The sequence below is a fragment of the Leucothrix arctica genome, assembly GCF_003172895.1.
Classification (GTDB): domain Bacteria; phylum Pseudomonadota; class Gammaproteobacteria; order Thiotrichales; family Thiotrichaceae; genus Leucothrix; species Leucothrix arctica.
In genome coordinates this window covers 1-57671 of the sequence record NZ_QGKL01000032.1, presented here as the reverse complement: position 1 = coordinate 57671, position 57671 = coordinate 1, and the positions used below count along the sequence as shown (strand labels likewise).

Genomic DNA, 57671 nt, shown 5'->3' with positions numbered 1-57671 from the left:
CAGAAATCAGTCTGCGTTAGGCGCTTATAAAAACAGATAAAAGATGAAATTACTGAGGAGTAAGTCATGTCTAATTATGTTGCACCTACAAAGGAGCTTCAGTTTGTGATGAAGGAACTGGCCGATATCGAGTCAATCGCCAAGTTTCCGGGCTTTGAAGAAGCCACTCCAGACATGATCGAAGCCATTTTAGAAGAAGCCGGTAAACTGGCGACTCACGTCCTCGACCCAATTAACCTCAGTGGTGACCAGCAAGGCGCCAAGTTGGTTGATGGCAAAGTACAAGCAGCCGATGGCTTCAAAGAAGCTTACCAGCAGTTCGCAGAAAGCGGCTGGACCTCAGTCAATATGCCTGAGCAATACGGCGGCCAAGGCCTTCCCTTCCTTATTCAAAGTGCAGCCACTGAGCTGTGGAATGCGTCCAATGCCTCGTTTGCGTTGTGCCCATTACTGACCGCAGGTGCTGTTGAGTCACTGATTGCCCATGGCTCTGATGAGTTAAATGCTATTTACCTTGAGCACATGGTGTCGGGTAACTGGACAGGTACGATGAACCTGACTGAGCCACAGGCTGGCTCTGACTTAGCCGCGGTTCGCACACAAGCGACACCGGAAGGCGATCATTACAAAATCAAAGGACAAAAAATCTATATCACCTGGGGTGATCATGAGATGTCCGAGAATATCGTTCACTTAGTGTTAGCACGTCTACCGGATGCACCAGAGGGTGTGAAAGGTATTTCGTTATTCTTAGTGCCTAAGTTTATGGTGAATGCAGACGGTAGTTTAGGTGAGCGTAACGACGCTTACGCTATCTCGCTAGAACACAAAATGGGTATCCACGCGAGTCCAACCTGCGTCATGAGTTTTGGTGACAATGATGGTGCGATTGGTTACCTCATTGGTGAAGAAAATAACGGCCTTGCATGCATGTTTACCATGATGAACCACGCGCGTTTGGAAGTCGGTATGCAAGGTGTTGGTATTTCTGACCGTGCTTACCAACATGCGGTAAGTTACGCGAAAGAACGTACTCAAGGTCACGCACATGGCCACGAAGGTCGCGTAGCGATTATCAACCATCCTGATGTGCGTCGTATGTTGATGCAGATGCGTAGTTTGACGGAAGCGGCGCGTGCTATTTCGTTTATGTCTTCGCATGCTCATGACGTTAGTCACAACTCACCTGATGCTGAAGAGCGCGCTTACTACAGCCGTCGCTTAGGCTTGCTGACACCTGTGTCTAAAGCATGGTGTACGGAAGTCGGCATGGAAGTGACTTCGTTGGGTGTGCAAGTGCATGGCGGTATGGGTTATATGCAGGAGACGGGCGCTGAGCAATACATGCGTGACGCGCGTATCTTCCCTATTTACGAAGGTACCAACGGCATTCAAGCGAATGACTTAGTAGGTCGTAAACTCCTGCGTGATAAAGGTGTTGCGGTTAACGAGCTGATCGCTGAACTGACTGAGTTTACAGAGCAAGCAAGTGGTCACGAGAATAGCGAAATCGCAACCATTGCGACGATGTTTACTGACTCATTGCATGCATTTGAAGATGCGACGTTGTACTTGCTTGAGACAGGTAGCAAAGATCCAAATATTGCCGCAGCTGCTGCGTTTAACTACATGATGTGCATGGGTGTGATGACAGGTGGATGGTTAATGACTAAGTCTGCGGTTGCTGCTCAAGCGGAGATTGATGGTGGTAATACTGACGCGTTTTATACGAGTAAAGTCACTACCGCTCGCTTTTATGCAGAGCAGATGTTGCCGAGAGTTTTGGCGCATAAGACGGCGGTGTTAAATGGTGAAGAGAGTACTATGACGATGGCGGTTGATGCTTTCTAAGCCATAAGCTTTGCTTTTGTTATTAGTTTATTAAAGCCGACTTGGGAACAGTGATTACAGGAAATGTGAATTTTGATGCTTCGCTGGCAGTAGACTCTACTCTAAGCGAGTAGCAGATTGACACAGGAACTGTAGTTACCTAGGAGTGCGCCACGGGGGTTCGATTCCCCCAGGCTCCACCGATAAGTCCTAAACTAAAGTGGGCAACCGTACTACCTCCGTAGCGATGGCTATAAAAGTCATTACTCACCTACTCCACCCCAACAAACGTCTCAAAACTCTCCGGCGTAACTAGCTCTGTTTTACTATCAGGATAAGCTTTCAAAAAGGCCTCAGGAAACTTCACTCGTGCCTTCGCACTCCATTTAAACTCCCATGCGGTCAACCCTTGATGAGTTGATTCAATGTAATCTATTTCTTGCTGGTTCTTGGTTCTCCAAAAGAACGGCTGAGTACTAGAATCCTGCTGATAGGCTAGATACTTTTGTCGCTCACTCACTAAGAAGTTTTCCCAAAGCGCGCCAACATCGGTGCGTGACTCAAATGGGGTAAAGTTGCCAATAACAGCATTTCGGATGCCGTTATCATAGAAGTAAATTTTCTTACTTTTCTTAAGCTCCGTTCTCACATTTTTGCTGTATGACGGCAAGCGAAAAATGATGAATGCTTTCTCTAGCACATCAATATATTTTTCAATGGTGTGGTTGCTTGATCCCGTTAGGCGAGCCAGTTCATTATAAGAAACTTCTGAGCCAAGCTGTAACGCCAACGCTCTTACTAATTTGTTTAGCAGCTGCGGTTTATTAATCCCCTCTAAAGCCAGAATATCTTTATAGAGGTAACTATCTGATAGTAGCACCAGAGAGCGCTCTGCTTTTCGGGTGCTAACGCTATTGACGACTTCAGGGTAATACCCATAAACAAGACGATCATTGAGCAGTCTTTTCTCTTCTAACCAGTTGGTATGCTGGGTCATTTCAGCAAAAGAGAACGGGAATAGTGTGTACTCGTACTTTCTGCCTGTGAGTGGCTCACTGGTCTTATTTGCTAGATCAAATGAAGAAGAACCTGTCGCAATCACTTGAACATCACTAATCTGATCAGTAATGAGCTTTAGCGTTAAACCAATGTTTTGAATACGCTGAGCCTCATCCAAAAACAATATACGCTTATCACCAATCAATCGCTTAAGTTGAGTAGAAGTAATATCTTTGAATAACTGACGGGTATCAGGCTCATCGCCGTTAAACATTAAGGTATCTTTTTCATAAGGCTGAATAAGCTGTTTGACTAGCGTAGTCTTGCCTACCTGACGAGCGCCAAAAATTAGAATAGCCTTCCCCTGAAATAGGTCATCCTTGATATCTGTGTATACTTGGCGCTGAATCATAGTCTGTTATCTAGTCTAATATTAGCAGCCATTTTGGAATTCAACTTCCAAATAGTCAAGACTTTTTGGAATCCCATTTCCAAATGGTCAAGACTTTTTGGAAGTTAACTTACGAATTAGTACGCATTTCACTTCTTTTTCGTAACTAAAAACACCTCCAATAACACCACTATTAGCTTCAAAAGCGTTATATGTTTAGACTCACCTCACATATAACGAGCAAGGAAACAACGTGGGCAACCGTATTTCAAAGGTTTACACCCGTACCGGTGACGATGGTACAACCGGCATCTCAGGCGATATTCGTTTAGCAAAAGATAACCCACTTATTGAAGCAATCGGTGAAGTGGACGAGCTAAACTCAGATATTGGTGTCGTCGTTGCGTTCTGTGATGATGAAGAAGTTAATCAACAATTGCAGGGCATTCAACACGACTTGTTTAACTTGGGCGGCATGTTGTCGTACCCACAGTTTGACGGTTTCACCGCACAGCGCGTGGATGCTTTGGAAGCGTTGATTGATCTTTATAATGAAGAGCTAGCGCCACTCAAAGAGTTCATCTTACCCGGTGGAACACAGGGTGCAGCGCATGCGCAAAAGACTAGAGCGGTTTGCCGCCGTGTTGAACGCCGACTGGTCACGCTAAACCACTTTTACCAAGCTGAGCCTGCACAGTTTGAGTCTGCGAGTTCTGAGCAATTGGTGGGTGCGAGTAAGTATGTGAATCGTTTGTCTGACCTGCTATTCACCATTGGCCGCTTGTTAAACAAACGCGCCAACAGTGACGAGATCATGTGGTCGAGTCACCGAACAAAGTAACACCTATTCGGTAATGACCTAAAGTAGCTGCCTCGCTCGACTGAACAGGCAGCTACTTTAACTCTCTTATTTAATAGCAGCTCGGATTGACTCAACACGCTTACGGTTGACGCCTAAATCAGACGTACCTGAGCGAGAGCCAGAGCGAATATGTATTACGCCGGCTGCATCATCACGTCTTAGCTCAAGGTCATCTTTAAACTTAAACAACTTAGACTGATACGTCGCCCAAAAGTGAGTTGGTTGAGATGACTTAACCATTGCGCCCTGTGCAACGACGGCTGTTTGAGCGGCTTGCCACAACTCATCCATAGACCCTGTGCCACTCAGTGGCTCAATGAATTTCTCACCCGTTGTCTCACTACTTACGCAGTTTGGTTTTTCTGAGCAAGGACGTAACTTGCCCTCAATAAGTGCTGTATTTGGTGCGACCGCAGTGATCGATAAGTATACAAAGAAAGCAGAGATTGAAAGTACTATCAGCAAGATGATAGAAATTAAGATATTCATTATTGATGTCCCATTCAATAAAATTTTATTTATGGTCTATTATAGACTTTAGTCTAAAGAAAAATCTTTAATAATAAGCAGGAAATCACAATGCGCGGTGCAGTAGCAGCAATCTTTATTTACGACAATCAAGTCTTTAGTATTTTGCGACAAACAAGCCTAGCTGCGTTTCCTGGCTTTACCGCTTTTCCCGGTGGCAAGATTGATAGTGGCGATGAAGTGTTCGCCTGTCAGCATCCCTTATTAAGCACGTTCTCTCAGGAAAATATTGGTGCGCTCATCCGTGAAATACGTGAGGAGTTAGGTTTTGACCTAGTCCAATCACTTGAACAAAATCAGGTCGTTAGTATCAGTCAGTTTGGTACATCGACCACCCCAACCTACCAAAAGCACCGCTTCGATATTCAGTTTTATAAAATCACGTTAAACAGCCTACCCACCTTTGCACTTGAGCCAAAAGAAGTGGCTAGCGGCACATGGTTAGCGCCTAAAAAGTTGCTGCAACACTACTTCGACGGTGACGCGATGGTGGTCAGTGCTACACTAAAAATCCTCAAGGCACTGGCAGATGATGTCACGCTTGAGTCGGCCGATATTGAGAGCGGCTTTGAAGACAGTGACATGCTGCCGCTCGTACCCTTCATTCATGATGTCATGCACATAGCCGTGCCCTCTCACACGCTACCACCGGCTACGACCACCAACTCACTATTGATTGGTGATAAAGGCTCGCTGCGCATACTGACCGACCCATCACCGAGCAGTAACGAGATACTTGAGTTACTCAAAACCAGTTTAGCCGAATACAAACCAGACGCGATTTTATTAAGCCATCACCACCCTGACCACCACGAGCGTGCGCCACAACTGGCTAAGGATTGGAACATCCCTATTCTCTGCTCGCAAAAGTGTCAACAACGGCTACTGCAACGCTTTGGCAGTGACTACCTAGATGATATTGATGTGCGCCATATTCAACAAAATGACGTGGTGACGCAGTGGCATGGGGATGATGTGATCTGCCACGAACTACCGGGGCATGACGATACGATGGTTGGACTAGCCGCTAAAAATCTGGAGTGGTTTTATGTCGCAGACTTGGTTGAGCCGGGTACGACCGTGGTGATCCCTGAGCCTGAGGGCGACATGGCGGTGTACTTTGAGAGCCTTGAACGAGTGATTGCGATGCAGCCTAAACACATTATCCCATCACATGGTTTACCCGTGGTTGGGACGTCGCTGTTGAGTAAGACCTTGGAGCATCGAATATTGCGCGAGCGACAGATACTGGAAGCGCACAATAACGGTTTACGAGACGAGGAGTTATTGGGAGCACTTTACCCTCAGCTTGCTGAACAGCTTATCCCCTATGCTGAGCAGAATATTCGCCAGCACTTAAGAAAGCTTGGGCTTTATTCAGAGGGTAAAGTGCGTTAAATCATTTGCCGTTAGTCATCTTTTTAAGCGTGCGATCTTCTAGCACATAGTGATGATATAGCGCTGCGGTAGCATGACCGACGATCAATATCCAAACGAGCCAAGCGCCTAAAATATCTTTATGAATGAAATCGATTGGCGCTTCAAACTCTTCAAATGTCATACCCAAACCGTTAGTGACAAGCATCTCGAATATCTGAGTGTCTGCGAAGCGTGGGATCTCAAACAAGAAGAAGTAATTAGTGCTTCCGCCAAACCCAAAGTAACCCGTGACAGGCATTAGAATCATAATCGCGTAAAGCGCATAATGACCAAGCTTTGCAGCCAAGTGTGTCAGCTTTGTACCCGGCTCTTCATTGGGCGCACGATTAGTGAAACGCCACAACAAACGAAGCACCACTACCACAAATACCGTAATACCAATCGATGCGTGAATTTGTAGCGCGGTAAACCCCTCAGGCGAGCGACCTTCGGTAAACCAGTGTCGGTAGTAATAAGTCATGTACGCGCCTAAGAAAAGTGCGGCCGTTATCCAGTGCAGCCACTTCGCTATTACGCCGTAGTTTTCAGCGGTGTTTCTAATGCTCATTTTCTCTCCGTGACTCATCGTCACTCTTATATTTAACTAAGCTTGAACATTAACACGCTCTAAAACCTTGAAATAGCAGCCTGCTTGTAAAGGTTTGTTAAATATTGGTTCTTACTTTCTCCATAATTTTATAGATAAAACCATAAAGTGACACTTTACGCTTTTAGCTTTAACCATTCGTTTTATTTACAAGCTTTAGCCCAATCTCCTCCAGACTGAAGCGCTGGCCTTTTAGCTCAATAATCTCCTCAATACGTTTCAGCTGATCACGCGCATACAAGGTATAGCCTTTTTCTGTTTTGCTCGCGACATCGAGTAAGCCAAGACTCGTCCAGTAACGAATGGTCGGAGTCGTTTGCCCACTAAGCTTCGACAACTCCCCAATCTTCAATAACTTGGTTGGGTTAATTGGCTGTGGCGCATCCTCACCACGAGCCGCCTTGAGATAGATATCCAGTGATTTATCAACAGATGCCGCAATCAGCTTATCGAAGTTATCGCGACTCCCACCAAGCTGTGCCTGCTCCAAAGACTTGATGTATCGGTCACGTTGACGCTTACTAATAATGGCGGGCGGGTAACCGTTTTGCATCAAAATCAGATTCATTAATAAGCGAGCTGTTCGCCCGTTACCATCTGCAAAGGGATGAATCGTCACCAACTCATAATGCGCCCAAGTCGCTAAGGCGACAGGGTGCAGCTTAGATGCATCGTCGTGAATCTTACTCACAAACTCTGCCATCAAACGTGAGACTTTAACGTGGTTTGGCAACACCACTAGAGAACCAGAAATTCGTACAGGGAAAGCGCGATATGCACCCGCATTTGGATCATCAATCGCATGAAGGATTAGATGATGAATCGCTAAAATGTCTTGCTCGGTGATGGTTATACTGGGTCGGTCAATCAGCGTCTTAACATGCTCTAGGGCATTGGCGTGATTGCGCGCTTCTAAGTGTTCGTTGAGGCTTTTACCACGAACCGTTAAACCCTTTTCCACCACTAGGGCTGTCTCTTGACGAGTCAGGGTGTTGCCCTCAATCGCATTTGAGGTGTACGTCAGCTCTACTCGAAACCAATCTTCGAGGTTTGTGACCAGCTCTGGTGGCATCGGTCGGCATTGATCGAGCTCTGTTTTTTTCTTGCTTAACGCTTCGTACATAGTAAAACCATAAAGTGACACTTTACGCTTTTATACCATACTTACTATTATCTAAGCATCCGTATTTAAATAACACCAAAGAACATCTCCTAGTTCGACTTCAAGCTAGATTACTCGATCCTCGGGTATCTCTTCTGTTACCTCTGCGACTTGTTCCGCTAACTCAGTAAGTAAACTTTTAAGGTAAAAAAATATTACCTTCTAAGCAGACCTGCAAAGACGACACTTTATGATCATTTGAATTACACTTGAGTAAAATGACTTCTTTCATTTAAATAGCAAATATATCAACGAACATCATAGGGTACTGCCGTGTCTAAAAATAAATCTCCAGCAGGTGGGGCAGCAACAGGTGGCGGAATAAACTATCAGGCTACGGTCTCAGCAATCGCAACTGTTTACATGATGAAAGGACAATCATTGCAATGGCTTCACGGGCTAATTGAAGATATTCCTGTAGCTATCGAAGCTGAAACAAATGGACCCGGTGATGACATCCGACTTATCTTAAAGTCAGGTGATGTGGTTGAAGTTCAGGTAAAAAAAGGGCTCCAAAGAGGCAATAAATTATGGGATTCTCTGATGGCTCTGGCCAAGGCTATTAATGATAAAACAATAAGTTATGGCGTTCTAATCGTATCACCCAGCAGCAGTAGTACAATTACTCAGAACTTAAGCAAAGATATTACTAGGCTCGGCGATGGACGCGAAGATGAAATTGCCCCCATTTCAAAAGAGTTTCTTGAAAGACTCACGAAAGATAATCTACCCACTCGTTCAACCTGTCAAAATATTCGTATTCAAACAATAAGTGCCACACCTGCTGACGAAGCTGATATCCGCACTGCACAGAATATGCTTAACGACCTTTGTAGTGACCATACGCAAACCACTGCTGCTTGGAATAGCATTTGCAAAGATGCAGCGCGCTTAATTGAATTGAAGGGAAGGCGAGAGATGTCATCTATATCTCGCTTACTCAAATCTGAAGGAATCAAGCTTTCTCAAGAGACATCTAAAGCCCCAGTTGTGTTGTTAAATAAGCTATGCGAGTGGATTTCTGATACACAAGAGTACTTTTCAATACTTGGTGTACAAAAGAAACTAAAAGTTGACCAAGCATGGATTCCCGTGCGTGTGGTTGTAGAAAAGACTCCCGATGAAGCAACTGATACCCTTGCTGAAGCCCTGAAAAAATATCAATCCTTGAGCTCAAGGTCTATTAGCAATGATGAAACTATTGTCGACCCTGAAACTCTTGGACGATTTATTCAGCGTGGTGTTTTGATAGGTGGCCCAGGAATGGGGAAAACTACTTTATTAAAACGGATAGCTCGGCGTTATAGCGAGGATCGTATTCCGGTTCTAAATATGAAATTAAAAGCTGTGGCTGCTCGTATGCAGAGTGGCTACAGCTTTGAAGAGGCTATCTTTGACTTATCATTAGATGGAAGTGGCATTAGCTCAGCGGAAGCGAAGGAGTCTAAGTTCCAGAGTTGGTTACTGCTTTGTGACGGTTTAGACGAATGCGGTTCTTTGCAAGAAGAAGTAGCGGCTGGTGTTGAACGTTTTGCCATTGGCTATCCAAGCGCTCGTGTATTAGTAACTACACGCCCTGTTGGCTACGATACAGCTCACTTTAGTGATTGGCGGCATTATAGATTGGCCACGATGGAACCTTCATCTGCCGTCTCAAATTTGGCAACGTTGGTCTACGCAAGCATGCCAAGCAATTTTGAACACCAAAATGATATAAATAAGCTCTGCGACAAAGAGCTCACCAATAAGGAATTTAAAGAAGTAGTAGCTAGAAGCCCTTTACTTTTAGGACTTTCAGCATCAGTACTGGTGCGTGGTCGGCATTTAGGTGAGACGAAAGAAAAATTATTTGAGCAGATATTCGAAATTATTGATGAGACACCTAACCCTCGTATTGCTGAGGCACCAGAATCTTTAATATTGCGCAAAAAGTTCTTGAATATTTTAGGTTGGCACCTTACTAACGATCCGTTAACTAGACTCAATGAACTACTAGAACCCTGCGCTATTAGTATTAAATCAGACCTTGAGTGTAGCCTTGTCAAAGCTCATTCGGAGGTAGAAAAACTTCTTCAGTACTGGGAGAGTATTGGAGTAGTTGAACGTATTGGTATCAACTCCGAGAAGACCGTTTCCTTTATCCATAAAAGTTTTGGCGAATTTGTAGCTGCTCGTTATCTAATTTCTTTAACACCTCCAGAGCAAGATACATATTTAAATAGTGTTTATCGAAAGTCTGAGTTTAAGGAAGTTCTGAGGTTTGCTGTTTTATTAGGGCTTGCGGACAAGGTTAGTTCTGCACTGGTTTCAGATGAATCAGATTGCGCTTATAAATCTATAGTTCTTGCACTGGAGATTATGATAACAAAAGAGAATTCGGTTGAAAGCAGTTTGAGAATAAAAATTCTTGAAAGAGCGTTTAAAATTGTACAGTCAGAGAAAAAAGATGAGGCTTTTCAAGTTGGTATGTCATTATCTTTAGTTGCGAAGCACTACCCAAATGAAGTCGGTTTGCGAGCCAAAAAACTATTAAAGCATGAACAACCATGGACATATTTGGCAGCTTGGACATCATCACTTGCCGCAGGAAAGAGTTATTACCCCGTTGAGGAGCTCGAAAGTGCTTTACGTGTTAACCAGAAAAGAATCAAAAGCCCATGGTCCCAATCGTTAGGCGGTAATGGAATGATATTTAGCAAAAACTATGGTTATGAGCTACTAGAGTCATTCACTCTATCTATATTACCCGTTTTAATTGAAACAAAACCTGCACCACTAATAGATGAGTTCATAGAAGAGTTATTAGAAAGAGAACGTTACGGATCAACGACATTTAGTAATGGACTCTATAAAATATTAAAAGAAAAAAATATAGTTTGGGCAAAAAACAAACTGCACGAAAAAAATCTAGCTCGTTTGTCAGGCGTACTTTCAGGTAATGATAAATATGACAATGCTAACCGTATAGCCTACACAGCTGTTTTTGATGCTCTAGGCGCATCAGAAGAAATAGATTCAAATAATGTTGAACCAAAGCCACTGATAAACCTTAGCGCGCTTTTAGCTTCAATGCACTTCGAAAAAAATATTGTCTGGAACTGGACTGAAGGTTTTGACCAAGAAGTAACTAATGAAATACTTAGAAACTTTGTTAAGTTGACAGGTATTGATACAGTAGCTCTTCAACAAGAAGCTCAGCATGCAAGAAACTACTTGTATGCGGAAAATAATGACAAGAGAAGTTTTTATGACCTCCAAGTTGATGTTGACCCAACCGAAATTGACTGGAATTTAGCTTCAACTCTGGATTTAAATATAAAAAAGGTTGAATCTGCACTTCATCACCCCTCGCACTTAATTGTTTGGATTGCTGTTAACTTTATTGAAAATTTACTACCTAAACCTGACCAACTAATACTTGTAGAAGAATTACTAGATACTGGCCAAGGATATGCCCTAGGTGGAGCAGCTGCCTTGATTGCGCAGTTAGATCAAGATGAATCGAGGAGACTGTTATTCAAACGATTATCTGAACCACTTGTAGATGGCTGTGAGTACCTTTTTCAGCAGCTAAAAAAAGTTGATTTGGAGTACAGTGATAAGCTCTTTTCAATATTTAAAAATGGTCTGAGCAGTAATCCTAAGACTGCTGTTGTTGTGGCTGAACATCTTTATGAGCTCACTGACCCCGAACACACTAAATTGTTCAACCTGTTTACCTATGGTCTAGATTACTGGGCAAAAAATGAAGAACCTTATCCCGTGAAGGGAGGAGTTATTCCTATCAGTCCACGTGAAAAACTCTTAGAGGCATTAATAAAAACCAGGCAGCTGAATTATGACGAAATCAAGCTTTTTTTGAATGATCCTCGATCTGATATAAAAAATATAGCAAGAACTGAACTCATAAAAAGCTTCAAGTCATCGAGAACTAATCACTCAGTATTTCTCGATGAAATTGACAATGAGGCCTTGTCAGCATCACTACTTCGTCAGGCAATTGAGGCAATGCTTCCACTCGGAGACAATGAGTTTAAAAAGTGGGAAGCACTCATCGTACATAAAAATCCAGAGATAAGATTTGCTTCGATGGACTTATTCGATTTAGATTTTCTGTATGAAGATGATAAAAAGAAGTATGTAACTTTAATGCTTGATGATACTGAAGAAGAAATACGAGAAAGAGCTTCAGAAATCTTGAAACTCTTTGTATAAGGTTTGTAGTCATGTCAATCATCAACAACATACCAAGGCGACCTCCCCCCACGCTTAGCCGCCTTCCTATCAGCCTTCAACCGAAACAAGTCCAATAACTTATACTGCCACTCATCCAACAACTGACTCGGCACACTCGGTATCGGCATAAACGGATTCGTTCGACTATCGCCATATATCCCAAGTCGCGTACTTTTCTCAGACTCAGTCCGCTTATGAATACCAAACGTATTCGCAATCACCAAGCTGTTCGCTGGCACCACAAACGCCTTTGGTTCTGGCAAACCTAACTCCGCCAACTCTTCATCGCTATAACGCATAGAGCCGCGTTTGGCGTAGCGGTTTTCTTGGTGCTTACCCTTCACACTCTTTCTGTATTCCATCTTTATACGCGCCCACGTTAGTCGGTTAGACTCTGGCACATAGGTAAACGGGCCTTTCTCTAAAGTAACGTCTTCGAGAAAATACCAGCACTTCATGGTCGGGTGAAAGGTGTCGGTGTGAAAGCTTTTTTGTGGGTCTTCTTCGCCTTCTAAGTAGTGGTTTTTGACTTGCTCAATATAGTAAAAAGGCGCACGAAATGAGCCAGCGGTAAATTGTGCCAAGCGTGACAACGCTTTCGACTCAAGTAAACGTCCAATAGCAGGAACCTGTTGGCGGGCCTCAGGCGACATCACTGCGCGCTGGGTTAAGGTATTTCCTTGTCGCCCTTCCCGCGTTTCACCGTCGTAATTCTGCGCTTCCTCTACTAGTTGCTTAAATTCTTCAACATCCAAAAAGTCTGTTTTGAGGAGGTAACCATTTTGCCGATAAAACTGTCTGTCTTCTTTCGAGACTTGCCAACTCAGTAAGTACATTCGCAAGCCCATGACACTGTGAGACAGTACTAGACGAATCACGTGCAGGCCTAAGCGGTTCAACAATAGGCTGCCGATAATCGGGTTGGCTTCAAATGATTTGCTGGTTGTGACTAACTGAACCAACCAAACAGGGATCATGATTACTCGTTTAATCGCGTGTGCTGGGGTCATGGGAAACTCTCAATGGCTTTTTAACATTCTAACAGTTAAGCGCCCATTTGCGAGTCACAGAATAAACCAGTATGTTTACCCTAATAATCAATAAAGAAGGCAGGAAACAATGAGTAAAGCAGTTGCGATGGTGGCACATGACCGCATGAAAACAGAGCTAGCTGAGTGGGTCGTTAAGAACCGACTACAGTTTAAAGACCTACGTATCGTTGCAACGGGAACAACAGGGAAATTGCTGGCAGAACATGCACCAGAGCTAGACATCACCTGTTTGAAAAGTGGCCCACTCGGTGGTGATCAACAGATTGGTGCGATGATTGCTGAGGGTCAACTAGAAGCCCTTTTCTTCTTCCAAGACCCAATGACACCGCAGCCACATGACTCTGACATTCGCGCATTGGCACGTCTGGCTCAGGTCTATGATATTCCGATGGCAGGTAACCCTAGTACTGCGAACTATATGATTACTAGCCCTTACTTTGATAACCCTGAGCTAGCACCGGGTGCTGATCCAGTGGACCATCAGTTCCAAGACTATCTGGCACGTAAGATAGACTAAGCAACGACCAGCAGTGTGTTTAAAATACCAACGCTAATAAAACCGAGCACCAGTAGCAATATTGGTGCTTTTAGTACGCGTAATAAAAAGAAACCGATCATAACGAATACCATATCGATGGGTTTGATGACGCCACTAGTAAAGACAGGCTGATACAGCGCAGACATGAGCAAACCGACAACGGCAGCATTTATTCCCCAAATAGCACCTGCTACTTTTGGGTTTGCAGCTAATGTTTCCCACGCGCCTTGCAAGCTGATGACCAATAAGAACCCTGGTAAAAATATTGCTAGCGTCGCAACGACCGCACCGAGTAACGGACTCGACTCGGCCATATCAGCACCTAAGAACGTTGCAAAGGTAAACATTGGGCCGGGGACTGCCTGTGCCGCTGCGTAGCCTGTTAAAAAGCTATCCGGTGTCACCGAGTCTCCCACGGTTTGCTGAAGTAATGGTAAGACAACGTGACCGCCACCAAACACCAAGCTACCCGAATGGTAAAAGTCTGAAGCCAACGCGAACCACGCAGAAAAGTTGGCCAGTAGTGGCAGCGCTACAAATAACACTGCAAATACAATGACGATTCCCCACTTGATGCCGACTGACTTAACCACTGGCACTGTTTCATCGGTATGCATGACAAAGCCGATTAAGGCCGCTCCGAGCAACACGCCCATTTGTGTCCAAATACTAGGGAATAATAACAAGGCACTGGCTGTGACTATTGCCATCGCCATCGCGCCTTTTTCTTTGCAAAAAGTGTTGAACATACTCAGCGTAGCATCGGCCACGACGACGACTGCGAGTAGCTTTAGTCCATCAATTGCACCGTCAAACCACAGACTGTGTGTATCGCCAAAGGCATTGATTGCCAATATATACATGAGTACAAACGAAGGAAGTGTGAACCCTAAGAAGGCAGCTATTCCGCCAGCAATACCAGAGCGCTGTAAACCGATGGAGAAGCCGACCTGACTGGAGCCGGGGCCGGGTAAAAACTGACTGAGGGAAACGAGTCGTGCATAGGCTGCATCATCGAGCCAGTTTAAACGTTGAACAAATGTTTTTTGAAAGTACCCCATGTGTGCCGCTGGCCCACCAAAACTGACACAACCTAGCGCAAGAAACCGCCAAAATATCTCAAAAACTTGCTGCATAGGAGCTCCATTTGATTGAACAATAACTGGGGTATAAACACAAAACAGCAAACCACCATACAGGATGATTGTTAGGGGATTATGACAATATCATTACGGCTGATAATTGCCGGTACTTGTTCCCTTATTCGACATAACTATCTATAATATATACAAACATTATTGATTCGGATATCAATAATTAACCAATAAAAAATATTATTTATAATAATCGGAGACATAAGAACTCATGGCCATTTTTGGAAAGCTGTTTACGCTTATCGCGTTACTTTCATTGGTAATTTTTGCCAACCCAACGGGTTACAGTTACATCCACTACGCACTTAACTACCCTTGGGCTGTTAACACTCAAAGTGGCTTCATGGCACTTGGTGGCTTGGTGCTTTTGTGTATTGTTCTGTTTTTCTTTTGGTCTGCATGGCGCACGACTGAATTCGTTGGAAAGTTCATCTTTATCATCCTACTGGCAGCTGCAACGTTTATCGCATTTACCATGGGCGCATTCATGAACCGCTACACAACATCATGGTTTGTTATCGGCGTGCTGTATGTATTCTTTTTATGGGGTATGTTTTACCCGCGTATCAAGTACTCACTGTTCAAGACGCGTAGTGTTGATGATGTTGATACAGAGTAAGCCTCTGTCGTTTAATCACTAAGTTGGAGGTAAATAAACTTTCAGGATACCTAAAATAATTATAACTAGGAGAGGGTAATGTTAAATAGAACAACAAAATTACTCATTACCCTCTTCCTTTGTATTCTTACCGCACTCGCCATCATTTACAGTGATGTTATTTGGAGTGTCGTTCTATTAGGCGTACTTTTTTCTAAGGGATTGTTGTTCAAGTTCCTTGTGATTTTGAAGAAGTTTTTCTTCAAAAAAGGCATTGTTTCTCTCTCTACGGTTGCTTGGAAACACGTTGCTGTTAGCTCATTTTTTGCACTGAGCAAACGCGCCATTATCAATACTTTTACTGGGTTCTTCCAAGACCGTATTGTTAAACCACTGATCCACCCCCTCACACGTTACCTCAAAGTAAGATGGCGTATATTCAAAGCCTCTAACCTGTGGCAGAAGTTTTGGACGGTCATATTTGGCACCATCCCAACGTCGCTGGGTCTGTGGTTAGTCGGTATCGCTGACGCTATCTGGCTGCTGATGAAGGGCTTTTCGCTGGCTAAGTTTCTGACGCTTATTCTCAAGTTTATCACTGTGTTTTTTGTGTTCTTCCAAAGTCTGTGGCGTAACTGGATACAGCCTTATATTGATTTCATTGTGATTACGTTATTAGTGACTTATGTCGAGAAGATCCCGTTTATTGGGGGATTTTTTAGGCGTACTCGCATATTGATCAAGTGGCAACTGCGACGTTTTCATTCACGTAGACGACGCATTATTGAGAAACATATTGATGGGCCAGTGAACTCGCTGGGTGAGCGTTTACATAAGCATGTGAACGAGAAGAAGGAAGGCTTAACGCCCAAACGCTCCACGACGCTGAGTGATAACGTGAATGAGCAGGCTAAGAAAAATAAGGGCGAGAAAGCGAGTCTAGATAAGTCTGATGACAATAAGTCACCTATTGAGTAAGCGTCAAAGAGGAGTCACAGCTGACTCCTCTGGCTACAATAATTAGCGACGCATTCTAATGATCGGTTACTACCCGAAAACCATACAAATTACTCCGCTCCACTTCATTCCCAGAGCTACGATAAGCCGAACGAATACTTGGCGGATTATTATCCCAGCCACCGCCACGTCTCGATCTTAGCTTGCTTGTACAGTTTTCATTAGACAGCTCTGGTGTTTGATAACTCTCACGCCAGCAACTAGCCGTCCACTCCCAAGCATTTCCTGCCATATCATGCAGGCCAAACTTATTACTAGAATGAAGGCCCACAGGTGCCGTGTTTAGCCAACTATCATGTGTGGCAGTGCCTTGGTAATTAGCAAAACGCCTATCGCCTTTGCTTCCCCAGTAAAACGCAGTGACACGCCCTGCTCGTGCAGCATACTCCCACTCTGACTCGCTAGGCAGTCGATATTGCTGATTGGTTTTGTCCGTTAACCAAGACACATAATACTGTGTGTCTTGCCAACTCAGGCAAACCACTGGGTGTGAATCTGTCTGAGTGAATCCAGGGTTACGCCAGTTATTAGCAGGTACCATCATCCACTGACTAGGGTTATTTGGATCTAATACCGAGCAACCCTGATTATTTTGCTCAGCCACTGTTTGATAGTTAGTTTCACTCACAAAGTGCTTAAACTGCCCCATCGTCACTTCATAGCGCCCCATGCTAAAGGCCGCAACTTCTACCGTATGTGCTGGGAATTCATTGGTACGGCAACCACCAACAGCATCATCCCAACCAGCAGTACAACCCATCACAAATTCGCCAGCAGGGATACTAACCAACTCAGGCATTAGTGGAAGTATCTTTATGGCTCCTTGCTGAGGCGCTTGAGTTGTTATTTTTTTACCCGTTGATTCAACCGTTGGAGTTACATCTGTACCTCTGCCCTCAAGATAAAACCACACGCTAGCGGCTATCACGAAAACAAGAATACTTGAAATAACAATTTTCGCCCAACGCAGTATGCGAGCGCGTTTCCGCTGACGTTGTATACCCTGCAAGTGCTGGTAAAACGCAGCGGCATCTTCTGGCGTGTGCTGAGTGTTCATTTGCTTAGCGTTACGCCAAATGAGTACCTGACGTAAAGCATCCGCTTCCTGCTCTGCACTACTATGTTCAACAGGCAAATGTTCGCCAGACAACACCGTTTCCCATTGTTTTTGATCGTCCTGATCTTCGCCGTTACTAGTTGCCATTATCGTTAGTCCTCAGCAAAGTACTTGTTTTAGCTGTTTAACACGCTGACGCAAAATCGAGATACGCTTAGCAATCGCACCGCTGGTTCGCCCAGTTTCTTCGGCAATCTCAGCATTACTTTTGCCCATCGCAAAGTGCGTATAGATTGATAAATCCTCACCACCTGTGGGTTGACTCTCAATCTCATCGAAAACTTTTTCGATGCAGTCCGTCTCGTGATACAGATTTTTATGATGAAGCACTTCCGCAGGATACTGGGGCTGCACTTCAACGAGATTACCACTGTTATCAGGCTCTAATAATGTTGGCCGACTTTTCTGTTTACGCAGCTGGTCAATAATCTCATTTCGCACAATTTTAAACAGCCAGCCACTACAGTTGCCTGTTAGTTGCTTATGTTTATTGAGTAATTTAATACCTACTTCCTGCAACACTTCTTGTTGGTCTTCGACACTCAAAGGCTGCATTTTATAACTACAGAACTTGATGTACTGGGTCAAAGTTGCGAGCAGCGCAGTTCCGAGGTCACCTTTTTGAAAGACAAAGTTATCCAGCATTTGGCGACATTCGCTTTCGGAGTTTTTATCGGTATATGACACAGCGTTGGACAAAGCTAACCGTTCCTTCTGTTATAAAGTTTGTATCTACTACAGCAAACTAAAGATTAATTTATATGCTATTTTAATGCAAAATAAACATTCTATATTATAGGAAGTGTCCAGAGAAGGCTTTGTCAGGTGCTCCGCAAATAAATAAAAATAATTTACATCCCCTAGTAAAGATTTGAATTTTGCCCCGTCTGTATAGGTGTTGATTCATTAATTACAGGTAAAACGGATGTTTACACTCACTACAAAGCAAAATCCAAGCGCACTTCTAAAGCTAACCTCAGCAGTAGTACTTGCCCTAACAAGTGCTACTGTTTCGGCAGAGTGCACCATTGATACAAACAACACAAAGCAAGTCGTTGTCACTAAAGGCTCCGTGCAATGCTTATCAGAGGCAGACCAGTTTTTATTAGCAGTTGCAGATAACAATTTACAACGCGCACAGCAGCTATTCAAAAAACAATTCCCAATCGACTACCGTTCAAATAGTCGCTCACTCATTCAGCAGGTGAATGTACGCGCTGACAAACTCAACCGTTATGTTACGGGTAAACGTCGTTACGAGTATGCGAGTGGAACGGCTTACGACATTGCTTTATCGCAAGGTTATACCAAGCTGGCAAAGTGGGTAATCGCGCAAGGGGCTAACCCTGCGGCTGGCTTCTTTCAGAACCATATCGAGTCTATGGACTTCGAACAATACTATCCGACTGACTACCTAAATTTTCCTTATAAGCAACGCGCTAAGATTATTTCTGCAGGTGTAGTTTTAGCTGATGCGGTTAAAGAAAACGATCACATAAAAGCTGCCAACGTATTACGTATTGAACCGCTTGCGATACACTATCAAAACAACCGCCTGCTGCCTGAGGTCATCAAGCTTGGAAAGTGGAATGTCGCGAAGTCATTCTTAGATCATGGTAAGGATGTTGAGCTACTGCAAAACTACGTGCCGATGTTAAGTACGCTAATCACCAGTAAACCAAGCAACTACCCTGTTTTAGAGATGTTTTTAAAACGTGTTTATAAGAGTGACAAGATCGACTTTTTCCCTTTGTTTATGCAAGCGTTGGAAAAAGGCGATAAGGCAGCGATGCGTCTATTGGTGAAGTACAAAACCAACATCAATGTCACCAATAAAAAACCACCTTTGGTGCTGATGGCTGAAGCTAAGAACAACGATATGATTCGTTTTCTATTGGCTATCGGGGCTAACCCAAACTTAGAGTATTCAGGGCAATACTTAATCCATCGCGCCATTGCGAATACCGAGATGGAGCTAGCGCAGGCATTGATTGCCAAAGGTGTGGACGTCAATATTAAAGATGCTTACGAACGTACGCCTATTCAAATTGCCATCGAAAAAAACGACTCTCGCTTTACGCAATTACTACTGAGTAGCGGTGCCAATGTATACGTGAAAGATAAGGATGGTAACAGCCTGTTACACCGTGCAGCGGTGAACGGAAAGACAAATATTGTTACTCAGCTGCTGGCTGATCGCGTCAATATTCATCAGAAAAATGATAAGGGTGAAACAGCATTGTTACTGGCTATCCAGAACGATGAGTTGGCAATCACTCGAACGCTCTTAAAAATAGGCGCAAACCCGCATGTTGGTGATAAATATGGTCGCTCACCTATTGGTAACGCTTTGACTAAGAAGAACTTAAGCTATGCCAAGTTACTCATTGCTAAAAAGGTAAATATCAACAAAATCAGTGATCGTACACAGTCACCATTAATGACTGCGGTAAAAACACAAAACATTCCATTAGTTAAGTTGTTGATTGCGTCGGGCGTTAGACAAAAGACGAGTGATAAAGAGACGGGTAATACGCCGCTTCATATTGCAGTTGCGCAAGAAGACACAACGATTTTGCAGCTTCTATTAGCCGCAAGAGCGGATGTAAATGCGGTTAACGAGGAAGACCGTTATATGTACGGCCAAACGCCGCTGCACCTTGCAACGCGTGCGGGTGATATGAAAAAGATGCGCCTGTTATTGGTCGCAGGTGCTAACGTCAATGCAACCAGCACTAAGTCTAAACGTACCGCTTTACACTATGCGGTTGGTAAAGATGATGAAAAACTTGTTCAGTTGTTACTGGCCTACAAACCTAAATTCACGATGTCAGATAATGAAGCATTCACGCCACTGCACCTTGCGGTTAACAACCACAATACGCTAATCACTCGCATCTTACTCAATGCAGGTGCAAACCCAAATAGTGTAGATAAACAAGGTAATACGCCATTACTTAATGCGCTACTCAATCGTAAGCTAGATATCGCTCAGTACCTATTGCAAAAAGGTGCGGAAGTTAATGTAGCTAATGACTATGAGAAGACACCATTGGATATTGCTTTATCTAAAGGACTGCGCAAAATTGCAACTAGAATGCGTGGCTTAGGTGCTCAGACGAGTGTTGAGCTAGGCGCAGCAAGTTCATTGCGAGTGCAACTGGTTAACGCTACTAAAAAATAATCAGCGTGTTAGTTTTATCGCTAATTGTAAAAAAGCCCCTAGCGTTTAGCTAGGGGCTTGCTTATGCCTTTTAATTTAACGAACTCATTAGTTTGCCAAAACAACATTCCACAACTGCGGGCCATGGTTCGCTATAAAGTCCCAAACAATCGCGTTCGCATTTACCAAACCTTCTTCTCTATCTAAGCCTTTGGTAGGGCAATGCACTGGTCTAAAGTTATAGCTAGAACCACTGGTTGTGATGAGCCACTTCTGATTATCTGCTGTCCCAGTATCACCACCGTTAATAGCGCCTAAACCTGTACCACAGAAACTATTAGCTACTTGTAGGTACTTATTAGAGTAAACGTTTTTAATGGTGTACTCGCCACCGCCTAGGTGTGTAATGTCCCACTTCTGATCGTCCCAGACACCAGTACCAACCATACGTGCATCGAAGTTATTCCACTCTGGCGCTAACAAACGCTGACCAAATGATGGAGACTCAATCCAATAGCGACCATCTGCAATAGCGCCTGGCTCTACCACTACAGAGTTACTGGTTGATGCTAGTTTCCATAGCTGCGGCACATGATTATCTTCTGAGTTCCAGACAATGGCGTTGGCATTTACAAAGCCACCTTCACGGTCAAGACTCTTGGTTAAACAGTGCGCTGGCTTTAGCGTGTAGTTCGTACCGCTTTGATAGATGCGCCACTGTTGATTGGCGCTAGCACTAGTCGCAGACCCTGAGATACTACCTAAACCATCCGCACAGAACGAGCCTGTTACTTGTAAGTACTGCTGGTGGTAAGTGTTTTGAATGGTGTGAACACCATCGCCAAGGTGCTTAACAATCCACTTTTGATCTGACCACTCTGCTGAATCAACCATGCGAGGAATGAAGTTACTCCACTCTGGTAGCGTTAAACGCTGCCCTTGAATCGGTGATTCCAACCAGTACTCACCATCTGGCATAACAACACCATCACCTGTTGGTGGCTCTACCACTGGCGTTGTGCTTAGCGCGTTTAACTTCCATAGCTGAGGTGCGTGATTGGGTGCATAGTCCCAGACAATCGCGCTGGCATTTAACAGATCTTGCTCTCTATCCAAGCCTTTGGTTTTACAATGTTGTGGACGGAAGCTGTAGTTGCCACTTGCCCCTTGGGTAATGATCCAGCGTTGGTTTTTAGAGGCTGAAGTATCTGACCCAACAATGTAATCAAAACCTTCTGTGCCACAAAATGCGTTATTTACTTCAAGGTACTTTTGAGTTGCGACGTTTTGAACGGTATACACTAACCCGCCTAGGTGCTCGATATCCCAATGCTGGTCTGTCCAGTCACCTGCGCCTACCATACGTGCTTGAAAGTTATTCCACTCAGGTGCGCCCAAACGCTGTGCGCTGGTTGGTGATTCTATTTCATAAAGACCATTTGCCAGTGTTGGTGCAACATCCGCACTACCGACTTTTATAGTTTGAGAAACACTCGGTGTACCTGCTGCATTAAGCGCAAACAACATGTAATTACCCGGAGGTGCGACATTACGACTCGGCATATTCACTTGGTAGTTGGTTGCCGATATACGTGTAAATGTCACTGGTACTCTTCGCTGTTCGTTATTGACACTGTGCGTTGCTGAGTTTGCACGTACCAGAGCAAAGGCGGTAACTGCTGAGTTGGTCTGTACCGTGATATTACTATTATAAGCAGCGGTGTCTGGCGCTTGAGTAATCACTGGGCGAGTCGCCAAAGTATCTGTGCCATTAACGTATAAATACGGTGGCGAGAAGATCTCAACATCTGGATGGTTCACTGCACAACCTGCACATAAACCACCACCGCCGACGAGCACACGTCCATCATTCAGTAGTATCGACACACTATGATAAGTACGCGGCTTTACCATGGCTGCGGTTTGCGTCCATGCTTGAGTACTAGGATTCCAAATTTCACCGACTAGTACAGCATCTTCATCTGAAAAACCAATCGGTGCTGTCATACCACCAGAAACAAATACCTCACCACTCGGTAACACGACCGAATTATGAAAGGCGCGCGAGTAAGCCATGTCTTGGACTTGCTGCACAACAGCCGTATCATTATTAATGTCAATGGTGTAGCTACTTTTGGTTGCAGGATACTGTCCCGGAAGCCCGTCATACGCTTGCGCGCCACCTGTTTTCAAGATTTTCCCCGCGTCATACATCACGGTTGTGCCATTCATGGAGTAAGGGTCATTACCTCGCGTGCCCGCTGCTGTCACAGTTCCATCACCTGCAAAGTCTACCCAGTGCATATTGCTGCTTGGCCCTGCGTGAAACACTTTGCCATTGGGAGCAGCCCATAACCATGCGTGGTTATCATCACGAAACTCGCCAGCAGGATCAGGCGAACCATCACGCACAGTATCGATAGATTTGATCGCAGGGTAAGGAATCCAACCTGCTTCTAGCGTCCAACGCTCTGCATTTTTATTACCTGCTTGGTCACTCCACGAACCACCCAGCGTCAGCAACGAACCATCAGTTAAGGTCACGTTTCCTTGATAACCTCGTACGGTATTCATCGGGTCGCCAGTCGCCCATGCGCCAGTTGCTGGGTCATAGATGCTAGTTTTTTCGTTACCCGAACCACCGGCAACGAGTATGCGGCCATCCGGTAAATTATTAATCCCTGGGCAGAACATATCGTGATTGGTGTATGAGATGAGCGCTTCGGTCGAGGTGCCGTTATAAGGGTCAAATATTGCGGTGTAGGTACGTCCCGTCACTCCACCAAATGCATTCCTATCTTTAGCCGCCCACGTCAGCACATTACCATTGGGCAAGTTAGCGACGGCAACTGGGATAATGGGCATATCGATGACCGCTGACCAACTGCCTGTATCTGAGTTGGCCGCGTAGACATTTGCTGATAACAGCAAGGGGATGATTAATAATGACCGCTCTATAACACCGTGTTTCATACCCAAATTACCCCTGATTTTAATAGTCTTGGGCACTATTACCTAAAGCACTTAAGATGAAACCTAGTTAATTTATGAGCGGATATTAGTTCAGGATAAGTGGTCTTCAAGACAAGAGAACAGAAACAAACAGGCATAAATTTAAGCATAAATACAAATTTAACACGCTTATTATTAACAAGAGAATTAGCCTTCTATGGGCTTAGTTCTCAGTATTTTTCGCGCCTTTTTGTTGCCCACGATTCGCTTGCCAACTAGATACACTCATAATCGCAGCAATCCCCATAAACACGGGAAGTACACCTGCAGCCGCGGTTACTGCACCACAGGTCGCAGTACCTAACAGACCAGCCAAGTTCCCTGTCATTATTCGCAAGCCAGATGCTTCACCCGACTTATTAGAGCTAACCGTACGAAGTAACAGGTTAAGTACGTTGGGGTGGCCTACACCCGCCGAAAGACCAAATGCCAAGCTCAAGACCGTTAGTAAAAAAAGGCTGTCAGCAAACGGTAATAGGAAGAACACTACAGCCGCTAAAGCACATGAAATACATAGCGTACGCCACTCAGTACTTTTACGAGATAACCAAGGTAATAAGGCGCGAACTATAAAGGTGCCTGCTGCAAAGAATGACAACACTAAACCAATGGCTGATGCTGAGTAACCTCGCTCAGAACCTAGCACTGGGATCATAAACCCAAAGCAATCCCACGCTAAATACACTGCCATCGACAATAAATAGATGCGGCGCAAGGCAGGATCTTTAACAACGTCCTGCACAATGTTAGAACGCTTTGAGTCTTTCGCAGTACGCACACCCTCAAGAATACTGGCGCGGAATGACCAAAACAGACCACCACCCACAATCAATGCCAAACAAGCATAAGCAATCGAGAAGTTGCCGTTATCAATTAACAAGCCTACAAATGATGGCCCAAGCACTGCGGACACGGCCGTTCCCATTTGTAGCCATCCGAACAGAGCCGTTCTATCGGCATCTTGCGCTACTTTCATTTGGGACACTGAAACATGCGCTGACAAAATGTAGCCACCAAAGCCCAAACCACTAAGTGCTGCGCACATTAATATAGACACTAGCGATAAGTGAAGTGCGGGTAACAACAGCCCCAATACAATGGTTATAAGGCTTAAGCGCATAATAAGACGTGGCCCTACTCGGTCAACCCATTGCCCGATATACAACGACAATAAGGCAGGCATTAAACTGTATAGCCCGTAAGTCAGACCGGCAACCAACTCAGAGTGACCTTCTTGAAGTACATATAAAGAAGATGCAACACGCCCACCTGACAGGGTGACGTGTGCCAGTAGCGAGATCATCACTAATGAAATGATTTGAGGGTTAATGCGCGAGAAGGTGCGGCTGAGGTTGATCATAATATAGAGTCTGTGTTTTGCGGTTTTAAAACAGGTATACCGATATACTAACAGTAATGCATAGCAGTAAATGCTGCAATCCATTAAATCTATATTTTTCACATAGCCGAGTTTGGACACTCATAAATCTTGATTAAAAACATAACGCTAGAGTTTTTATTCCTTTGAACTTACTGGGTGAGCAGTTACTTAGCTCATTGTTCTATGTAAGGAATGTGTAAAGAGTGAACCTATTTTATGAGCCTCTGCGCTTTTATAGATACAAGCACAAAAAATGCACTCATAAAATTACACGGAGTTTCATCATGTTTAAGAAAATCGCTTTGACAACAATCGCCGCTTCTACTTTACTAATCAGCATGCAGGCAAGTGCATACAGCAAGCACGAGTCTAGTGTTAATCAAGAGCAGCGCGAGCAAGCTACAATGATTAAGCAAGGTATTAAGACCTGTGCAATTACGCCTTCTGAAGCAAGCAAGTTGAAAAGTACTCAACAGCGTATTGCTAAATTAGAGCATAAGTTTAAAGCTAACGGCCTCTCTAAGTGGGAACGTAAAACACTTCAAGACAAGCTTCATGCAGCACGTGTTGATATTAATAAAATGACAAAAAACCGTTCAACTTGTCGTACTGATCGCCACTCGCAAGGACGCAAGCATGGTGCATCACAAGACCGTCATAATGGTTCAAACAACTATGGCCAGCGTAGCAGTAACAGCAGAGGCTCTATCGCTGTAACAGTTCGTAACGTTTTCTAAAGTTTACTTCGTTGAAGTAGTTTAAGTAGGCGGCCTTCGGGTCGCCGTTTTTTGTTTGTGGATATAGAAAAACTAAATTATTAACAATTCTCCATAGTTACTTCACAATTGGTAGGTACGATACTTTAATAAATTATTATAACTATTAGGTCTATCATCTATGCGAATTTCAAATTACCGATCTCTAGTTGGCGTCGTTGCTTTCAGTTTGTTTGCCCTCGGCGGCTGCGTGTCAGAGTCGTCATCAGACGATACAACGGACTCAACAACAGAGTCTTCTACTACTGATAGCTCAACAGATACCGATACCGACACATCTACTGATACGACAACAGACTCGTCTACCGATACAACAACTGATACTTCTTCAGACATCGTATTAGGCGCATTAGACCCAACTATGTTTGTTGATGGTGCATTCACATCAAACGAGATTGTTGACTGTACGTTGAGTGATGGTACCGAGACTCAGTGTTATGAGATTGTCACAACGGGGACGCCAGCTGAGCAAACACCGGGTCCTTTCTGTCCAAGATCAACGACGGATAATGACCCAGCTGATGTCGGTATTTGGTTTGATGAGTCAGGTACTGACGGTATCGTAGACTTAACGGGTAACTACATTATGGACTTAGCAGTCACTTATAATGATAGTAACTGGAAGCTTTACGACGAGAATACACTCGAAGTATTTGTTACCGAGACTCTCGAGTCTTGTGACGGTGCTGCACAGCCAAATGTTGAAGATGAGTTTAAACAACATTGCGTAGAGTGCTCAATGGATTACCTTGCTGACCTTGATGTGACAGCAACATACCTTATCCCTGTCACGCCTCAAGTTGCTGATACCACAGGTAGTGTTTCTCAAGTAGGTGTTGCACTAAATGGTACTGAGCTATCTGCGCCTGCGCCAGTTGATGACATCTTAGGTAACTACACAATTGCGGCATTTGACGATTGTGGTGGTCATATTAATCTACACCAAGGTTATCACTACCATGCTGCTGCAGGCGGTTGTGCTGAAGTCGGTACTCAAGACGACGGCCACGCAGCACTACTTGGATACGCACTAGATGGTTACGGTATCTATGGTATGAGAGATGAAAATGGTGACGAAGCAACGGGACTTGATGAGTGTCGTGGTGAAGAAGATGACGTTCGTGGTTATCACTACCATGCTGCAAGCCCAGGCGAGAACTTGTTCATTGGTTGTTTCCACGGTAAGACCGTTGCATCAGATACCGATGCAGGTGGCCCTCCAGCGGGTGGCCCACCAAACCAATAATAGGTACTTACCATGAAATTTCAATGCACTTTAGTAAAGAAGTTACTTGTGCTGTCAGCATTTACTTTGCTGTTACCTGCTAGCTACTCCTACGCACATTCTGGCTCAACGGGTAATGAGCCATGGAAAGCGTGTACTGCTAAGCAAAAGTCGCAAGCCTGTGAATATACAGGTGCTCATGATGAGCGATATATTGGTACTTGCCAGTCTATTTCGTTACACATGATGTGTGTTAGGAACCAACCTATCATTCAGTCGACAAATAAGCATGACACTCAAATTGAAGCCAAGACTATGGTCAAAGCAACGGTTGAAGCTAAAGTAGAAGTGAAGGTAAAAGAAGTACCTGAAGCACCGGAAGGTGCAGTAAAAGATTCATCGAAATAAGATGATATAAGAATGGCGCGGTTTTATTAAACCGCGCCATATATGACTACTTCTTACCTAAAATCGACACCCCACCCATCACCAGCAACATTCCACCAAGGTGATACCAGCCAAACGCCTCATCAAGCAACAACACCGCCAAGATAATCGTAAATACCGGCCCTGCCGTCCCCACAATACTCGCCTTCGCTGGTCCAATCCGCGCAATCGCCTCGCTCACCATAAAGCTTGGAATTAGCGTACTAAAGATCGCTAGCAAAAATACATACACCCACGCCATATTGGTAATCGCAAACAAGTCATCAATACTATGTCCTGTCACGGCAAAGTGAATAAACGCATAAATAGCCGACGCCAACATGGCCATACTCGTAAATAAGCGGCTTCCTAGCTGACTTATATAAGACTTACTAAACACGATATAACAAGAAAAGCTCAGTGCTGAGCCTAAGACTAGCAACACACCTAAGGTAACATCTGCACCTTCAAGGCTAGCCTCGTGCAAATACAACAGCATAATACCTGCATAACTCACCACCAGTGCCAGCACAATCCGCTTAGTAATCACGTCTTTCAAAAACAACCAACCCAATATCGTCGTCATCAAAGGATATGTATATAAAGTCAGACGCTCCAATTGCGCGGTGATGTGATTAAGCCCTTCTATATCTAAGAACGATGCTAAGTAGTAACCAAAAAAGCCCAAGCCAAACACCGTTAGCCATTGCTGAACTGTCGGTAGTGGTTTGCGATCTTGGTTTTTAGTGAACAGCCAAAACATCATGCCGAGGTAAAACGGGAGTGCCACTAACATTCTTAGTGTCATCAGCGTGGAAGTATCCACACCTTCTTGAAAGGCCATTTTTATAAAGATGGATTTCATTGCAAACAAACCTGTACCAGCGGCAGCCAGTAGTAAGCCTGTGCGTACATAGCGTGTTTGTTTGATGTCTGCCTGATTATTCACGGCTGGGTCTCGCATGTTGGTGCTCCGAAGTGGGCTGCGAGTATACCGGATGTTTACCTATTAATGGCCCGGGTTATCCCCGCAGCCAAGTAATCATTAATAAATATCAATCCCTGACCGCTCTTTTTTTTCACAGAGAAGCCACCAGATTTTTCTGATTTGAGTATTTGTTAATGTTAGGTAAGTAAACATGTGCATTAATATAACTCCCTTAACCAAATGTATACAAGGCGTTTATTTAACCTAACCTCAAATCCATATTATAAGTCTGCAAGAGCGTATTACTGGGAGTACGTATCAGGTGCTACTATAATTCATGCAATCAACATTAAATTTGGCGATTGATACATTAGAGTATCATTGTTGATTGCTTGTGAAAATATCGGAGGAAATAGTATGAAACACATAAGTCTAATGACTATCCTGACTGATAGTTTATTGATACTTAAAACACGTTATCGCACCAAAATAGCCCGTACCTCTATGACAAGCTTTTACTCTATATTTGTATTCAGTTCGCTGCTGCCCCTGAATCTCAAACCCTTGTTTTCACCTTTTGGCGGTCTCTCGACCCGAAAAACGTAAAGCAATTAAACCTCTAAGTAATTATTGGGATTCAATGAAATGGCATTTTTAGAACTGAACAATGTAGAGAAATATTATGACGATATGCAAGCAGTCAAAGGCGTTGATCTAAAAATAGAACAAGGCGAGTTCATTGTATTTGTCGGCCCTTCAGGCTCAGGCAAGTCGACGTTACTTAATATGGTTGCAGGCCTAGAAGAGATTAGTGGCGGCAATATCGTTTTAGATAATACAAATATCGCAACCTTAGAGTCATCGAAGCGTGACCTAGCAATGGTATCTCAGTCATTCGACTTATACTCGCACATGACTGTCCAAGAAAACATGTCATTTGCACTACGTTTAGCCAAAATGCCTGAACAAGAAATCGAAGAAAAGGTTGCATTGGCCGCAGATAAATTAGACCTAGTTTCCCTACTTAAACGTCTGCCAAGACAGTTATCAGGTGGTCAAAAACAGCGTGTTGCCATTGGCCGCGCATTCGTCAAAATACCCAAATTATTTCTATTTGATGAGCCATTATCAAATTTAGACGCCTCTCTACGAGGACAAATTCGTGTAGAAATAGCATCACTTAACCGTGACCTTTCTGCAACGACGCTCTACGTAACCAATGACCAGACGGAAGCAATGACGCTGGCAGATCGCGTAGTGGTACTAAAAGACGGCGAGATCCAACAAGTTGGAACTCCCAAAGAACTATACGAGCACCCTGCGAATCGCTTTGTAGCTCAGTTCATTGGTATGCCGCAAGTAAACATTTTACCCGTACATTTGAATATCTTGCCGATACATTACCAAAAAGGCGTTACGCCTAAAGGTGCTTGTCAGCTTGGCATTCGCCCAGAACACTTATCTGTGACCGAGTACACACCTGACCTGTTAAAAGGTTATGTGGAGTTCGTCGAACCTTTAGGCAGCGAGTCACTTATTCATGTGAACCTTGCTGGCGATAAAAAGGGCCCTGTAGTTATCAGACAACACGAGCGTTGCAACTGGCAAGCGGGCGATGTTGTATCGGTAGTATGGGACAACTCACGTATTCACTTTTTCAACAATGATGGTCAAACACTAAAATTAGCCTCATCAGGAGCACTTTAATGAGCACAGTCGACAACGGTTTAATCCAACTACACTTAGGCGTCGGTTCTTTTCACCGAGCACACCAAGCCGTTTATATGCAAAATTTGCACGAAGCTGGTGACGAATCTTGGCACCTTGTTGGCGGAAACATCCGTCCTGACATGGAAGATACGATCAATACGCTAAAAGCGCAGAAGGGTGAATATCACCTTGAAACTGTCAGCCCTGCTGGTGAGCGTCAGTATCAAAAGATCGCTTCAATCAAAACCTTGGTTGAATGGGACGCAAAACTAGCTGGTCTGATAGAGTTTGCGGTTAACCCAAATACTCGTATCATTTCTTTCACCGTGACTGAAGCTGGTTATTACCTAGATGAGCATCACAACCTAGATCCAAAGCTTGCGGATATTAAAAGTGACTTAGCGGGCGACACTCGCTGCACTATTTATGGTGCAATGTCAGCACTTCTGTCTGCACGTATGAAGAGTAAAGCAGGCCCTGTGACACTCATGAACTGCGATAACTTACGCAGTAATGGCCACCGTTTTTACGGCGGTTTGATTCAGTACCTTCAGTTAAGCGGTGAAGCTGAGTTACTTGAGTGGGTTGAGAACAATACGTCTGCACCTGACTCTATGGTTGATCGCATTACGCCGCGTCCAACGCCTGAAGTGGTTGCTCGTGTTTCTGGCGTGGTCGGTGTACTTGATCAAGCAGCGCTTATGTCTGAGACATTCATTCAGTGGGTTGTTGAAGATAAGTTTATCGCAGGTCGTCCAAGCTGGCAGAATGTCGGTGTTGAGATGGTCGCTGACGTTATGCCGTATGAAGAAGCTAAGATTCGCTTACTGAATGCGACGCATAGCTGTATTGCTTGGGCAGGCACACTGCGCGGTTACCAGTTCATTCATGAAGGCGCACAAGATCCTGTCGTTCGTCAGCTTGCGTATAACTATGTGACTGATGACGTTATGCCTTGCCTAGACAGCGAAGAGCACCCTAGCCCGCTTAACCTTGCGGACTACCGTGACGTAGTACTTGAGCGTTTTAGTAACCCTAACGTTGAAGATACTAACCAACGTGTAGTGATGGATGGTTACTCTAAGATTCCTGGCTTTATCTTACCAACAATCAGCGAAGCACTTGCTGCTGGCCGTAGTATTGATGCCGTTGCGATTCTACCTGCTCTGTTCTTGGCATTTATTAAGATTCAACAGCGTGGTAAGTTGGCTTATACTTATCAGGATGCTGCAATGCCGGCTGATAACCCACAGCGCTACTGCAATGCTGAAGACAGCATCTTGAGCTTCGCTTCTGAGCCATTATTGTTTGGTCAGTTAGCTGGAAACGTGGAGCTGGTAGCCGCACTGAGACTTGCTGAAGCACAGGTAAATAATTTAGTAAAAATTGAGCTATAATGGGAATCGCTCAATGAAACAGTAAAATGATATTGCGCTCTATGTCATAAGGCATGGAGCGCGGTATTAATAGGAGGTTATATGGTGCAGCTAGCGCAAACAGCGAAAAATAAAGCGCTCATTCCGGAACTGGAACGAGACTTTCAAAGAAACCCTGAGCTTGGTTACGAGCCAGAAGGGTCGTTTGGTTACATTCGTTGTTTATCGCATGGTGCACCTAACCCACTGATTCGTTGGCACTTCCATGAAGAGTACGAACTTCATCTGATACTAGAGACTAGTGGAAAGATGTTTGTCGGTGATTACATTGGTCGCTTCGAGCCGGGTAACTTGGTGCTGACTGGGCCACGCTTACCGCACAACTGGATATCGACTGACATGCCTGAAGGTGGCGTGGAAGCACGTGACCTCGCTATGCAATTTACTGACGAACCTATCAAAAATGCTAGTAAATTAATTCCTGAATTACGTGATGCATTACCGTTATTGGAGCGTGCAAAACACGGTATTGAGTTTGATAACATCACTCAGGAAGCGCACGACAGTATGAAGAAGATTCAAGAAAGCTCTGGCTTAGAGCGCTTCTCTGAATTTATCAGTCTGTTGTCTGCATTGGCTAATCACTCAGAGTATCGACTACTCTCTAGTGTACAGCTGCAAAGTTTTGATGACGATGCGACCCTACAGCAAATCAGTGAAGTGGTTGATTACATCTCTGAGAACTATTCCACACCCTTTACGATGGCCGAAATAGCGGAGAACTTTCACATGAATGAAAGTCGATTCTCTCGCTACTTTAGACGTGCCACAGGTAATACTTTTACTGACTTTGTAAACCGTTTACGCATTAACCGCTCTTGCCAGTTACTCATGGAAACGGATCAGTACATCAGTACCATTTGTTATAAGGTCGGCTTTAATAACGTGGCCAACTTCAACCGACGCTTTATGGAAGTCAAAGGCATGACGCCAAGTGAATTCCGTCGTCAAGGTGCTGCCCGCTTCGGTGGCTAAGCGCAAACAAGCACAGGCCTTATAAACGCTGTATTCCTTTTGTTTCAGTGTCTACCTCATAAAACGGTACATTAACGTCGTGCACGCAGTTTCCAAACACCTGAACGATATCTATACCATGCTTGCCCTCCTGATCTTGCAGGCGCTTCTCTACATGGTTGTGTCCGAATAATAAAATATCGACCTTATTCGCCATCATTTGATGAAGACGTTGGCGGTCATGCAGCTGCATGGCACGAAAGCGGAAGTTAAAGTAAAACGGATGATGGTGCATATATAGAACAACAGTTGAGTTTGGGCTCTTCTGTTTAATCTTCTTAATCGCGACATCTAACTTATCTAGCTGAGGCGCACCCAACCAGCCTGATGCGGTAAAGCTTGAAAGAAAGCGAGACCACCAACTCAAACGAAACACTCCCTGCATCGTATCTAGGCCGATAAAGTAGACGTCATCAAACTTATTAACGATTGGGAAGTTCCACTGACCACCCTGTATATTCTGAAAGCCACTGTCATTGTCAGACTTTCGCGTGGTGAACTGTATGGCAAAGCGGCTATATCGCTGGCGTGCGTCGTAGTCATCAGTCAAACCTTGCTGGCCGTAGTCATGGTTACCTGGACACATAAGGACTTGGAAACCTGCCGAGTGAAGCTTATTCATAAACTTCTCAGCTTGCTGATACTGCTCTGCTTGACCGTCGTGAACGAAGTCTCCGGTGATTAATATCAGCGGTTTCTCTCTAAGTTGAGCGTATTTTTTTATAATTTTGTTAAAAAGCTTCTCTACCAACGCATCTCGTGTCGAATTTTCTCCAACGTGTAAATCACTAATGTGTACAAACTTCATACTGCCTCCAAGCTATTGATTTTCCTAATCCTAGTTCCTTTATACAGCACTTGTGAGGTAGTTATCTACTCACCCTGTTCAACTTTATTTCACCTTTTTTTAATTTATTTTAAAAATATATGAGCCACTTTTTTGTTCGTTGACGCTTTACAAAACAACAGCAGCAAAAACATAACAACACAAAATGTTACCGCCGCTAAACAAAAAACATATTAATCATCTACTTGATAAATAAAACATTAATTGAATTAGGGACAACATCATGAAAAACACAATTACTTCATTATTCGCAACTTCAGTTCTAGCTTTAATCGCTTCACAAGCAGCAGTTGCTGGCCAAAATCTTGGTGGCGTTACCATCGAAAAAGTAGGTTATGCAGGTAACGGTTGCCCAGGTGGTTCGGCTTCAGTTGTTCTTGCTCCTGATAAGCAAAGTGTTTCAGTTTTGTTTGATGACTACATCGCTGAAGCAGGTGGTCAAGGTCAACGTACTTTTGATCGTAAGAAGTGTGATATCGCATTCGGTCTAAAAATTCCAAACGGCATCTCAGTAGCAATGATCGACGCTGACTACCGTGGCTTTGCTGACCTACCAAGTAGAGCACGTGCAACATTCTCACGTACTTACTTCTTTGCTGGTGAGCGTGGTCCAAGCCTTACTAAGAACTTCCGTGGCTCTACAAGTGATGACTTCATTGTTAAAGATCGTATGGGTGTAATGGCTAACGTATGGTCAGCATGTGGTGAAGATGTAATCCTTCGATCTAAGACAGCTGCGACAGTACGTACTCAACGTGGTCACGAAGCACTAATGATGGTTGACTCAGCGGATCTTAAAACTAAAACAACATTCCGTTACAACTTCCGTTACAGAGCTTGTTAATAACATAACAAGCAGGTCAAGCTAGACCTCTATAAAAACGTGCTCATCGCAAGGTGAGTGCGTTTTTTTATGTTCGTCACTTTTATTTTAAAATATTGATTTAATTATAATAATTAAAAATAAATGACCTTTTATCTGACGACTTAACGCTTTACTAGATAAGAGCAATAAATATGCAAATTCAAGACTGCATACACATCGACACTAAATTAGATAACATAGAGGGAACACTCATGAAAAAGTTTACCAACACAGTATTAGCCGCTAGCGCACTTGTATTATTTGCTAGCCAAGCACAAGCAGCACCAAACGTCAGTGGCGTTAAAATCAACAGCACTGCATACGCAGGTAACGGTTGCTCTTCTGGCTCTGCGTCTGTTGTGATTTCACCAGATAAGACTAGCGTATCGTTTTTGTTTGACGAGTATATCGCTGAAGCGGGTGGCCAGGGACAACGTACTTTTGACCGTAAGAAATGCGATATCGCTTTGGGTCTTAAGATTCCACGTGGCATTAGTGTTTCACTGGTTAACGCTGACTACCGTGGTTTCCATGACTTACCTCGTGGCGCAACATCAACCTTTACTCGTGACTATTTCTTCGCGGGTAAAACTGGCCCAACCATGAAGAAGACATGGCGCGGTGCTCGTAGTGATGACTTTAAAGTGACGGATAACTTAGCTGTATTAGCTAACGTTTGGTCTAAGTGTGGAACGGATGTGATTTTACGCTCTAAGTCTGCTGCAACAGTGAAAACTAAGCGTGGTCACGAAGCACTTATGATGGTTGATTCAATCGATCTTAAGTCTAAAACGTTGTTCCGTTATAACTTCCGTTACAGAACTTGCTAAGTAAAAACGTACTTTAGTTAGTACCCAGAAGGCTGCCTTTGTCTGTTTGACACTGGTGGCCTTTTTTTATTTCAAATAATTGATTTAATTAAACTTTATTTTAATTTATTTTAAAAAAAATGAGCCTTTTTAGCGCCAATTGACGCTTTACTAAATAAGAGCAGCAATAAACGAAAGACATAACACACCGCTCTAATACTTAATTTTTTTAGTTGATTCGAGGGATACGACAATGAAAGCACTTAGCAAAACATTACTGACAGCAAGCTCACTTTTACTACTAGCAACTCAGGCAGCAAGCGCTGCTCCAAACCTTAACTCGGTACAGATTCAAAACGTTGGTTATGCAGGAAATGGATGTCCTTCAGGATCAGCTTCCGTTGTAATTTCACCAGACAAGAAGAGTGTTTCATTGTTATTTGATGAGTACATTGCAGAAGCAGGTGGCCACGGACAACGTACGTTTGACCGTAAGAAATGTGACTTAGCATTTGGTCTTAAGATTCCAAGCGGTATTAGCGTATCACTGGTCGATGCTGATTACCGTGGTTACAACGACTTACCTCGTGGTGCGCGTGCTAGCTTTAAACGTGACTACTTCTTCGCTGGCTCACGTGGCCCTAGCTTGACTAAAAACTGGCGTGGTACTCGTAGTGATGACTTCCTAATCAAAGATCGTTTAGGTGTATTTGCAAATGTATGGTCAGCATGTGGTGCAGACGTTGTACTTCGCTCAAAGACAGCAGCAACAGTACGTACTCAACGTGGTAATGAAGCCCTTATGATGGTTGACTCGGTAGATCTAAAAACAAAGACAATTTACCGTTACAACTTCCGTTACAGAGCTTGCTAAATTTGGTCTAACTGCCCAGATAGAAAGATAGATTGACGTTAGACATTTGCCGACCCTTTTAGGGTCGGCTTTTTTTGCAAAAACGAAAGAGGGATAAGCTAGAACCTAACCAATATTTGGCGCATAAAAAAACGGGGCAAAAGCCCCGTTTCTTATACTGCGTTGGCGCTAAGCTCTACCGCCTCGATCAATGACTGACTGTAATGTGTCAGTATTGCCGCACTCGACAGCCAGGGGATCGTCATCTGCGTTGCCAAACAGGCTAGCAATGTCTTGCTTTAATGACTCAGGATCATATATCTCTACAGGATCACCATCAGCAGATATCTCACCTAAGGTCGTCAGACCATTAGTTACTTCAACGTCATGATCATCATTGCTAAAGTGGCAAGCACTCAACAAAACAGCCAACAGGCAAGCACTTGATAGTTTTAAAATATTCATGCGATACCTCTTAGTTTGGTGAACCACTGATTGGCGTAGTCACATAAGGAAAAGAGTTGTCGAACTGGTCAGCTCTCTGTTCAACACCATCAGTAATTGGCGCTAATCCAGCCAGTGCGTCAGTAGGCTCACATAGGCCCAGTTCTAAGTGACACAATAAACCCATCGCGACACGAAGCTCAGCATCAACGACATCATCACCTGGACGACGACCGTTCGGGAAACCAGCAGCATCGCCACCTGCAACACCGAAGTTACTTTGATCAGCTTTCAGCGTTACCGCTATGCTCGTATTCAAACGAATCATTTCACCAACAGAACCGTCTTTATTAATGCCTTCAAGACCGGTCAAGAAAGCAGCAACCAAGTCATTTCTAGGGAAGTTTGTTGGTGCTGGTGCTGAAGGGTAAAGCGCTTGAATCAATGCAGGTAACGTAGGGTTCGTTACATAGTCAATGAATTGACCGTCATCCTTTGGCTCACTCGCATTAAACAAGTTCTTATCCGGTAAGCCGATAACCACTTCATTAACTAATGGCATTCCTAAACGAGACACCTGCGTCCAAGCACCACTGCTAACCTGTGTTACCAATGCTTTAGGTGTTGGGTCTAACACACGTACTTGAGACATACTTGCCGTCGTCCATGCACCAATAATGCCGTTTTCATTACCACCGGTTAAGCACTCAATAGGAACTTCCAATGCTAGCGTTGTTACGTTCTTATCCGCTAAGTCATTTGTTTCATCATCCACGCCACCCAGAGGGTTGGTGTTCACTAGGTCAAAGATCTCACCTAAGTTAACAGCGAAAGAATCTTTACGCTGACCAACGAATACTTTACCAATGTCAGAACCTGCTGGGCAACCAGCCAGCTTTACTGAGTGAACAAAGCTATCTGCATAAGCATCGTAGCTGGTACCGAAAGTTTTCTCGCCAACGTTATCGTAAGGCTTCGCAAATACACTCGCACCACCGACAACGTTAGTCGCTGTATTTTTAGTTCCTGTACGTCGATCCCCAGTCACTGTTGTGACTGTATATGACTCATGGTAGTTCAGTGCAGAGCTGTCTGCGGCGGTTACACCACCCACATTTTTAAGCGGTACTGCAACGTCTATACCACCCACATTTAAGGTAATACCTGTGTTATTTTCACCACCTAGTTTGTCACTAAAGCGGAACTGGAAGGTCAAATCTTCAACGGCATCACCCGTATTATCAACATGAATTTCATACAGCGTATCGCGAGATAAGCTGAAATAGTTAGGGCCACCATAAGGGTCTTGCAGAGGGTTATAGTTTGCAATCAATGTAACGAAACCTTCTCTATCTGGCTCATAACTTCTAAAAGCATAAAAGTCAGTCGCATCCGCTTTTGGAAGCTCAGCAACAAACGGTGCCTCACGATGACTAGATGCTTGAGAAGTTCCTGCGACAGCCAGCGCAAGAACAGCGCTGCTCAATGTTGTAATAATTTTCATATTGATCCTCAACTCAGTTGATGTCGGATGATGTAATCACCATTCATCAAGTTCTACGCAACTCGATAATCAGCCGGATTTAATTTTTTTCATATTATTTTAAAATAGAAAAAAATGATAATATTCGCTCTACTTATAAGTACTTAAGAAAAATTCATAATAAACAAAAATGATTGAAACTTTTCATCAACACCGTTCGTGACTCTCAATAATGCTGCATAAAAAGCAATGGATTACCCAGAAGCAAAGCAGTATTGGAGAATGACTATGGCTTTTGATCAAACAGAACTCTATAAACTAATTCCCCTTATGTCAGAAGGTAATAAACAAGCATTCGATCAGTTTTATGACTCGACGGTTAGTCTCACCTTCTCCGTTATTATGAAAATCACTGTAAACAAGCAGTTGGCCGAAGAGGTTGCTAGTGACGTTTATATACAAGTGTGGCAAACCGCTAAAAAATATGATGCAGACTTAGCTGCACCCATGACTTGGGTATTAATGATTGCCCGATGTAGAGCGATCGATGCATTAAGACGTGAAAAATCAGCGACTAGAAACCAACTACCGCTCATTGAAGACTATGATGTTGCTGATGAAGACGAACTAGGGCCACTAACTAAAGCACTTGAAGGCGAAAAAAAAGCAAAATTAAAACGCTTACTTGGCAGCTTAAGCAAGTCAGAACGTCAAATGATCATGCTCGCTTTTTACCAAGACATGTCTCATAGAGAAATTTCATTACGCACAGGAAAGCCTCTAGGCAGTGTAAAAACAACGCTGAGACGTGCACAAAAACTGCTGAGATCAGGGTTAAAAGTAGCGACTCCCCTAGCCTATGATACGGAGGTGACAGGCTAGGTGGATTTAATAATATTTTTTAGGATGGATCTTCACGAAGTTTCGTCAGGTCAAATGCCTCACTACGAATCCCAGGTTCGAGGTAAGCGTTAAACATATCCTCTTTACTCGGTGAGTGGAGACGTAGCGCAATAACACCAAAGTCCTTATTCCATTGCCAACTGATTGTTTTAGCGTCTTCAGGCAGTTTTGTTTTCACCCTGATGACCGACTCACGAGCCAGTAACGGGTTGTCAGACTCTGGTATTTGACTGGCTTCTAGACTGGTAATAAGTAGCGTTTCGTCAGCACGAATCTCAAGTCCTGATAGGAGACTAGCCGTGTAATCATTGAGCTCTAGCGTTAAGTCTGCGGCAGATAGCTTACTGAGTGCAAGGTAACGTGCGGCCTTAGCAAAGTTGACCACCGTATGGTCAACACCAACGCCCGCAATCATTGCTTCAAGGTTGAGGCTAATGTCGATACTCACCAAGTCATCATTATCGATGGTAATTGTAGCTACAGCAGGTTTATTTTCATGTGCTTGACTTGTTTGTGAAAATACTAGCAAACACGTCAGTGAAAGTAACAAAACGTTGAATCGTTTAATGGTTTCTTGCAGCCTGAATTGGAGTGGGCGCATACTAATTCTCTCAATAATATAAGTCATAGGTAATATTACATGCTCAATAAATTTTTGTTCAAATTACTCTATTTAGTGCTGGCTATCATGCCTGTGATGAGCCTTACCAGTACTGCAACCGCTCATGAATTTTGGTTAGAACCATTACAGTTTAAAGTGGAAAGAGGCGCTAACATTGAAGCTCATATCAAGGTAGGACAAGGCTTAGACGGTGATACTTATGCCTTTTACCCCGCTAACTTTGACCGTTTTGATTTAACAGCTAATGGTAGTACGGACACTCTGAGATATCGGTTTGCTCAAAAACCAGCCGTTGACCAACCAACCTCCAAAGATGGCCTACATGTACTGACTTATCAATCCAGACCTTCCCGCTTACGTTATGAAAAGCGTGAGAAGTTTGAAAGCTTTTTAAAAGCAGAAGGCCTTGATTGGGTACTAGAAGCGCATGAGAAAAGAGGCCTGCCTGAACTCGACTTTACCGAGTTCTTTAAACGCTTTGCAAAATCACTGATCAAAGTAGGCGAAGGTAAAGGTGAAGATAGCAACATGGGCATGGCGTTTGAGTGGGTAATGCTAACGAACCCTTATACTGACCCATCTCTAAAAACAGTAACGGCACAGCTGTTTTATGAGGGAAAGCCATTTTCAGACTCCATGGTTAATGTGTTTATCAAACGTGACGATAAGATTGAACAAGTTAAACTGACAACAGATGATGATGGAAAAGTGGATGTATCTGTCGTTGATGGGGGCTTGTTTCTTATCAATGCCGTCCATATGATTATTCCCGATGACTCAATCGGTGGCACAGAAAAAATTGCATGGATGAGTCTATGGGCTTCAACAACCTTTGAGGTTGAGTCACTAAAAAACTAATCACCTGTTACAGACACATAAAATTAATTTTCGGATATGATAAAGATCTACACTGTAAACTTATTCGAACCAACGAAAGGAATATCCTATGCCAGCAGCAAAAGAAACAAAGGCAAATGAAGACTTACGAGAAGAGTTTGAAGCACTACGCGGTGAAGTCACCGAAATGATGGCGCTGCTAAAAGGAAAAGCCAGTGCCGAGGCCGAAACAATTACTGCTAAAGCAGAAGAGAAGCTAGAGGATTACCAAGAAAAGGTCACCGACGGCGTTGAAGCGGCTTATGAAAAAGGCGCTGAAGGTATTGAAGAAATTAGTGGTCGTATCCGCAAAAACCCTGTTGGCAGCTTATGTGTTGCTTTCGGTTTAGGTTACATAATATCTAAAATGATGGATCAAGGTAAGAAATAACACCATTGAAAATGCTTACTGACGCCATTATCGACTTCTTTGATCTTGCGGAGGCAGAAGGCCGACTACTCAAGAAAAAGGTAGTTGAAACCCTCGTTGTCGCGTTGTTAGTGTCGATGGCAGCCGCCATGTTACTGACAGGACTGGGGCTTATCCTAACCTCTCTCTACCATGCTTTGGCTAACGTTCTGCCTCCGTCCGTAGTGTTTCTATTAATGGCGATACTTTCTATTCTCATGGCTGGAGGGATTTTATGGGTCGCAATCAAACTAAACCGCAGACAGTAGAAGAAGCTAAGCAAAAACTGCGCGCAACCTCACAACAGCTCGACTACCTTGCACCGGTAAAAAAACACCCTGTCGCGAGTGTGGGCGCTGCATTTGTAGCGGGTATGCTTATTAGAAAAGTAGGTATCGGCTCATTTCCTCCCAGCTTGCTGTCCATTGGTTTTCAACTACTCAAAAAACTCTAGCGCTATTATGAATAACGATAAGCTTTCCGGCCTGGCTATCCCTGTTTGGGGATTATTCATCATTAGTTTGCTGAGTGTTCTGTATTTTGCCCAAGCCATTTTCATCCCTATTTTTCTGGCGACACTCATCGCCTTTATGTTGTCTCCCTTGATCGAGCTACTGCGGAAATATTATGTGCCCCGTGCATTAGGCAGTGCCATTATCATTTTCGTGCTAACTGGTCTTGTTGTTGGCTCCGCGAACTATTTAACAGACCCAGCAGCTAACTGGCTGGAACGTTTTCCTGCTGAAATTGGTGATATTCAGAAAAAGCTTCTGCCGTTTAAAGACTCCATAGAAACCGTTCAAAAGACTACCGATACTGTTAAAGAAATGGCGTCGATAACACCTGACCAAAATGAGTCTGATGTAGTTGTCAAAGGGCCGAATATTTTTTATACCCTATTAAATGGCACTCAAGAGCTATTGATCAGCGCCCTATCCTTTATTGTGCTGCTTTATTTCATGCTGGCTTTTGGTCACTCGCTAGGCGACAGCATTGGCTCCATGTTGCGCGAGCAAGGTTACAAGACAAACATCCTACGGATAACCCGTGATGTACAACACAACATTAGTCGCTATCTTCTGCTAATAACCGCGATAAACATCGTACTTGGCATTGTTGTCGGTATTGTCATGTGGTTTGTGGGCATGCCGACACCCGCTGTTTGGGGCGCATCTACGGCCTTCTTTAACTTTATTCCCTACGTTGGCCCGGCAATTAATATCGGTATTATCACGATGGTGTCGTTGATGACATTTGATAGTCTGACTCACATATTATTGCCACCCGCATTAATATTAGCGTTAAATTTACTGGAAGGTCAGTTCATTCAACCGTTATTTATTGGTCGTATGTTTACCATCAACCCTGTAATTATTTTCTTATTTGTACTTATCTGGGGTTGGCTCTGGGGTATGGCGGGGATATTTATGGCCGTGCCATTATTGGTTGCTGGCGAGATTATTCTTAATCAGATCATGAAGCCGCAGTAACGGTCGTGCTAAATAACATTAGAAAGAACGGTTTTAAGCTTTGTGATATCCGTACACATTCTTTTGCAATGATATGACTGAATCAGGTGCCGTAGCAGCAGACACTTGTGAACGAGTTTGTTGGGATTTTGAACTTCAAATCATCGACCGTTGGCAAAGACTCAAACACTGGTTTTGCAAACAAAAAGCCTTGATACAACGATATATCAATACTTCGTAGCCAATCAAACTCTTCCTCCGTCTCGACACCTTCAGCCAAGACATCAATACCCAAGTCTAAGCAGACTCTACTCATTGCCCTCACAATCGCTTGGCGAGGGCCATTTTCATTTATATGACGTAGTAGGGACATATCAACTTTGATCAAGTCAGGTTGGATAGACGCAAGCAGGTTAAGACCTGCATACCCTGCTCCAAAGTCATCAATCGCAATCACTATATTCTCTCGACGAACATTATTTAGAATATTGCTTAACGCGTCGTAGTTCTCAACAAACTCACTCTCTGTAATCTCAATAGTCAGTTGCTTTGAGTTAAAACCATGCCGTCTACACGCTTCAATCGTTTTTATTAAACAACTACCCTCATCCGCTAAAATATCTCGGGGTAAAAAGTTTAAATTAATGGAACGATCTAGCCCTAGACGCGATGCTAGTGCAATTGCTTTCTCTCGATTATATTGATCAAATAAAGGCAGATCTTGTTTCTCGACTTTGTTGAAAACTACCCACGGTGCTTCGTGGCTTTTCCCTCTTAACAAGACCTCATATGAAACGATATCGCCTTTATTGATATCGATAATAGGTTGAAATGCATGAGAGAAATCAATTCCTTTGAACATAAGATACCAATGGATAGTGATAAATAAAACCTAGGTCGAGCGCCATCTTCCACAAGAAAATGCTCTGAGCAACTTTGTTGCTCTACCTTGATCAATGCCCGATAGACACGTCTGTCCGACAAAAAAATCGTTCATGCCATCCATCTGTTCTAACTCACTTCTAGAAAGTGAAGAATACCCCATACTCCAATCAGAAAAGAACATTTTAGGTATGGCCTCAAATATAATTTTAGTAACCTTTTGGTATTTTTCGTCTTTCACGATTTGATCAAACAAATCGTGAATAATCTCTTTATCACCTTCAAGAATATGAAAGAAAGAGCCTTTGTCATAAAGCAACATGCCATGAACATCTAGCTGCTGATTTTTCTGCTTAACGTCTGATAGTAATTCAACAATATCTTGTCGGCTGAACTCATGAACTGCTTGGCTTGCATATATCAAATGAAATAAGTTACTCACGAAGTTGCCCCCTCCTTGACCGACTCTATTTTTTCTTACTGTCTAATATTTAAGTGCTACAAATCACTCTTAAACAGAAAGCAGTTACTTCTGTATTACAAGTTATACAGGAATAATCCAGTGATTAAAAACACATTATGCTTATAAATAAAGCACAAATATACTAAAATAAATTTTATATCACTTAAAGTAGCGTTTATATTTATATATTATACACACCATACCTTATTTACAGCCTAATTTTCATAAAACCTAGGTTTATCCCCTACCAATGAAACTGAGTTTAAATATGACGAATGCAAAAAAAAGCCGCATACATTAGTATACGGCTTGGTTAATTAGAATAATGTCGCTACGTTTTATAATTCGTCAGCAGCAATATCTTTGATTTCTACCCAAATCTTATCTGCAGATGTGATTCTGCTTACTTTCTCTGGCACCCAAAGTTCCATTGCTTTAGCGCCTGATTGTACGTACAACTTACCGTCAAGAACTTCATAAATCGTAGGATCTACAGGAATTTTTTGGCTTATTGATGTTCCGAATGCACAAAACCCACCGTATTGCGGTGCGTATTTAGCAGGGTCAGCCTTAAACGCGTCTCGGTTATCTTCTGATGTAAAGTGATAAATAGCACCGTTATAAACCGCGCTAATGTCTGACTTCCCTTGAACTGGTGCTTCTTTCGTAAAATAAGAGACTGTGTCGTAGCCTGAAAGAATAACGTCATTATCATTGGTGTCCGTTGCTATACCAGCGAAACTCAGGCTGCTGACTAACATACCTGACAGTAGTACCAACGTTTTAAGAGACTTTGACAATGGGTTTAAAGTTTTCATTTTCGTCTTTCCTATTTAAGTTAAAATTGATCAATCCAAGACTTGTCGCTAACAACAGTACCTCCGCACACTGTTCTGCTACGTGGCGTCCTGATGAAATAAATAATATAGAGAATCCGAAATGCACCCTATGTTTGAAAACCCAAGAGTTAGGTCCAATCATCCATGAATGGCATTAATCGGTTATTAGACAGTTTGAAAATTGAAGCCAATGTCTACCACAATGGTAAATTCTGTGGCAATTGGGCCGTTGATACTTCAGGTAGTCGACGAATGTCTTTTCACATTGTTACTCAAGGCCAGTGCTTTTTTGAGCTAAATGGTGAAAATATAGAATTATTTGAAGGTGATGCGGTTTTTTTACCCTCGGATGTCCAACATAAACTGACGAATACTCTTGACCTAAATATTCCAAAAAATGCAACTCAGTCTGTGCCCATGACTGACCGCTTAGATGCCCCCTCAACAGGATTAGTGTGCGGGGATTTCAACCATAACCATGCAATATTTGACAAGTTAGTTCAGCAAATGCCCGAACTTCTAGTCGTACGTCGAAATGATAATAATGCGATATCAAAGCTTGTTGATTTGATGTTGGAAGAAGCACACACCTCTAATCAACACAATAATGTGCTGCTTAATCGATTATCCGATTGTTTATTTTACTTGTTAGTCAGAGACAATTTGAATATTGATAGCGGCGTATTTGCAGCCTTTGCTCATCCACAATTAGGTAAAGCGATGGAGCTAATCCATGCAACCGTTACCAAAAAGAAACAAGAGCAACGCCTGAGTTTAGAGGAACTTGCAAATGCCTGTGCAATGTCACGATCTGCTTTCGCTACTTTATTTAAAGAAGTCGTTGGACAAACGCCTGTAGATTATCAAACACAATGGCGTATGACCCAAGCTTACCGTTGGTTAGCGGACGACGGTATCAGCACGCTTGAAGCAGCGCTAAGATGTGGTTACGAATCAGAAGGCTCTTTTTCAAAAGCCTTCAAACGTGTCATTGGTGTAGGACCGGGGAAAGTTCGTTCGGGTAAGGATGAGTTATAAATAACACTATTTTAAGGTTTAGTTTTTAACTAATCCACCTGATATGTTGACCAAATGTTCTTGTGAAAAGTTAAGAAATTCTTGAGTAATTATGGAGTGATCACTCCATCTTGCTTCATATTTTATTTTCACGACGTTGCCATTTTTAAACAGTGTTACAGAGTCTTTTATATGGTCTGGTATTTTACTTTTAGGTAACAACGCTACCCCTAAACCACTGTAGGCCCAATTCGCTAGAACATGATAACTATTGGCTTTGCCGCCATACTCTTTGAATATCTTCCCTGTTGTTTTGAACATACCACGAGTAATTACTGATAAACCGCAGGAGTCTGGCACCATCAAGATGGTCTCATCTCCAAGACTACTCAATGTAATCTTTTCCTCATTGAATAAGCTGTTTTTCATAATGACATGAAGTGCTTCTTCATAAAGAAATACACCCTCATTGACCTTCTTGCTTTTCATGCCGGGCACATTAGGTACAAAGATAATATCTAGCAATTCGTTATCTAACTCTCGCTGAAGGTCATCTAGGTTATTTTCATTTACCAAGATCTCACAACGAGCATTTATTTTTTTATACGCTGCAATGATGAGCAAAATCATTTCATTGTTCACCAAAGGAGATACACCTAAACGAATGATACTCTTTTCAACATTCTTTGATTTTTCAATATGATCAAACAGGGCTTTTTCAGCATTCAAAATTGAAGTAATAAACGGTAAAACTTCTGCGCCAAAGGAAGATAGCTGAACACTTCGTGTCGTACGCTTAAATAATACGAAACCGAATTCATTCTCTAGGGCTTGTATACCATTAGATAGCGTAGGCTGAGACACAAAGCACTGTTTAGCCGCCAGACTAAAGGATTCGTTCTCGACTACCGCTTTAGCAAACTTTAGCTGTTTGATATTCATTTATTCAAAAACCAAATATATAACTCAAAAATACAAATTTAACTATAAGTAAGAAACTATATACCATTTATCACTCCTAAGTAAGAAACCTCAAAGAGTGAACAAAATGAAAAAGTTACTAGCAAGCATATTTGTATTATTGTTTTCTACGTCAGTATGGGCGACCGGTACAGGTGCTTATCTGCAAATTAATTTGAAAATATCCGATGAAAATCGACCGGCAGCTGCTGAGATTTATAAGAAGTATAAACAGCCGTTTCTCGAAAAAATCGAAAACAGCACGTCTAAAGCCTTATTAATTAATGAGGGTAATGTTCAGGTTTTACATGGCTTTAAAGATACGGCTTCGGCAGAAGCGTATCTTGCAACAGAACTTTTCAAAAATGATGTGGTTCGTGAACTAAAGCCTTTATTAGAAGCATCACCTGAAATCACCATTTATCAAGCGATGTAATACGGTTTTTGACTGCATTTAATCCGTCCGTGTTTTTTATAAAACTGGGCGGATTTTTTATTTTAACACCATAAAAGCGCTAGATAGATTCGTACTTTCCTAATAGGAAGAGCTAGCTTTCGTGATCAACAGCCTCAGCACTTACCCACGTCCTCTGACTATCAGACTTAAAAAACTTGGTCTCAACCGCGCTTTCTAAGTCGATATCAAACTCAGATGCTAGCGCCGATAATAAAACGAACGTATCGGCTATCTCACTTGCCACTCGCTCTTTTGAGAAGTCATCATAGTTTTTTGACCATAACCGCTTCAGCTCAGCAGAAATTTCACCGACCTCTTCAGTCAGCATAATTTGTAACTTCAGCGGGTCGGTTACAAAGCCTCTTTCCTGACGAGTATTTACGATTCTTGTCTGTAGTTCTTTTAGCTCAGCCATGGTATTACTCGGTGGTTTTTAAGGTATTTATAGCTAAAGGTAAGTCGGTAAATAAGTCAACCTTAGCAACTGCCTTAGACATGTCATGCGACACGGTAAACTCGTTCGCAACCGCGATACAATCAATCCCCGCAGCTACTGCTGACTTCAACCCTCTCGCCGAGTCTTCAACCGCCACAGCTTCAGCAGCCGAAACGCCAAAGCGTTGCAGACCTTTCAAGTAAGGCTCAGGATGAGGTTTCGCTTGCTCATAATCTTGTCGAGTTATAACGAATGCCATATAGTCTAGGATAGAGCGGTTTTCATGGATCAGCGCGAAGTCAGACAGTTTTGAAGTAGTAATAATCCCCATTCGATAATCACTCGCGAGTATATCTAGCGTTTCCAGTACGCCATTAATTTCGATGTCTTCGCTAGCTAAGTACTCTTGGTAATACTGATCTCGTAGTACTCGGGCACGATCAATTTCACGCTCAGGCACGCCAGCATCTCGGGCCACTTTCCAGGTGGTCACACCATTAGACATATTCACCAAATAAGCGTCACGCGGGAGCTGAATACCGAAAGGTGCTAATGCGCGTTGGTTTGCACGGTAATACCACTGCTCCGTTTCAACTAAAACACCGTCATGGTCAAAGAGAATGTACTTTTTCATGTTTCGCTAAACCCCAGCGGCTCTTTCTAGCTCGGACTTGGTGATTTGTTATCAACTAAGCACTTCTTGAAGAATACTTTATCGACATCTACTCGCGGAAAGTCGGTATATCGGCCGACCTCGTTATAGCCTAGTCGCTCATAAAACGTTGGTGCTTGAAAGCTATAAGTGTCTACAAATGCATTAATAGCACCACGGTCTTTAGCCTCTTGTTCTGCCTGTTGCATCAGCTTCGTTCCATAACCTAAACCACGGATAGGCTCTGACAACCAAAGCAAGTTCACATGAAACGCTGTAAATAGTGTTTTTCCTGTGAGTCCGCCAAGTATTTTACCATCCTCATCTCGAATGAGATAAGCAAAACCCTTCTGGTCAAGGTTGGGAAAGTACGGCTCATTAAAAGCTGCTAAACCATTGTAGATTTCAGCTATTTCTTCTTCTGAAGGAGATAAAACAAAATCAATATTCATTAGAACCTCTCTTAAAGTAAGAGACTATCCCCCCAAACGATAAGGCAACAGGCAGCAACTGCTATAAACGTTATGATGTTATGTATTTCCACTTAATACTCCTCAAAAAAACTAACTAGCCGCTTTAACGGAAGCCTTCACTCGACGATAGCCATCTAGCGATGAGGCTTTGTACGTTTTCAAATACTCTTGTGCATTCAATACTCTGTACTTTGCCGGCAGCTCAACCACCTCCAAAGCGCTTGGATCTACACCAGAAAACTCAATCATATCAACATCATGAGAAATACCAACTTCCAGTTCGCCTCGTTGAAACTTGTTCTCTTTAGGGACAATTAACACAAAACCCATTTCCTCCATTAGCGCTCTGATTTCACTTAAACGCGTTGAGAAAATGCAGTCCTCTACCAATAAGTCGATATCGTCAGTTTTGAGATCTGTTGCAATCGCTTTCGACAAACCTAAAGAGCCATAAAGGATTGGTACCGAGCCTAGCGCCTTGTTAAAGCAGCTAGCGATTATGAAAAATGAATCTAGTTTTTCTTTATTTAAGACGCTCATTAAGAACACCCTAAAGAGGAAATAATACCAGCCAAAATAATGGAGATAAATGTCAAATTAACCTGTATACCTACATTTATAGTACGCAATAATCCTAATGACTACGCAAAACCATTGGATGGTCATCGTTTAATTGCAGTAAGTCCCACTGATTACCATAGAGGTCTTTAAACACCGCAACTGTTCCATACTCTTGCTCTGCAGGTGGTCGCACAAAGGTAATCCCTTCTTCAACCATCTGATTGTAATCACGCCAGAAGTCATCCGTATTTAAGAACAAAAACACACGGCCACCAGACTGGTTTCCAATCGCATCTAACTGCTCAGGCTTTGAAGCTTTTGCTAGCAACAGTGTTACGCCTTTTGACCCAGGTGGAGACACGACAACCCAACGCTTATCCTGCTCAGCTTGGTAAGTATCTTCTACTAGCTCGAACTTGAGTTTATTGACGTAAAAATCGATAGCTTCGTCATAGTCTTTTACAACCAGCGCAATATGGACAATTGACTGTTTCATGATAAATCCTCCTTATGGAATTTATACTCATTTAACCAAAAACATATGCCACTCAACTACACGTCCCACGCCCCACCGACTGCAGGTGAAAGTGATCTCGGTGAAGGCTATTATAGTTTGGCCCTAACACGGTTTTAAACCAGCGGCAGGCACCGCGTTGAATTGCATCGAAAAAAGCGGGTTCGTTATTCCAGTCTTTTAATAACGTGATTTTACGTCCATCTGACAGTACAAACCCCGCTACATCAATCGCTTCAGCCGTTGCATGTGTGCTCCAACGATTACTCGAACCGCGAATTCGACGGCAGTTATAACTCGAGTAATGCAGTATTTCAGTGATCTCAGCACCCAAGAATTGGCGAGCTGCTGGTTGAAGACTATGACGCTCCCACATGGCAGAGCGTAGCGCAATCGGGCAGGAAGTTTGCAGCGGTTTTACCGAAGCCGTGCCTACTTTAGAAAGAGTGACACGATCATCAATACCGCATGCACCTGATAACACCAAATCTGGCATTTTCGAAAACCCTATGCTCCCTGCTTTAAGCACATCGATACAACCATTATCAGACCTCAACGCAGTCGTCAGTTTAAATGGAGTAAAGGGCGTCACATCGTCTTCAATAGCCAGTGGCTTAGTAGGGTTCCATGCTTTGGGGATTGGCGTGCTGGGGTGAGTCAGTAACTTGTAAATACCAAACCCTATCAAACCAATCAACAAGATAGATACCCACGTTTTGTCTGGTTTGCCTGACGCCATGTTTAGCACTACTCACTGAAAAACCGACAGCATAACAAGCGTTGAGTCTCACTGCATCTTAGCCTTTTTTCACCAACAGCTATGAGCGCTTAGTCGAGCGCTTAGTCGGATGTTTATTTCCCCAGCCTTCATAACAGACGGCTGGGGAATGTATGCTACTTAACTGCACCGATCTCTGTCAGGTGTCGCGCCATGCCTTGCACATTTAGCCCGCGCCATTGACTGAAAGAAGCCCAGTCTTTGTACTTACCCATGCTGATACTTTTCTCTAGCTCTTCCACAGTTTTACCAGACTTTAGTCCCTGCAATACTTGCTCACGCAACTCTTCCAAGTAAACACGCCCTTCTGTGACATCGGCTTTAACACCAATCGGCCCGTGACCACCCGCAAATATTTCAAAGTCTAAGCTCTCAACTTTACGTACCTGATCCGTCCAGTCATCAACATTTGAGTTGGGGAAGTTGCGATATGGCAGACGTTTAGAAGCGACCGCATCAACCACAAAACCAACGTTCTCAGGCTGCACAACCATCGCAATCAAGTCTGCCCCATGACCTGGGCCAAGTGGTGTTAGCTCTATTGTTTTACCGCCCACTTTGACCGTTGTTACACCATCAATCAGTATCGTAGGCTCAACCCCATCAATCTTTTCAGGTGCGTTTTTGTGAGCAATGATGGTTGGAATATCGCCAAATGCCGCACCACCCGATGCGTGATCGCCATGACTATGACTATAGATCAGATGCGTAATTGGCTTATCTGTTATTTTGCTAATTTCCGACTTCAACCATGAAGCCGCTTCGGCATTGATAGGGTCAGTAACAACGACGCCTTTATCCGTCACTACGAATATCGAAAAATGAAACTTGTTTTGAAAACGGTACACATCACCCGCAACCTTTGTGATCGCTCGATCTGCGGCAAATGAAGGACTGATGGATAAAAGGGACGTAACTAGCACTGCAGTAATCAGTTTGAACATGACTTACTTTCCTTTTTGAGTGGTCAAAGAAATGGTACGAATTAGCGCCTAACTTAGATCCTGAACAAACAAATAAACGTCTAAATCGGACAAAATTAAAACACCCGCCGTTAAGCATAATCACAAACCAATTGCGATAATATCAGAGATAAGCGCATAATTTACTCACTCATATTTCTAAATGAGCGCTAAAGCATGCTAACTGACTGGTAACACCAATGAATACTAACCAAAAGAAAATCTGCGATGATGCAGGACTCACACAGTCAATTATTGAATCTCATGGTATTTCACCATCCGTTATTAGCTTTAATGCGCAAAGCGTTCTGTTTAAACCGGGTGATAGCTGCCAAGCATTTCTCATTTTATGCAGTGGCTCGATACGCGTTGAAATGACCGCGAAGTCAGGTAGAGAGCTCACTCTTTACCGCATGCAACCCTCAGATGCTCGTTGTCACCACTCAAACACAGATCGCAAACGAGATCGGAACCGCGCGAGAAGTCGTTGGCCGTAAGCTGCATGCCTTAGAGTTAGGCAATGTCATTTTAATAGTTACGGCATTCATGAACTTTTGTCCGGTTTATAAACTATTTAACTTTAATACACGTACTAAGAAGTAAGCAGGAGAATAAATATGCTAGATGAGAACCAACTACGACTGACTATCTTTATCGGTGTGCTAGCACTGATGGCGACTTTGGAGGCCCTGTTTCCTAAAAAGGAACGCACTCAAAGCCGTCAATCACGCTGGACAACCAACCTTTCGTTAGTGGTGATCAACTCAGTAGTATTGAGACTTTTAGGGCCAATAACCGCCGTGCTTGCCGCTGAATATGCGCACGAAAATGGTTGGGGTTTACTAAACCTCATGCCAATAGAACTGCCATTTATCGTGCAAATTGCACTCGGTGTTGCCCTACTTGATCTAGCTATTTATGCGCAGCACGTCGCTTCGCACCATATACCCGTGCTTTGGCGTTTTCATAAAGTACACCACGCTGATCGTGATATTGATGTCACCACGGGTATACGTTTTCATCCGATTGAAGCTGCACTGTCTATGGTTTATAAGTGCGGCATCATTTTACTGCTAGGCCCATTAGCCTTGTCGGTTGTGATTTTTGAGATCGTTTTGAATGCTTCTGCCATGTTTAACCATGCGAATATGAAACTACCCAAACGGTTCGATGCTATCTTACGTTTGTTCTTCGTGACGCCAGACATGCACCGTGTTCACCACTCGGTCATCCCTGCTGAAACAAATAGTAACTACGGCTTCTTCCTTCCTTTTTGGGATCGGTTATTTAAAACCTACATTGATCAACCAAGTAAAGGACACGACGGTATGACGATTGGCTTGAATCAGTTTCAGTCAGACAATCCGTCTAAACTTCCATGGGTCATTACTGTCCCATTTAAAAATAAAAAGCTGTGAAACGATTGAGGAAATCATGAGAAAAATTAAATATTTATTAGCGCTATGTATCAGCCTGACAGTACTGAGTGGCCCAGTACTTCAAGCAGAACAAGCAAGCCCTGTGAACACTACAATCGAAGCGTTGAAAGATGCGGGTGTGGGCGTGCTTAATGACGGCATTCTTGATGTGTCAGCCACTCAAGCGGCTCAGCTGTTAAAGGATAACCCAAACATTAAGGTGCTAGATGTAAGAACTGGCTGGGAATATAACCGTGGCCATATCGCTGGCGCAGTACAAATAAACTACTACTCGCTCGGCTTTAAAAAAGCGGTAGATGCTTTAGATAAAAACACCACGTGGTTGGTGCATTGTAAAACGGGTGTTAGAAGTGGAAACACGCTACCGTTTATGAAAGAAGCTGGTTTTAAGTCTGTTATTCATATGGATGGTGGGTTTGATAGCTGGCGAGCGGCGAAGCTGCCTGTTTCGACTGCTGAGTAGTTTAAACACTGGCATACAGCGACGTGAGAAATTCTTCGATTTCTCTCTCGTTTACTAAGATACGGTATTCTGTAAATAGTGCCTTACCCGAGTCTATATCCATAGCCTCGGCATCAGATTGGCCATCAGAGCGGAGTGTGATTGAACCGATAATATTTTCGTTTTCGAACTCTGCTACTGAGAACAAGCTTCCCTTTTTGAACTCGGATACGACCAGTATTGGCGGTTTTAATAGCGTTATAGCGCCCAGATTGGCTGTGCGATGCCACTCTACAAAGTAAGCGACTAAGGCTTTATCGTTTCTTATGGATGCGGAACAGGGGCGGCAACAGTGCTTGCCTTCCGCTTGAATCATACACTTTTCACATAGCGTTTCTCTGCAAAAATGGCACTCTAAGTCGCCTTTGCAGTTACTACAGTTTTCTTCGTATATAGCATTCAACATACTTTCACCAATGATATAAAGGAAACACTGAGACTTAAAATATGGTTGCTTTGTAATCACCACAACCTTGTAAATTATCAACCACAATGATAATTAACAAGGTTGATCGAACTACTGGTAGTAGTTTTGATAGCTTAAAACAACATTTTGCTCTACACTTTCCATCATATATTGACGGAAAGTGTAGAGTATTATGACTCCAATATCTCAACTTAGCGAAACGCTAAAGGCACTCGCAAGTCCTGAACATTATCTATTCACGCTCAGCGACCTAAGCAGTGCTTTGCCACAACACAACCATGACGCGTTACAACTACTGCTGAGTCGTGCGGTAAAGCGTGGCTTGCTACAACGTGTTTGTCGTGGTCTCTACATGCATCCAGATGCTTACCCTCATGACGGTCTATTGCTGTATCACGCAGCTGCAAGATTGCGAGCGAGTGAGTTCAACTACTTAAGTTTAGAGTCTGTTTTGAGCGATGCAGGCGTTATTTCACAAATACCCATTGGATGGATAACACTCATGTCATCGGGCAGAAATCGCATCGTTGATTGTGGCAGTTTCGGGCGCATTGAGTTTATTCATACTCGCAGACCCACCGAGAAATTAGCGCAACAACTCACTTGGGATCACCGTATTCACTTATGGCGAGCATCTGTCGCCTTAGCTCTGAAAGACATAAAACACACACACCGTAACCAAGACCTTATTGACTGGGAGCTAGCTGATGAGCTTGTTTGATGGACTAGTGAGCGAAGCGCTTAAAACAAACCAAGACCTATCACCACTCAGAGTGGTCGTAGAAAAAGAGATGCTGCACCACGATATTCTACGAGAAATGGCTGAGGCTGGTTTGCTCAAAAACCTTACCTTTATGGGAGGCACTTGCCTGCGTGCTTGTTATGGCTCCAACCGACTCAGCGAAGACTTGGACTTTACGGGTGGTGCTGACTTCAACCGTGAGCAACTACAAGTCTTAGGCGAAGTGCTGATCAGTCACTTACAAACGAAGTATGGCCTTTCCATTAGCGTTAGTGAGCCACACAGAGAAACGGGGAATGTTGATACCTGGAAGCTCAAGGTCATCACTAAACCAGAACAACGAAACATGCCGATGCAGCGCATTAACATTGATATTTGCGCTATCCCAAGTTACGAACCAAAACCCATGTTACTGCTCAACCACTACGGTGTAGATATGGGAACAGCAGGACTAATTTTGCAAGTTGAGAGTCGTGAAGAGATACTTGCGAATAAACTGGTTGCCCTAGCCCTTCGCCCTAACCGAATGAAAAACAGAGACTTATGGGATATTACTTGGCTTAAGCAGCAAGCCATTAATCTTCCATTGCCTTTAGTGGTTAAGAAAATAGCGGATCATAAACAAACAACGACAGAGTTTATTGATAAGTTAGAACAACGTATTACTCAGCTGGAAAACGACGACTCATTAGCTGCAAGTTTTGAGCAAGAAATGCGACGATTTTTGCCGCCTGATATTGCTAAACGTACTGTGGAAAATGAACAGTTTTGGGAATACCTGCGCACTACCGTTGTTGAAGAAGGGCGGAAGGTATTGGCTTATCTTTCAAACAATGGACGGACACAGAGCAACTTTGAGATGTAGTAGCTCTGCTGTTACTTGACTATACGCCAAGATAAGGCCGTACCAATCGAAGTGAGGTTTGGGGCATCGGATGTGATATAGTTTTTGAACAATATCCCTAAGCTACAAGATGTCATCACTAGCCTAGAAAACTGCTATTGGCCACCCTCTTCCCTCCCTGAATGGCTTGGATTACCGATACCATGTTTAGCTCTAACTCTTTTCTCTTGTATTTTATGGATAATCTCTTCTAGTTCTTTAGAAACTAAGGTCAGCGCTCTATCAGTATTATCTGAGTTTTGTATCCAATCTCCAGGCAAGCCCTGTAATTTAGCTATTGGTAAACTATCCCAGTTACACTCTCGTAACTGAATAGGAACAACGATTTGCTTTCCTGATTGATGATCTTTCAATGCTTGCTCAAGCTCTCGTTCATGACAAAAATCAGACTTAACAAAACTGGCGCTCACCAAACATAAGACGATATCTGAATCACGAAGCTTTTGGAAAATTTCACTCTCCCAATCATCACCACCATCTATAGACCTATCATCCCAAATTTCTAACTTATTAAGCCTTTCAAGCGGAGAAAGTGCTTTGCGTAGCTCTTTCAAATGCTCTTTATCTTCATGCGAATAAGAAATAAAGGCCTTCACTATTGTTTGGTTTACCTCACTTCTCATCTCAGAATCTTCAATACCATCCAATAGACTGGAGACTTTAATATTTTCTTTGGTATCTAAAACGAAATGATGTTCAACCCCAGCCTCCTCCATTCCGACCAATCGAAGATAAGGCACTAACTCATCAGTCTTTGGTAAAGGCACCATTTCTTCATAGTTGAGCTGTGGAAAATCATCAATAATTTCTTGAAGTGTGACACGGATAAATTTAAGAAAACGTCTTGGCTCTTTTCCACAAACATCGATTTCAATTTTACGGTCTTCCTTATCCGCCCTAACTCGTGCTACGGCGTCAAAGACCAACGGCTTAGACAAAATCATGCCACTCCGCCACCTCAAGTCATCTTTTATATAATCATGCAGCTTGACCATTAAACGTATAAAAATACTATCTGGTAAAAAATCAGGGAAGTTGACGATAAAATGAAGCGTTGCGCCTTCGAACTCAAAGTCAGCTTCTTGGACCGGTAATAACTGAGGCACGATGTATTGTTCGTGATTTAGAGGAAAACATAATTCAAACTCCTGCATGACACGGACAATATAGAGCTGCTTACTCGGCGGATACTGATACTTAGTACCATCAGGGTTCGTGCTTAGCTCTGACTTACTAATTACATCATCAAATTCACTTTCTTGAAGCAAACCTTTATTTTCAGTAATTAACGGGGAATTGATTATTCGATAAACCCCATTAGTTAACCAAACAGGGTCCAATATCTGCGTATCAAACTGCTTAAGTTTTTTGAAATTTATGACAATTCCTAAGTCATGCAGAAATTGTAGCAAAACATCCTGACTGAACTTCTTATCCACCCCAAGCGCTTGACACACTTTTCGAAACTCACTGCTTTCAATAAATGTATCTTGCATGTTCAAAAAGTGATTTTTAACTGCTGACCACGTCGTCGGAAACGGTGTGCGGCGAGTGTCAGATAATAAAAACTGCTCTCTTAGTGCTTCCTGTAATTCACCTAAACCTTCATCCGTTTTGCAAGAGACCCTATGAAATCCCTTTATTTGTTTATATTTGCTACTTAAACGCTTTCTATCCACTTCGAAAGATGGATTCTCATCGATCTTATTAAGCACTACTAACACAGGCGAATTACCACCAAAACTATTAGCATGTTTCAGCCAGTACTCCGCTTTTTCATCTGTACGGCTATTTAGCAACAAAACGTAAATACAACGCTGAGACAGGAAGAACTGATGTGTCGCGTGCATAACTTCTTGCCCACCGAAGTCCCATAATCTTGCGGATATAGAATCAAAGCCAGTGTTGAAGTCAACAGAGTGTATTTGTATACCGTGCGTTTGCCCTTCACTTTCATCAAATACTTCATTACGAAGCCGTTTTATTAGGGAAGTTTTACCCGAGCCACCGTCGCCTAAAAAAATCACTTTGGTTTGATTCAGCGGTTCACTGTCAATGCCAATTTGATCAAAATACTCGTTTATTGCTTTATTCCCAGACTCAGCAAATTCAATAGGTGGCGAGATCAAGGGACAATCTTTTAACGATATATCTAAACTATTTTTTTGTATTTGCTCTTTAATAGGCTCAAGTGTAGATACTAAAGTTGAGCTACACTCAATAACACTCAAATTTTTGAGCTGAGATAGAGGCAGTAAATCCCTAATATTCGTGTTTTGAAACTTAACTTCACTTAGTTTAGAGAGCTTATTAACAGGTGAAAGATCAATTACTGAGGTTTTTCCACAACGTAACGTCTCTAAGCTTATTGTTTTTCTCAATGGCGATAAATCACTGACTTGTGTGTCAGTGCAAGAGAATACCTGTAAACAATCCATCTCACGCAATGCCGACAGGTCGCTGACTTTGGTTTCATAGCAATAGAGCTCACGTAAGCAGGTC

At 43.2% G+C, this 57671-nt stretch carries 59 protein-coding genes; 31 read left to right on the top strand and 28 right to left on the bottom strand.

Annotation, left to right across the window (positions count from 1 at the left end; translation table 11 throughout):
- The first annotated feature begins 66 nt into the window (after positions 1–66).
- Positions 67–1851, top strand: coding sequence for an acyl-CoA dehydrogenase (locus DKT75_RS11840; RefSeq protein ID WP_109823648.1), 1785 nt, complete (start codon positions 67–69; stop codon positions 1849–1851).
- Positions 1852–2101: 250 nt separating this feature from the next.
- On the opposite strand, the gene DKT75_RS11835 is transcribed toward DKT75_RS11840, so the two are convergent.
- A complete protein-coding gene (locus tag DKT75_RS11835; protein ID WP_109823647.1) occupies positions 2102–3241 on the bottom strand; it encodes an ATP-binding protein in 1140 nt (379 codons plus the stop codon).
- A gap of 232 nt (positions 3242–3473) precedes the next feature.
- Here DKT75_RS11835 and DKT75_RS11830 point away from each other — a divergent pair, with 232 nt between their 5' ends.
- Positions 3474–4061 carry a cob(I)yrinic acid a,c-diamide adenosyltransferase gene (locus DKT75_RS11830; RefSeq protein ID WP_109823646.1) on the top strand — a complete coding sequence of 196 codons (588 nt, stop codon included), beginning with the start codon at positions 3474–3476 and terminating at the stop codon, positions 4059–4061.
- A 66-nt stretch (positions 4062–4127) separates the two neighbouring features.
- On the opposite strand, the gene DKT75_RS11825 is transcribed toward DKT75_RS11830, so the two are convergent.
- Complete coding sequence (locus DKT75_RS11825; RefSeq protein WP_109823645.1) at positions 4128–4571, bottom strand: DUF1499 domain-containing protein; 444 nt, start codon at positions 4569–4571, stop codon at positions 4128–4130.
- A 90-nt stretch (positions 4572–4661) separates the two neighbouring features.
- Between DKT75_RS11825 and DKT75_RS11820 the strand changes: the two genes are divergently transcribed.
- Positions 4662–6008 carry an MBL fold metallo-hydrolase gene (locus DKT75_RS11820; RefSeq protein ID WP_109823644.1) on the top strand — a complete coding sequence of 449 codons (1347 nt, stop codon included), beginning with the start codon at positions 4662–4664 and terminating at the stop codon, positions 6006–6008.
- A 1-nt stretch (position 6009) separates the two neighbouring features.
- On the opposite strand, the gene DKT75_RS11815 is transcribed toward DKT75_RS11820, so the two are convergent.
- Together DKT75_RS11815 and DKT75_RS11810 are read right to left on the bottom strand one after the other, a co-directional pair.
- Positions 6010–6597: a cytochrome b gene (locus tag DKT75_RS11815; protein WP_109823643.1), complete on the bottom strand. Its 588-nt coding sequence runs from the start codon at positions 6595–6597 to the stop codon at positions 6010–6012.
- Positions 6598–6766: 169 nt separating this feature from the next.
- Positions 6767–7759, bottom strand: a complete 993-nt coding sequence (locus tag DKT75_RS11810) for a Fic family protein (RefSeq protein ID WP_109823642.1) — start codon at positions 7757–7759, stop codon at positions 6767–6769.
- A 312-nt stretch (positions 7760–8071) separates the two neighbouring features.
- Between DKT75_RS11810 and DKT75_RS11805 the strand changes: the two genes are divergently transcribed.
- Positions 8072–12013 (top strand): NACHT domain-containing protein, encoded by a 3942-nt coding sequence (locus tag DKT75_RS11805; protein WP_109823641.1) that lies wholly within the window; start codon positions 8072–8074, stop codon positions 12011–12013.
- Positions 12014–12027: 14 nt separating this feature from the next.
- Here DKT75_RS11805 and DKT75_RS11800 read toward each other — a convergent pair whose 3' ends face one another.
- The gene (locus DKT75_RS11800) at positions 12028–13044 is read right to left on the bottom strand and encodes a phytanoyl-CoA dioxygenase family protein (RefSeq protein ID WP_109823640.1); all 1017 of its coding nucleotides are present in this window, start codon (positions 13042–13044) and stop codon (positions 12028–12030) included.
- 109 nt (positions 13045–13153) lie between these two features.
- On the opposite strand from DKT75_RS11800, the gene DKT75_RS11795 reads away from it, so the two are divergent.
- Positions 13154–13603, top strand: a complete 450-nt coding sequence (locus DKT75_RS11795) for a methylglyoxal synthase (RefSeq protein WP_109823639.1) — start codon at positions 13154–13156, stop codon at positions 13601–13603.
- Here DKT75_RS11795 and chrA read toward each other — a convergent pair.
- Entirely contained in the window at positions 13600–14760 is a 1161-nt protein-coding gene (chrA, locus tag DKT75_RS11790) for a chromate efflux transporter (protein WP_109823638.1), read from the bottom strand. The two genes, DKT75_RS11795 and chrA, sit on opposite strands and share 4 nt — an antisense overlap.
- A gap of 229 nt (positions 14761–14989) precedes the next feature.
- On the opposite strand from chrA, the gene DKT75_RS11785 reads away from it, so the two are divergent.
- A complete protein-coding gene (locus DKT75_RS11785) occupies positions 14990–15397 on the top strand; it encodes a DUF6524 family protein (RefSeq protein ID WP_109823637.1) in 408 nt (135 codons plus the stop codon).
- Between the two features lie 78 nt (positions 15398–15475).
- On the top strand, positions 15476–16354 hold the full coding sequence (locus DKT75_RS11780; protein ID WP_109823636.1) for a hypothetical protein: 879 nt from the start codon (positions 15476–15478) through the stop codon (positions 16352–16354).
- A 55-nt stretch (positions 16355–16409) separates the two neighbouring features.
- Here DKT75_RS11780 and DKT75_RS11775 read toward each other — a convergent pair whose 3' ends face one another.
- Together DKT75_RS11775 and DKT75_RS11770 are read right to left on the bottom strand one after the other, a co-directional pair.
- Complete coding sequence (locus tag DKT75_RS11775) at positions 16410–17597, bottom strand: formylglycine-generating enzyme family protein (protein ID WP_109823635.1); 1188 nt, start codon at positions 17595–17597, stop codon at positions 16410–16412.
- Positions 17598–17609: 12 nt separating this feature from the next.
- Positions 17610–18209 (bottom strand): RNA polymerase sigma factor, encoded by a 600-nt coding sequence (locus DKT75_RS11770; protein WP_146201363.1) that lies wholly within the window; start codon positions 18207–18209, stop codon positions 17610–17612.
- Positions 18210–18435: 226 nt separating this feature from the next.
- Here DKT75_RS11770 and DKT75_RS11765 point away from each other — a divergent pair, with 226 nt between their 5' ends.
- A complete protein-coding gene (locus DKT75_RS11765) occupies positions 18436–20694 on the top strand; it encodes an ankyrin repeat domain-containing protein (RefSeq protein WP_109823633.1) in 2259 nt (752 codons plus the stop codon).
- 87 nt (positions 20695–20781) lie between these two features.
- Here the strand turns inward: DKT75_RS11765 and DKT75_RS11760 are convergent, their stop codons facing one another.
- Both DKT75_RS11760 and DKT75_RS11755 read right to left on the bottom strand, forming a co-directional pair.
- Complete coding sequence (locus tag DKT75_RS11760) at positions 20782–23646, bottom strand: RICIN domain-containing protein (RefSeq protein WP_109823632.1); 2865 nt, start codon at positions 23644–23646, stop codon at positions 20782–20784.
- A 202-nt stretch (positions 23647–23848) separates the two neighbouring features.
- Entirely contained in the window at positions 23849–25045 is a 1197-nt protein-coding gene (locus DKT75_RS11755) for an MFS transporter (RefSeq protein WP_158278853.1), read from the bottom strand.
- A 305-nt stretch (positions 25046–25350) separates the two neighbouring features.
- On the opposite strand from DKT75_RS11755, the gene DKT75_RS11750 reads away from it, so the two are divergent.
- The 3 genes from DKT75_RS11750 to DKT75_RS11740 all read left to right on the top strand — a co-directional run bounded on the left by DKT75_RS11750 (position 25351) and on the right by DKT75_RS11740 (position 27475).
- Entirely contained in the window at positions 25351–25803 is a 453-nt protein-coding gene (locus DKT75_RS11750) for a hypothetical protein (RefSeq protein WP_109823630.1), read from the top strand.
- 160 nt (positions 25804–25963) lie between these two features.
- Positions 25964–27088, top strand: a complete 1125-nt coding sequence (locus tag DKT75_RS11745; RefSeq protein WP_109823629.1) for a YHYH protein — start codon at positions 25964–25966, stop codon at positions 27086–27088.
- A 12-nt stretch (positions 27089–27100) separates the two neighbouring features.
- Positions 27101–27475, top strand: coding sequence for a hypothetical protein (locus DKT75_RS11740; protein ID WP_109823628.1), 375 nt, complete (start codon positions 27101–27103; stop codon positions 27473–27475).
- Positions 27476–27521: 46 nt separating this feature from the next.
- Here the strand turns inward: DKT75_RS11740 and DKT75_RS11735 are convergent, their stop codons facing one another.
- On the bottom strand, positions 27522–28457 hold the full coding sequence (locus DKT75_RS11735) for a DMT family transporter (protein WP_109823627.1): 936 nt from the start codon (positions 28455–28457) through the stop codon (positions 27522–27524).
- Between the two features lie 609 nt (positions 28458–29066).
- On the opposite strand from DKT75_RS11735, the gene DKT75_RS11730 reads away from it, so the two are divergent.
- The 3 genes from DKT75_RS11730 (at position 29067) to DKT75_RS11720 (ending at position 32542) form a co-directional block, all read left to right on the top strand.
- The gene (locus tag DKT75_RS11730) at positions 29067–30128 is read left to right on the top strand and encodes an ABC transporter ATP-binding protein (RefSeq protein ID WP_109823626.1); all 1062 of its coding nucleotides are present in this window, start codon (positions 29067–29069) and stop codon (positions 30126–30128) included.
- On the top strand, positions 30128–31528 hold the full coding sequence (dalD, locus tag DKT75_RS11725) for a D-arabinitol 4-dehydrogenase (RefSeq protein WP_109823625.1): 1401 nt from the start codon (positions 30128–30130) through the stop codon (positions 31526–31528). Before DKT75_RS11730 ends, dalD begins: the two co-directional genes overlap by 1 nt.
- Positions 31529–31609: 81 nt before the next feature.
- The gene (locus DKT75_RS11720; protein ID WP_109823624.1) at positions 31610–32542 is read left to right on the top strand and encodes a helix-turn-helix domain-containing protein; all 933 of its coding nucleotides are present in this window, start codon (positions 31610–31612) and stop codon (positions 32540–32542) included.
- 19 nt (positions 32543–32561) lie between these two features.
- Here the strand turns inward: DKT75_RS11720 and DKT75_RS11715 are convergent, their stop codons facing one another.
- Complete coding sequence (locus DKT75_RS11715) at positions 32562–33389, bottom strand: metallophosphoesterase family protein (RefSeq protein ID WP_109823623.1); 828 nt, start codon at positions 33387–33389, stop codon at positions 32562–32564.
- A gap of 262 nt (positions 33390–33651) precedes the next feature.
- Between DKT75_RS11715 and DKT75_RS11710 the strand changes: the two genes are divergently transcribed.
- The 3 genes from DKT75_RS11710 to DKT75_RS11700 all read left to right on the top strand — a co-directional run bounded on the left by DKT75_RS11710 (position 33652) and on the right by DKT75_RS11700 (position 35976).
- Entirely contained in the window at positions 33652–34272 is a 621-nt protein-coding gene (locus DKT75_RS11710; protein WP_109823622.1) for a DUF4360 domain-containing protein, read from the top strand.
- A gap of 233 nt (positions 34273–34505) precedes the next feature.
- Positions 34506–35123: a DUF4360 domain-containing protein gene (locus tag DKT75_RS11705; protein WP_158278852.1), complete on the top strand. Its 618-nt coding sequence runs from the start codon at positions 34506–34508 to the stop codon at positions 35121–35123.
- A 232-nt stretch (positions 35124–35355) separates the two neighbouring features.
- A complete protein-coding gene (locus DKT75_RS11700; protein ID WP_109823620.1) occupies positions 35356–35976 on the top strand; it encodes a DUF4360 domain-containing protein in 621 nt (206 codons plus the stop codon).
- A 168-nt stretch (positions 35977–36144) separates the two neighbouring features.
- Here the strand turns inward: DKT75_RS11700 and DKT75_RS11695 are convergent, their stop codons facing one another.
- Both DKT75_RS11695 and DKT75_RS11690 read right to left on the bottom strand, forming a co-directional pair.
- Positions 36145–36420: a hypothetical protein gene (locus tag DKT75_RS11695; protein ID WP_109823619.1), complete on the bottom strand. Its 276-nt coding sequence runs from the start codon at positions 36418–36420 to the stop codon at positions 36145–36147.
- 10 nt (positions 36421–36430) lie between these two features.
- Positions 36431–37903, bottom strand: a complete 1473-nt coding sequence (locus DKT75_RS11690; RefSeq protein WP_109823618.1) for a DUF4331 domain-containing protein — start codon at positions 37901–37903, stop codon at positions 36431–36433.
- Between the two features lie 267 nt (positions 37904–38170).
- Here DKT75_RS11690 and DKT75_RS11685 point away from each other — a divergent pair, with 267 nt between their 5' ends.
- Complete coding sequence (locus tag DKT75_RS11685) at positions 38171–38764, top strand: RNA polymerase sigma factor (protein ID WP_158278851.1); 594 nt, start codon at positions 38171–38173, stop codon at positions 38762–38764.
- A gap of 19 nt (positions 38765–38783) precedes the next feature.
- Here DKT75_RS11685 and DKT75_RS11680 read toward each other — a convergent pair whose 3' ends face one another.
- Positions 38784–39386, bottom strand: a complete 603-nt coding sequence (locus DKT75_RS11680) for a hypothetical protein (protein WP_109823616.1) — start codon at positions 39384–39386, stop codon at positions 38784–38786.
- A 39-nt stretch (positions 39387–39425) separates the two neighbouring features.
- Between DKT75_RS11680 and DKT75_RS11675 the strand changes: the two genes are divergently transcribed.
- From DKT75_RS11675 to DKT75_RS11655, 5 genes are all read left to right on the top strand, one after another.
- A complete protein-coding gene (locus tag DKT75_RS11675) occupies positions 39426–40265 on the top strand; it encodes a DUF4198 domain-containing protein (protein ID WP_109823615.1) in 840 nt (279 codons plus the stop codon).
- Between the two features lie 88 nt (positions 40266–40353).
- Positions 40354–40674, top strand: a complete 321-nt coding sequence (locus DKT75_RS11670; protein ID WP_109823614.1) for an ElaB/YgaM/YqjD family protein — start codon at positions 40354–40356, stop codon at positions 40672–40674.
- A 5-nt stretch (positions 40675–40679) separates the two neighbouring features.
- Positions 40680–40961, top strand: a complete 282-nt coding sequence (locus tag DKT75_RS11665) for a hypothetical protein (RefSeq protein WP_146201361.1) — start codon at positions 40680–40682, stop codon at positions 40959–40961.
- The gene (locus DKT75_RS11660; RefSeq protein ID WP_109823612.1) at positions 40928–41146 is read left to right on the top strand and encodes a hypothetical protein; all 219 of its coding nucleotides are present in this window, start codon (positions 40928–40930) and stop codon (positions 41144–41146) included. The genes DKT75_RS11665 and DKT75_RS11660 overlap by 34 nt, the downstream gene beginning before the upstream one ends.
- A gap of 7 nt (positions 41147–41153) precedes the next feature.
- Positions 41154–42182, top strand: coding sequence for an AI-2E family transporter (locus tag DKT75_RS11655; protein ID WP_109823611.1), 1029 nt, complete (start codon positions 41154–41156; stop codon positions 42180–42182).
- 82 nt (positions 42183–42264) lie between these two features.
- Here the strand turns inward: DKT75_RS11655 and DKT75_RS11650 are convergent, their stop codons facing one another.
- The 3 genes from DKT75_RS11650 to DKT75_RS11640 all read right to left on the bottom strand — a co-directional run bounded on the left by DKT75_RS11650 (position 42265) and on the right by DKT75_RS11640 (position 44324).
- Positions 42265–43023: an EAL domain-containing protein gene (locus tag DKT75_RS11650; RefSeq protein WP_109823610.1), complete on the bottom strand. Its 759-nt coding sequence runs from the start codon at positions 43021–43023 to the stop codon at positions 42265–42267.
- 30 nt (positions 43024–43053) lie between these two features.
- Positions 43054–43485: a BLUF domain-containing protein gene (locus DKT75_RS11645; protein WP_109823609.1), complete on the bottom strand. Its 432-nt coding sequence runs from the start codon at positions 43483–43485 to the stop codon at positions 43054–43056.
- A 359-nt stretch (positions 43486–43844) separates the two neighbouring features.
- Positions 43845–44324 (bottom strand): YHS domain-containing (seleno)protein, encoded by a 480-nt coding sequence (locus DKT75_RS11640; protein ID WP_109823608.1) that lies wholly within the window; start codon positions 44322–44324, stop codon positions 43845–43847.
- Positions 44325–44489: 165 nt separating this feature from the next.
- On the opposite strand from DKT75_RS11640, the gene DKT75_RS11635 reads away from it, so the two are divergent.
- Positions 44490–45383 carry an AraC family transcriptional regulator gene (locus DKT75_RS11635; RefSeq protein WP_109823607.1) on the top strand — a complete coding sequence of 298 codons (894 nt, stop codon included), beginning with the start codon at positions 44490–44492 and terminating at the stop codon, positions 45381–45383.
- Between the two features lie 18 nt (positions 45384–45401).
- On the opposite strand, the gene DKT75_RS11630 is transcribed toward DKT75_RS11635, so the two are convergent.
- On the bottom strand, positions 45402–46304 hold the full coding sequence (locus tag DKT75_RS11630; RefSeq protein WP_109823606.1) for a LysR family transcriptional regulator: 903 nt from the start codon (positions 46302–46304) through the stop codon (positions 45402–45404).
- 106 nt (positions 46305–46410) lie between these two features.
- On the opposite strand from DKT75_RS11630, the gene DKT75_RS11625 reads away from it, so the two are divergent.
- On the top strand, positions 46411–46758 hold the full coding sequence (locus tag DKT75_RS11625) for a hypothetical protein (RefSeq protein WP_211665391.1): 348 nt from the start codon (positions 46411–46413) through the stop codon (positions 46756–46758).
- Between the two features lie 112 nt (positions 46759–46870).
- Here the strand turns inward: DKT75_RS11625 and DKT75_RS11620 are convergent, their stop codons facing one another.
- The 7 genes from DKT75_RS11620 to DKT75_RS11590 all read right to left on the bottom strand — a co-directional run bounded on the left by DKT75_RS11620 (position 46871) and on the right by DKT75_RS11590 (position 51137).
- On the bottom strand, positions 46871–47194 hold the full coding sequence (locus tag DKT75_RS11620) for a MazG nucleotide pyrophosphohydrolase domain-containing protein (protein WP_109823605.1): 324 nt from the start codon (positions 47192–47194) through the stop codon (positions 46871–46873).
- 4 nt (positions 47195–47198) lie between these two features.
- Complete coding sequence (locus DKT75_RS11615; protein ID WP_109823604.1) at positions 47199–47849, bottom strand: HAD family hydrolase; 651 nt, start codon at positions 47847–47849, stop codon at positions 47199–47201.
- A gap of 26 nt (positions 47850–47875) precedes the next feature.
- Complete coding sequence (locus DKT75_RS11610) at positions 47876–48319, bottom strand: GNAT family N-acetyltransferase (RefSeq protein ID WP_109823603.1); 444 nt, start codon at positions 48317–48319, stop codon at positions 47876–47878.
- Positions 48320–48430: 111 nt separating this feature from the next.
- Positions 48431–48880, bottom strand: coding sequence for a hypothetical protein (locus tag DKT75_RS11605; RefSeq protein ID WP_109823602.1), 450 nt, complete (start codon positions 48878–48880; stop codon positions 48431–48433).
- 94 nt (positions 48881–48974) lie between these two features.
- The gene (locus tag DKT75_RS11600) at positions 48975–49397 is read right to left on the bottom strand and encodes a VOC family protein (RefSeq protein WP_109823601.1); all 423 of its coding nucleotides are present in this window, start codon (positions 49395–49397) and stop codon (positions 48975–48977) included.
- A gap of 52 nt (positions 49398–49449) precedes the next feature.
- A complete protein-coding gene (locus DKT75_RS11595) occupies positions 49450–50154 on the bottom strand; it encodes an extensin-like domain-containing protein (RefSeq protein ID WP_109823600.1) in 705 nt (234 codons plus the stop codon).
- 155 nt (positions 50155–50309) lie between these two features.
- The gene (locus DKT75_RS11590; RefSeq protein WP_109823599.1) at positions 50310–51137 is read right to left on the bottom strand and encodes an MBL fold metallo-hydrolase; all 828 of its coding nucleotides are present in this window, start codon (positions 51135–51137) and stop codon (positions 50310–50312) included.
- 218 nt (positions 51138–51355) lie between these two features.
- Between DKT75_RS11590 and DKT75_RS11585 the strand changes: the two genes are divergently transcribed.
- Genes DKT75_RS11585 through DKT75_RS11570 form a run of 4 tightly spaced genes read left to right on the top strand, consistent with a single transcriptional unit; the run spans position 51356 to position 53057 of the window.
- Positions 51356–51652 (top strand): cyclic nucleotide-binding domain-containing protein, encoded by a 297-nt coding sequence (locus tag DKT75_RS11585; protein ID WP_109823598.1) that lies wholly within the window; start codon positions 51356–51358, stop codon positions 51650–51652.
- Positions 51582–51758 carry a YgaP-like transmembrane domain gene (locus DKT75_RS22520; RefSeq protein WP_109823597.1) on the top strand — a complete coding sequence of 59 codons (177 nt, stop codon included), beginning with the start codon at positions 51582–51584 and terminating at the stop codon, positions 51756–51758. The genes DKT75_RS11585 and DKT75_RS22520 overlap by 71 nt, the downstream gene beginning before the upstream one ends.
- A gap of 14 nt (positions 51759–51772) precedes the next feature.
- On the top strand, positions 51773–52573 hold the full coding sequence (locus DKT75_RS11575; protein ID WP_109823596.1) for a sterol desaturase family protein: 801 nt from the start codon (positions 51773–51775) through the stop codon (positions 52571–52573).
- A 16-nt stretch (positions 52574–52589) separates the two neighbouring features.
- Positions 52590–53057, top strand: a complete 468-nt coding sequence (locus DKT75_RS11570; RefSeq protein ID WP_109823595.1) for a rhodanese-like domain-containing protein — start codon at positions 52590–52592, stop codon at positions 53055–53057.
- A 1-nt stretch (position 53058) separates the two neighbouring features.
- On the opposite strand, the gene DKT75_RS11565 is transcribed toward DKT75_RS11570, so the two are convergent.
- Positions 53059–53502: a hypothetical protein gene (locus DKT75_RS11565; RefSeq protein ID WP_109823594.1), complete on the bottom strand. Its 444-nt coding sequence runs from the start codon at positions 53500–53502 to the stop codon at positions 53059–53061.
- A 193-nt stretch (positions 53503–53695) separates the two neighbouring features.
- Between DKT75_RS11565 and abiEi the strand changes: the two genes are divergently transcribed.
- Together abiEi and DKT75_RS11555 are read left to right on the top strand one after the other, a co-directional pair.
- Positions 53696–54244, top strand: a complete 549-nt coding sequence (gene abiEi / locus DKT75_RS11560) for a type IV toxin-antitoxin system AbiEi family antitoxin (RefSeq protein ID WP_109823593.1) — start codon at positions 53696–53698, stop codon at positions 54242–54244.
- Entirely contained in the window at positions 54231–55130 is a 900-nt protein-coding gene (locus DKT75_RS11555; RefSeq protein WP_109823592.1) for a nucleotidyl transferase AbiEii/AbiGii toxin family protein, read from the top strand. Before abiEi ends, DKT75_RS11555 begins: the two co-directional genes overlap by 14 nt.
- Before the next feature lie 134 nt (positions 55131–55264).
- Here the strand turns inward: DKT75_RS11555 and DKT75_RS11550 are convergent, their stop codons facing one another.
- Positions 55265–57607 (bottom strand): COR domain-containing protein, encoded by a 2343-nt coding sequence (locus DKT75_RS11550; protein ID WP_146201360.1) that lies wholly within the window; start codon positions 57605–57607, stop codon positions 55265–55267.
- Between the last annotated feature and the right edge of the window lie 64 nt (positions 57608–57671).

Coding starts and splice junctions, on each gene's coding strand:
- DKT75_RS11650 (WP_109823610.1), bottom strand. CDS start 43,023: ATGTTCAAAGGAATTGATTTCTCTCATGCATTTCAACCTATTATCGAT.
- dalD (WP_109823625.1), top strand. CDS start 30,128: ATGAGCACAGTCGACAACGGTTTAATCCAACTACACTTAGGCGTCGGT.
- DKT75_RS11670 (WP_109823614.1), top strand. CDS start 40,354: ATGCCAGCAGCAAAAGAAACAAAGGCAAATGAAGACTTACGAGAAGAG.
- DKT75_RS11590 (WP_109823599.1), bottom strand. CDS start 51,137: ATGTTCAAACTGATTACTGCAGTGCTAGTTACGTCCCTTTTATCCATC.
- DKT75_RS11835 (WP_109823647.1), bottom strand. CDS start 3,241: ATGATTCAGCGCCAAGTATACACAGATATCAAGGATGACCTATTTCAG.
- DKT75_RS11785 (WP_109823637.1), top strand. CDS start 14,990: ATGGCCATTTTTGGAAAGCTGTTTACGCTTATCGCGTTACTTTCATTG.
- DKT75_RS11745 (WP_109823629.1), top strand. CDS start 25,964: ATGCGAATTTCAAATTACCGATCTCTAGTTGGCGTCGTTGCTTTCAGT.
- DKT75_RS11570 (WP_109823595.1), top strand. CDS start 52,590: ATGAGAAAAATTAAATATTTATTAGCGCTATGTATCAGCCTGACAGTA.
- DKT75_RS11735 (WP_109823627.1), bottom strand. CDS start 28,457: ATGCGAGACCCAGCCGTGAATAATCAGGCAGACATCAAACAAACACGC.
- DKT75_RS11690 (WP_109823618.1), bottom strand. CDS start 37,903: ATGAAAATTATTACAACATTGAGCAGCGCTGTTCTTGCGCTGGCTGTC.
- DKT75_RS11825 (WP_109823645.1), bottom strand. CDS start 4,571: ATGAATATCTTAATTTCTATCATCTTGCTGATAGTACTTTCAATCTCT.
- DKT75_RS11625 (WP_211665391.1), top strand. CDS start 46,411: ATGAAAAAGTTACTAGCAAGCATATTTGTATTATTGTTTTCTACGTCA.
- DKT75_RS11780 (WP_109823636.1), top strand. CDS start 15,476: ATGTTAAATAGAACAACAAAATTACTCATTACCCTCTTCCTTTGTATT.
- DKT75_RS11810 (WP_109823642.1), bottom strand. CDS start 7,759: ATGTACGAAGCGTTAAGCAAGAAAAAAACAGAGCTCGATCAATGCCGA.
- DKT75_RS11575 (WP_109823596.1), top strand. CDS start 51,773: ATGCTAGATGAGAACCAACTACGACTGACTATCTTTATCGGTGTGCTA.
- DKT75_RS11820 (WP_109823644.1), top strand. CDS start 4,662: ATGCGCGGTGCAGTAGCAGCAATCTTTATTTACGACAATCAAGTCTTT.
- DKT75_RS11660 (WP_109823612.1), top strand. CDS start 40,928: ATGGGTCGCAATCAAACTAAACCGCAGACAGTAGAAGAAGCTAAGCAA.
- DKT75_RS11755 (WP_158278853.1), bottom strand. CDS start 25,045: ATGATCAACCTCAGCCGCACCTTCTCGCGCATTAACCCTCAAATCATT.
- DKT75_RS11630 (WP_109823606.1), bottom strand. CDS start 46,304: ATGAATATCAAACAGCTAAAGTTTGCTAAAGCGGTAGTCGAGAACGAA.
- DKT75_RS11550 (WP_146201360.1), bottom strand. CDS start 57,607: ATGGATTGTTTACAGGTATTCTCTTGCACTGACACACAAGTCAGTGAT.
- DKT75_RS11605 (WP_109823602.1), bottom strand. CDS start 48,880: ATGAGCGTCTTAAATAAAGAAAAACTAGATTCATTTTTCATAATCGCT.
- DKT75_RS11610 (WP_109823603.1), bottom strand. CDS start 48,319: ATGAATATTGATTTTGTTTTATCTCCTTCAGAAGAAGAAATAGCTGAA.
- chrA (WP_109823638.1), bottom strand. CDS start 14,760: ATGCAGCAAGTTTTTGAGATATTTTGGCGGTTTCTTGCGCTAGGTTGT.
- DKT75_RS11615 (WP_109823604.1), bottom strand. CDS start 47,849: ATGAAAAAGTACATTCTCTTTGACCATGACGGTGTTTTAGTTGAAACG.
- abiEi (WP_109823593.1), top strand. CDS start 53,696: ATGACTCCAATATCTCAACTTAGCGAAACGCTAAAGGCACTCGCAAGT.
- DKT75_RS11765 (WP_109823633.1), top strand. CDS start 18,436: ATGTTTACACTCACTACAAAGCAAAATCCAAGCGCACTTCTAAAGCTA.
- DKT75_RS11585 (WP_109823598.1), top strand. CDS start 51,356: ATGAATACTAACCAAAAGAAAATCTGCGATGATGCAGGACTCACACAG.
- DKT75_RS11620 (WP_109823605.1), bottom strand. CDS start 47,194: ATGGCTGAGCTAAAAGAACTACAGACAAGAATCGTAAATACTCGTCAG.
- DKT75_RS11685 (WP_158278851.1), top strand. CDS start 38,171: ATGGCTTTTGATCAAACAGAACTCTATAAACTAATTCCCCTTATGTCA.
- DKT75_RS11675 (WP_109823615.1), top strand. CDS start 39,426: ATGCTCAATAAATTTTTGTTCAAATTACTCTATTTAGTGCTGGCTATC.
- DKT75_RS11565 (WP_109823594.1), bottom strand. CDS start 53,502: ATGTTGAATGCTATATACGAAGAAAACTGTAGTAACTGCAAAGGCGAC.
- DKT75_RS11655 (WP_109823611.1), top strand. CDS start 41,154: ATGAATAACGATAAGCTTTCCGGCCTGGCTATCCCTGTTTGGGGATTA.
- DKT75_RS22520 (WP_109823597.1), top strand. CDS start 51,582: ATGCTCGTTGTCACCACTCAAACACAGATCGCAAACGAGATCGGAACC.
- DKT75_RS11635 (WP_109823607.1), top strand. CDS start 44,490: ATGAATGGCATTAATCGGTTATTAGACAGTTTGAAAATTGAAGCCAAT.
- DKT75_RS11600 (WP_109823601.1), bottom strand. CDS start 49,397: ATGAAACAGTCAATTGTCCATATTGCGCTGGTTGTAAAAGACTATGAC.
- DKT75_RS11640 (WP_109823608.1), bottom strand. CDS start 44,324: ATGAAAACTTTAAACCCATTGTCAAAGTCTCTTAAAACGTTGGTACTA.
- DKT75_RS11795 (WP_109823639.1), top strand. CDS start 13,154: ATGAGTAAAGCAGTTGCGATGGTGGCACATGACCGCATGAAAACAGAG.
- DKT75_RS11715 (WP_109823623.1), bottom strand. CDS start 33,389: ATGAAGTTTGTACACATTAGTGATTTACACGTTGGAGAAAATTCGACA.
- DKT75_RS11695 (WP_109823619.1), bottom strand. CDS start 36,420: ATGAATATTTTAAAACTATCAAGTGCTTGCCTGTTGGCTGTTTTGTTG.
- DKT75_RS11720 (WP_109823624.1), top strand. CDS start 31,610: ATGGTGCAGCTAGCGCAAACAGCGAAAAATAAAGCGCTCATTCCGGAA.
- DKT75_RS11730 (WP_109823626.1), top strand. CDS start 29,067: ATGGCATTTTTAGAACTGAACAATGTAGAGAAATATTATGACGATATG.
- DKT75_RS11555 (WP_109823592.1), top strand. CDS start 54,231: ATGAGCTTGTTTGATGGACTAGTGAGCGAAGCGCTTAAAACAAACCAA.
- DKT75_RS11700 (WP_109823620.1), top strand. CDS start 35,356: ATGAAAGCACTTAGCAAAACATTACTGACAGCAAGCTCACTTTTACTA.
- DKT75_RS11815 (WP_109823643.1), bottom strand. CDS start 6,597: ATGAGCATTAGAAACACCGCTGAAAACTACGGCGTAATAGCGAAGTGG.
- DKT75_RS11710 (WP_109823622.1), top strand. CDS start 33,652: ATGAAAAACACAATTACTTCATTATTCGCAACTTCAGTTCTAGCTTTA.
- DKT75_RS11740 (WP_109823628.1), top strand. CDS start 27,101: ATGAAATTTCAATGCACTTTAGTAAAGAAGTTACTTGTGCTGTCAGCA.
- DKT75_RS11760 (WP_109823632.1), bottom strand. CDS start 23,646: ATGAAACACGGTGTTATAGAGCGGTCATTATTAATCATCCCCTTGCTG.
- DKT75_RS11750 (WP_109823630.1), top strand. CDS start 25,351: ATGTTTAAGAAAATCGCTTTGACAACAATCGCCGCTTCTACTTTACTA.
- DKT75_RS11680 (WP_109823616.1), bottom strand. CDS start 39,386: ATGCGCCCACTCCAATTCAGGCTGCAAGAAACCATTAAACGATTCAAC.
- DKT75_RS11840 (WP_109823648.1), top strand. CDS start 67: ATGTCTAATTATGTTGCACCTACAAAGGAGCTTCAGTTTGTGATGAAG.
- DKT75_RS11595 (WP_109823600.1), bottom strand. CDS start 50,154: ATGGCGTCAGGCAAACCAGACAAAACGTGGGTATCTATCTTGTTGATT.
- DKT75_RS11800 (WP_109823640.1), bottom strand. CDS start 13,044: ATGACCCCAGCACACGCGATTAAACGAGTAATCATGATCCCTGTTTGG.
- DKT75_RS11705 (WP_158278852.1), top strand. CDS start 34,506: ATGAAAAAGTTTACCAACACAGTATTAGCCGCTAGCGCACTTGTATTA.
- DKT75_RS11775 (WP_109823635.1), bottom strand. CDS start 17,597: ATGGCAACTAGTAACGGCGAAGATCAGGACGATCAAAAACAATGGGAA.